At 71.2% G+C, this 56,858-nt stretch carries 51 protein-coding genes, 1 pseudogene and 1 riboswitch (1 of these 53 running past the window's edge); of the genes and pseudogenes, 17 read left to right on the top strand and 35 right to left on the bottom strand.

Translation table 11 applies throughout. The features are described 5' to 3' along the window. The 4 genes from M4J07_RS11105 to M4J07_RS11090 form a co-directional block, all read right to left on the bottom strand. On the bottom strand, positions 1–1,143 hold the 5' portion of the coding sequence (locus M4J07_RS11105; RefSeq protein WP_255970486.1) for an alginate lyase family protein. The gene continues 66 nt to the left of window position 1, outside the view; the window shows 1,143 of its 1,209 coding nt (coding positions 1–1,143); the start codon lies at positions 1,141–1,143; its stop codon lies beyond the left edge, outside the window. A 208-nt stretch (positions 1,144–1,351) separates the two neighbouring features. Further along, complete coding sequence (locus M4J07_RS11100) at positions 1,352–2,119, bottom strand: DUF3710 domain-containing protein (RefSeq protein WP_255970483.1); 768 nt, start codon at positions 2,117–2,119, stop codon at positions 1,352–1,354. A 1-nt stretch (position 2,120) separates the two neighbouring features. Next, complete coding sequence (gene dut / locus M4J07_RS11095; RefSeq protein ID WP_372345300.1) at positions 2,121–2,633, bottom strand: dUTP diphosphatase; 513 nt, start codon at positions 2,631–2,633, stop codon at positions 2,121–2,123. Then, complete coding sequence (locus tag M4J07_RS11090) at positions 2,630–3,214, bottom strand: PaaI family thioesterase (protein ID WP_255970481.1); 585 nt, start codon at positions 3,212–3,214, stop codon at positions 2,630–2,632. The genes dut and M4J07_RS11090 overlap by 4 nt, the downstream gene beginning before the upstream one ends. A 58-nt stretch (positions 3,215–3,272) precedes the next feature. On the opposite strand from M4J07_RS11090, the gene M4J07_RS11085 reads away from it, so the two are divergent. Further along, a complete protein-coding gene (locus M4J07_RS11085) occupies positions 3,273–3,722 on the top strand; it encodes a DUF3093 domain-containing protein (protein ID WP_255970479.1) in 450 nt (149 codons plus the stop codon). 26 nt (positions 3,723–3,748) lie between these two features. On the opposite strand, the gene M4J07_RS11080 is transcribed toward M4J07_RS11085, so the two are convergent. From M4J07_RS11080 to M4J07_RS11065, 4 genes are all read right to left on the bottom strand, one after another. Then, the gene (locus M4J07_RS11080) at positions 3,749–4,702 is read right to left on the bottom strand and encodes a hypothetical protein (RefSeq protein ID WP_255970477.1); all 954 of its coding nucleotides are present in this window, start codon (positions 4,700–4,702) and stop codon (positions 3,749–3,751) included. 13 nt (positions 4,703–4,715) lie between these two features. Then, positions 4,716–5,012, bottom strand: a complete 297-nt coding sequence (locus M4J07_RS11075; protein ID WP_018535993.1) for a DUF4193 domain-containing protein — start codon at positions 5,010–5,012, stop codon at positions 4,716–4,718. A gap of 426 nt (positions 5,013–5,438) precedes the next feature. Beyond that, positions 5,439–6,680, bottom strand: coding sequence for a sensor histidine kinase (locus M4J07_RS11070; protein WP_255970467.1), 1,242 nt, complete (start codon positions 6,678–6,680; stop codon positions 5,439–5,441). Positions 6,681–6,687: 7 nt separating this feature from the next. Beyond that, positions 6,688–7,341, bottom strand: coding sequence for a response regulator transcription factor (locus tag M4J07_RS11065; RefSeq protein WP_255970465.1), 654 nt, complete (start codon positions 7,339–7,341; stop codon positions 6,688–6,690). Positions 7,342–7,667: 326 nt separating this feature from the next. Here M4J07_RS11065 and M4J07_RS11060 point away from each other — a divergent pair, with 326 nt between their 5' ends. Continuing rightward, positions 7,668–7,841 carry a hypothetical protein gene (locus tag M4J07_RS11060; RefSeq protein ID WP_255970462.1) on the top strand — a complete coding sequence of 58 codons (174 nt, stop codon included), beginning with the start codon at positions 7,668–7,670 and terminating at the stop codon, positions 7,839–7,841. A 97-nt stretch (positions 7,842–7,938) separates the two neighbouring features. On the opposite strand, the gene M4J07_RS11055 is transcribed toward M4J07_RS11060, so the two are convergent. Together M4J07_RS11055 and M4J07_RS11050 are read right to left on the bottom strand one after the other, a co-directional pair. Beyond that, the gene (locus tag M4J07_RS11055; RefSeq protein WP_255970459.1) at positions 7,939–8,754 is read right to left on the bottom strand and encodes an inositol monophosphatase family protein; all 816 of its coding nucleotides are present in this window, start codon (positions 8,752–8,754) and stop codon (positions 7,939–7,941) included. 9 nt (positions 8,755–8,763) lie between these two features. Beyond that, a complete protein-coding gene (locus tag M4J07_RS11050; RefSeq protein ID WP_255970457.1) occupies positions 8,764–9,903 on the bottom strand; it encodes a ferrochelatase in 1,140 nt (379 codons plus the stop codon). Positions 9,904–10,058: 155 nt separating this feature from the next. On the opposite strand from M4J07_RS11050, the gene M4J07_RS11045 reads away from it, so the two are divergent. Both M4J07_RS11045 and M4J07_RS11040 read left to right on the top strand, forming a co-directional pair. After that, a complete protein-coding gene (locus tag M4J07_RS11045; RefSeq protein ID WP_255970455.1) occupies positions 10,059–11,312 on the top strand; it encodes an MFS transporter in 1,254 nt (417 codons plus the stop codon). Further along, entirely contained in the window at positions 11,263–12,591 is a 1,329-nt protein-coding gene (locus M4J07_RS11040) for a D-arabinono-1,4-lactone oxidase (RefSeq protein WP_255970453.1), read from the top strand. Before M4J07_RS11045 ends, M4J07_RS11040 begins: the two co-directional genes overlap by 50 nt. A gap of 27 nt (positions 12,592–12,618) precedes the next feature. Here the strand turns inward: M4J07_RS11040 and M4J07_RS11035 are convergent, their stop codons facing one another. After that, a complete protein-coding gene (locus tag M4J07_RS11035) occupies positions 12,619–13,815 on the bottom strand; it encodes a hypothetical protein (protein WP_255970451.1) in 1,197 nt (398 codons plus the stop codon). Between the two features lie 521 nt (positions 13,816–14,336). Between M4J07_RS11035 and sepH the strand changes: the two genes are divergently transcribed. Continuing rightward, complete coding sequence (gene sepH, locus M4J07_RS11030; RefSeq protein WP_255970448.1) at positions 14,337–15,410, top strand: septation protein SepH; 1,074 nt, start codon at positions 14,337–14,339, stop codon at positions 15,408–15,410. A 155-nt stretch (positions 15,411–15,565) separates the two neighbouring features. Here sepH and M4J07_RS11025 read toward each other — a convergent pair whose 3' ends face one another. Continuing rightward, on the bottom strand, positions 15,566–16,423 hold the full coding sequence (locus M4J07_RS11025) for a sulfurtransferase (protein WP_255970445.1): 858 nt from the start codon (positions 16,421–16,423) through the stop codon (positions 15,566–15,568). Between the two features lie 267 nt (positions 16,424–16,690). Here M4J07_RS11025 and M4J07_RS11020 point away from each other — a divergent pair, with 267 nt between their 5' ends. Beyond that, the gene (locus M4J07_RS11020) at positions 16,691–17,467 is read left to right on the top strand and encodes a VOC family protein (protein WP_255970442.1); all 777 of its coding nucleotides are present in this window, start codon (positions 16,691–16,693) and stop codon (positions 17,465–17,467) included. A 148-nt stretch (positions 17,468–17,615) separates the two neighbouring features. Beyond that, a complete protein-coding gene (locus M4J07_RS11015; RefSeq protein WP_255970439.1) occupies positions 17,616–18,326 on the top strand; it encodes an IclR family transcriptional regulator in 711 nt (236 codons plus the stop codon). 48 nt (positions 18,327–18,374) lie between these two features. On the opposite strand, the gene dmpG is transcribed toward M4J07_RS11015, so the two are convergent. The 3 genes from dmpG to mhpD are packed head-to-tail and all read right to left on the bottom strand — an operon-like array spanning position 18,375 to position 21,192. Beyond that, positions 18,375–19,397, bottom strand: coding sequence for a 4-hydroxy-2-oxovalerate aldolase (gene dmpG, locus M4J07_RS11010; RefSeq protein ID WP_255970436.1), 1,023 nt, complete (start codon positions 19,395–19,397; stop codon positions 18,375–18,377). Beyond that, complete coding sequence (locus M4J07_RS11005; RefSeq protein WP_255970433.1) at positions 19,394–20,386, bottom strand: acetaldehyde dehydrogenase (acetylating); 993 nt, start codon at positions 20,384–20,386, stop codon at positions 19,394–19,396. Before M4J07_RS11005 ends, dmpG begins: the two co-directional genes overlap by 4 nt. Further along, entirely contained in the window at positions 20,383–21,192 is an 810-nt protein-coding gene (gene mhpD, locus M4J07_RS11000; RefSeq protein WP_255970430.1) for a 2-keto-4-pentenoate hydratase, read from the bottom strand. The genes M4J07_RS11005 and mhpD overlap by 4 nt, the downstream gene beginning before the upstream one ends. 184 nt (positions 21,193–21,376) lie before the next feature. On the opposite strand from mhpD, the gene M4J07_RS10995 reads away from it, so the two are divergent. After that, positions 21,377–22,099, top strand: coding sequence for an IclR family transcriptional regulator (locus tag M4J07_RS10995; protein ID WP_255970512.1), 723 nt, complete (start codon positions 21,377–21,379; stop codon positions 22,097–22,099). A 163-nt stretch (positions 22,100–22,262) separates the two neighbouring features. On the opposite strand, the gene M4J07_RS10990 is transcribed toward M4J07_RS10995, so the two are convergent. From M4J07_RS10990 to M4J07_RS10975, 4 genes are all read right to left on the bottom strand, one after another. Continuing rightward, a complete protein-coding gene (locus M4J07_RS10990; RefSeq protein WP_255970427.1) occupies positions 22,263–22,916 on the bottom strand; it encodes a thymidine kinase in 654 nt (217 codons plus the stop codon). Between the two features lie 66 nt (positions 22,917–22,982). Continuing rightward, on the bottom strand, positions 22,983–24,170 hold the full coding sequence (locus M4J07_RS10985) for an alkaline phosphatase family protein (protein ID WP_255970424.1): 1,188 nt from the start codon (positions 24,168–24,170) through the stop codon (positions 22,983–22,985). Further along, positions 24,170–24,757: a DUF5998 family protein gene (locus M4J07_RS10980; RefSeq protein ID WP_255970421.1), complete on the bottom strand. Its 588-nt coding sequence runs from the start codon at positions 24,755–24,757 to the stop codon at positions 24,170–24,172. The genes M4J07_RS10985 and M4J07_RS10980 overlap by 1 nt, the downstream gene beginning before the upstream one ends. A gap of 82 nt (positions 24,758–24,839) precedes the next feature. After that, positions 24,840–27,653: a bifunctional acetate--CoA ligase family protein/GNAT family N-acetyltransferase gene (locus tag M4J07_RS10975; protein ID WP_255970418.1), complete on the bottom strand. Its 2,814-nt coding sequence runs from the start codon at positions 27,651–27,653 to the stop codon at positions 24,840–24,842. Between the two features lie 188 nt (positions 27,654–27,841). On the opposite strand from M4J07_RS10975, the gene M4J07_RS10970 reads away from it, so the two are divergent. Continuing rightward, positions 27,842–28,123 (top strand): HPr family phosphocarrier protein, encoded by a 282-nt coding sequence (locus tag M4J07_RS10970; protein ID WP_105968582.1) that lies wholly within the window; start codon positions 27,842–27,844, stop codon positions 28,121–28,123. A 221-nt stretch (positions 28,124–28,344) separates the two neighbouring features. Here M4J07_RS10970 and M4J07_RS10965 read toward each other — a convergent pair whose 3' ends face one another. The 4 genes from M4J07_RS10965 to M4J07_RS10950 all read right to left on the bottom strand — a co-directional run bounded on the left by M4J07_RS10965 (position 28,345) and on the right by M4J07_RS10950 (position 33,237). Then, positions 28,345–29,031, bottom strand: a complete 687-nt coding sequence (locus M4J07_RS10965; RefSeq protein WP_255970410.1) for a GntR family transcriptional regulator — start codon at positions 29,029–29,031, stop codon at positions 28,345–28,347. Between the two features lie 224 nt (positions 29,032–29,255). Continuing rightward, positions 29,256–30,056: a M23 family metallopeptidase gene (locus M4J07_RS10960; RefSeq protein ID WP_255970407.1), complete on the bottom strand. Its 801-nt coding sequence runs from the start codon at positions 30,054–30,056 to the stop codon at positions 29,256–29,258. A gap of 12 nt (positions 30,057–30,068) precedes the next feature. Further along, positions 30,069–30,241: riboswitch (cyclic di-AMP (ydaO/yuaA leader) on the bottom strand. Between the two features lie 249 nt (positions 30,242–30,490). Next, positions 30,491–31,858 carry a M16 family metallopeptidase gene (locus tag M4J07_RS10955; protein ID WP_255970510.1) on the bottom strand — a complete coding sequence of 456 codons (1,368 nt, stop codon included), beginning with the start codon at positions 31,856–31,858 and terminating at the stop codon, positions 30,491–30,493. A 17-nt stretch (positions 31,859–31,875) separates the two neighbouring features. Then, the gene (locus M4J07_RS10950) at positions 31,876–33,237 is read right to left on the bottom strand and encodes a M16 family metallopeptidase (RefSeq protein WP_255970508.1); all 1,362 of its coding nucleotides are present in this window, start codon (positions 33,235–33,237) and stop codon (positions 31,876–31,878) included. A gap of 272 nt (positions 33,238–33,509) precedes the next feature. Here M4J07_RS10950 and M4J07_RS10945 point away from each other — a divergent pair, with 272 nt between their 5' ends. Further along, positions 33,510–35,966, top strand: a complete 2,457-nt coding sequence (locus tag M4J07_RS10945) for a DNA gyrase/topoisomerase IV subunit A (RefSeq protein ID WP_255970404.1) — start codon at positions 33,510–33,512, stop codon at positions 35,964–35,966. Here the strand turns inward: M4J07_RS10945 and M4J07_RS10940 are convergent. After that, positions 35,963–37,042 (bottom strand): CobW family GTP-binding protein, encoded by a 1,080-nt coding sequence (locus M4J07_RS10940; RefSeq protein WP_255970401.1) that lies wholly within the window; start codon positions 37,040–37,042, stop codon positions 35,963–35,965. The two genes, M4J07_RS10945 and M4J07_RS10940, sit on opposite strands and share 4 nt — an antisense overlap. A gap of 316 nt (positions 37,043–37,358) precedes the next feature. On the opposite strand from M4J07_RS10940, the gene M4J07_RS10935 reads away from it, so the two are divergent. Both M4J07_RS10935 and M4J07_RS10930 read left to right on the top strand, forming a co-directional pair. Further along, entirely contained in the window at positions 37,359–37,850 is a 492-nt protein-coding gene (locus M4J07_RS10935) for a DUF6082 family protein (RefSeq protein ID WP_255970398.1), read from the top strand. A 94-nt stretch (positions 37,851–37,944) separates the two neighbouring features. Continuing rightward, positions 37,945–38,181, top strand: a complete 237-nt coding sequence (locus tag M4J07_RS10930) for a hypothetical protein (protein ID WP_255970395.1) — start codon at positions 37,945–37,947, stop codon at positions 38,179–38,181. 231 nt (positions 38,182–38,412) lie between these two features. On the opposite strand, the gene M4J07_RS10925 is transcribed toward M4J07_RS10930, so the two are convergent. Beyond that, positions 38,413–39,582 carry a citrate synthase/methylcitrate synthase gene (locus tag M4J07_RS10925; protein WP_255970392.1) on the bottom strand — a complete coding sequence of 390 codons (1,170 nt, stop codon included), beginning with the start codon at positions 39,580–39,582 and terminating at the stop codon, positions 38,413–38,415. A gap of 97 nt (positions 39,583–39,679) precedes the next feature. Here M4J07_RS10925 and M4J07_RS10920 point away from each other — a divergent pair, with 97 nt between their 5' ends. From M4J07_RS10920 to M4J07_RS10905, 4 genes are all read left to right on the top strand, one after another. Further along, positions 39,680–40,948, top strand: coding sequence for a citrate synthase (locus tag M4J07_RS10920; protein WP_255970387.1), 1,269 nt, complete (start codon positions 39,680–39,682; stop codon positions 40,946–40,948). A 27-nt stretch (positions 40,949–40,975) separates the two neighbouring features. Then, the gene (locus tag M4J07_RS10915) at positions 40,976–41,908 is read left to right on the top strand and encodes a sucrase ferredoxin (protein WP_255970384.1); all 933 of its coding nucleotides are present in this window, start codon (positions 40,976–40,978) and stop codon (positions 41,906–41,908) included. 78 nt (positions 41,909–41,986) lie between these two features. After that, positions 41,987–43,630, top strand: a complete 1,644-nt coding sequence (locus M4J07_RS10910; protein ID WP_255970381.1) for a sensor histidine kinase — start codon at positions 41,987–41,989, stop codon at positions 43,628–43,630. Continuing rightward, positions 43,630–44,307 carry a response regulator gene (locus M4J07_RS10905; protein ID WP_255970378.1) on the top strand — a complete coding sequence of 226 codons (678 nt, stop codon included), beginning with the start codon at positions 43,630–43,632 and terminating at the stop codon, positions 44,305–44,307. Before M4J07_RS10910 ends, M4J07_RS10905 begins: the two co-directional genes overlap by 1 nt. A 113-nt stretch (positions 44,308–44,420) precedes the next feature. Here the strand turns inward: M4J07_RS10905 and M4J07_RS10900 are convergent, their stop codons facing one another. From M4J07_RS10900 to M4J07_RS10875, 6 genes are all read right to left on the bottom strand, one after another. Continuing rightward, positions 44,421–46,013 carry a solute symporter family protein gene (locus tag M4J07_RS10900; protein ID WP_255970375.1) on the bottom strand — a complete coding sequence of 531 codons (1,593 nt, stop codon included), beginning with the start codon at positions 46,011–46,013 and terminating at the stop codon, positions 44,421–44,423. Continuing rightward, entirely contained in the window at positions 46,010–46,570 is a 561-nt protein-coding gene (locus tag M4J07_RS10895; protein WP_255970372.1) for a DUF485 domain-containing protein, read from the bottom strand. The genes M4J07_RS10900 and M4J07_RS10895 overlap by 4 nt, the downstream gene beginning before the upstream one ends. Positions 46,571–46,664: 94 nt before the next feature. Continuing rightward, complete coding sequence (locus M4J07_RS10890; RefSeq protein WP_255970369.1) at positions 46,665–47,372, bottom strand: response regulator; 708 nt, start codon at positions 47,370–47,372, stop codon at positions 46,665–46,667. Beyond that, positions 47,369–48,526, bottom strand: a complete 1,158-nt coding sequence (locus M4J07_RS10885) for a sensor histidine kinase (protein ID WP_255970366.1) — start codon at positions 48,524–48,526, stop codon at positions 47,369–47,371. Before M4J07_RS10885 ends, M4J07_RS10890 begins: the two co-directional genes overlap by 4 nt. Beyond that, positions 48,523–49,029 carry a DUF1453 domain-containing protein gene (locus M4J07_RS10880; RefSeq protein ID WP_255970363.1) on the bottom strand — a complete coding sequence of 169 codons (507 nt, stop codon included), beginning with the start codon at positions 49,027–49,029 and terminating at the stop codon, positions 48,523–48,525. The genes M4J07_RS10885 and M4J07_RS10880 overlap by 4 nt, the downstream gene beginning before the upstream one ends. A gap of 168 nt (positions 49,030–49,197) precedes the next feature. Next, complete coding sequence (locus M4J07_RS10875; RefSeq protein ID WP_255970360.1) at positions 49,198–51,321, bottom strand: DNA gyrase/topoisomerase IV subunit B; 2,124 nt, start codon at positions 51,319–51,321, stop codon at positions 49,198–49,200. 439 nt (positions 51,322–51,760) lie between these two features. On the opposite strand from M4J07_RS10875, the gene M4J07_RS10870 reads away from it, so the two are divergent. Beyond that, positions 51,761–51,991, top strand: a complete 231-nt coding sequence (locus M4J07_RS10870) for a DUF7455 domain-containing protein (RefSeq protein ID WP_255970357.1) — start codon at positions 51,761–51,763, stop codon at positions 51,989–51,991. Positions 51,992–52,091: 100 nt separating this feature from the next. Here M4J07_RS10870 and M4J07_RS10865 read toward each other — a convergent pair whose 3' ends face one another. From M4J07_RS10865 to M4J07_RS10850, 4 genes and pseudogenes are all read right to left on the bottom strand, one after another. Next, entirely contained in the window at positions 52,092–52,922 is an 831-nt protein-coding gene (locus M4J07_RS10865; RefSeq protein ID WP_255970354.1) for a S1 family peptidase, read from the bottom strand. 162 nt (positions 52,923–53,084) lie between these two features. Next, on the bottom strand, positions 53,085–54,620 hold the full coding sequence (locus tag M4J07_RS10860; protein ID WP_255970351.1) for an RNA polymerase sigma factor: 1,536 nt from the start codon (positions 54,618–54,620) through the stop codon (positions 53,085–53,087). Between the two features lie 462 nt (positions 54,621–55,082). Beyond that, positions 55,083–55,967: a FadR/GntR family transcriptional regulator gene (locus tag M4J07_RS10855; protein ID WP_255970348.1), complete on the bottom strand. Its 885-nt coding sequence runs from the start codon at positions 55,965–55,967 to the stop codon at positions 55,083–55,085. A gap of 163 nt (positions 55,968–56,130) precedes the next feature. Beyond that, positions 56,131–56,858 (bottom strand): annotated as a pseudogene (locus tag M4J07_RS10850) (ABC transporter ATP-binding protein); the annotation flags it as partial.

Raw genomic sequence — 56,858 nt, 5'->3', positions numbered from 1 at the left:
CCGCTGCTGCTCGGTGAGCTTCTGGGTGTTGGTCATGGCGGTGCCGAGGCGGGTGTGCAGGGCGTTGTAGCCGACCTCGGTGACCGGTCCGAGGCCGCGCTTGACGGTGCCGCCGCACAGCGAGCTCGGCGGCGCCTCACCGAGCTCGTACTTGGACTGGAAGCCGAGCGCCTGCCGCAGCCGCTCGCCGACGTCGGTGCCGTACAGGTCCTGCCCCTGGATGCGGCTGGTCTCGGCGATGTGCGAGATGGCCGAGATGCCGTATCCGGTGTGGGTGAAGTCGCGGCAGGTCTCCTGGGTCAGTCCCGTCATGAAGGTCGACTGGCCCTGCCAGTAGTTGACGATCTTCTCCTTCGTGTCCAGGTTCTGGCTGGGCACGGTCTTGGGCAGCGCGCCGTCCGAGGACAGGTACACGTACGCGGCCGTGCGCGTCCGGAACTTGGCCATGGCCTTGTCGTAGGAGGTCTTGTCCTCCAGGAAGACGGAGATGCCGACGGCGGCCTCCATCATCGACAGCTCCCAGTTGCCGTTGGAGTTCGAGCCGTTGATGACCTTGGGCAGGTAGACGTCGCGCAGCATCGTCCGGAAGCGGCTCTCGTTCGCCCAGCCGCCGGAGTACGTGTACTTGATGAGCTCGGCGGCCTTGGGCCAGGAGGAGCCGGCCCAGCCGGTCTGCAGGGGCGCGTTGCTGTTGGTGTGCTCCTTGATCGTGCCGGACCAGGCGTCCATGAGCGCGATCGACTTCTTCGCGTACCGCTCGTCGCGGGTGAAGTACCAGGCGAGCGCGTCGGTGTACGCGGCTATCGCGTCCTCGCGCTCGTCGGTGCAGCCGTAGTTGGGGTTGGAGTACGAGCCGCACTCGACGGTGGCACGGGGCTTGGGCGTGCGGTTCAGGTCGGCGTACTTGCTCGCCAGCATCTGGTCGAGGGCGCCCTTCCAGGGCTGCGCCCCGGCGTCGGCCTTGGCCTTGGCGAAGTCCAACTGCCCCTTGGAGACGGTGACTCCGGGGTGGGCGAAGGTCGCGGGGGCCGCGTCGGCGCGGTCCGCTCCCGGCCAGGCGACGACGCCGGCGACCAGGGCGGTGACGGCGGTGGCGAGGGTGGCAAGCAGGGTGGTGCGCGATCGTCGGTGACGAGCCTGCATGGTGGGGGCCATCCGTTCTCGTATGTGAACGCGGGGCGCCGATGTGAACCACGGCGCTGGCCGGTGACCCTAGGTACGGACCAGCCTTCCGTCAAGTACTGAGAAAAGAACGGCAGTTGAGGGCCCACGAGGCGGGCGGGCAACGAAAAGCCGGGGGCCGCGCACCCTGACGGATGCGCGGCCCCCGGCCACGTACGAACGAGCTGCGTCAGCGGACCTCGGTGATCTCCGGGCCGCGCTGGAGCTGCCCCATGCCGCCGGAGAAGCGCGAGCTCTCGTCGGAGGCCTGCGTGGTGCCCTCGGCGACCATCTGCGCGTCGTCCGGGAGCTTCAGGACGATCGGGTCGCGCGGGGCCATCGGACCCTCGCCGCGCACGACGACCGTGTCCCGGAAGATCTGCTCGAGCAGGCCGGCCGCCTGCGGCTGCACGGCACCCTGCCCGGAGATCACACCGCGCAGGAACCAGCGGGGGCCGTCCACGCCGATGAAGCGCACCACCTGGAAGCCGCCGGTGCCGTCCGGCAGCTGCACCGGCACCTGGGCCCGCAGCTCCCAGCCGAGCGAACCCTCGACCTCGTCGATCACACCACCCTGCTGGGTGATGCCCGTGGCGATCTCCTCACGGACCTCGCCCCAGATGCCCTCCTTCTTGGGGGCGGCGAAAGCCTGCAGCTGGACCGCGCTGTCCTGGAGGACGACGGTCGCCGCGACGATCGCGTCACCCGCGACCTCCACCCGCAGCTCCATGCCCTCCACACCGGGGACGAAGAGTCCGCCCAGGTCGACCCGGCCCTCGCCGGGCTCACGGACCTCAGAGGCGTCCCAGGGACCGTCGGGACGCGGCTCGGGCTCGAGCCGCACGCGCTCCGGCTCACCCTCAGCGTCCGCGTCGGCACTGTCGACGACCTGCTCGGCCTCGCCCGCCGCGTCCACTGCGTCCTCAGCGGAGCTGTTCTTCTTGCGACGTCCGAACACGTCACTGTCCTTCCCGGTCGGATACGACCGAAGCGTATCGATTCCCACCCTTTTGACCGTCCGCGCCCACGGCGGCATGCCCGCCGGTGGACCCGAAGCCCCCCTCGGCCCGCACCGAATCGGGAAGCTCCGCGACCTCCTGGAAGCGGACCCTCTCGACCTGCTGGACGACCAGTTGGGCAATCCGGTCGAAGCGCTCGAACCGCACGCTCTCGCGCGGGTCGAGATTCACCACGATCACCTTGATCTCCCCACGGTACCCGGCATCCACCGTCCCTGGGGCATTCACCAGAGCGACACCGCAGCGTGCGGCGAGACCGGATCGTGGGTGCACGAAGGCCGCGTACCCCTCGGGCAGCGCGACAGACACTCCGGTGGGCAGCACGACCCGCTCCCCCGGGGCGAGTTCGCACGCCTCCGTGGTGCGCAGATCGGCCCCCGCGTCGCCCGGGTGCGCGTACGCGGGAAGCGGTACGTCGGGGTCGACGCGGCGGATCAGCACGTCAAGCGTCACGGGTTCACCTCGAAGGCACGCGCACGCCGGACCTGGTCCGGGTCGCTCATGGCCGCCTGGATCTCCTCCGGGCGTCCGTTGTCGATGAAGTGGTCGACCTTCACCTCGATGAAGAGGGCGTCGGCACGGACGGCGACGGGCCCGTCGGGGCCGCCGATCCGGCCGGTCGCGGTCGAGTAGATCTTGCGTCCGGCGACGGCGGTGACCTCGGCGGACAGGTGCAGCACGGTGTCCACCGGCACCGGCCGCACATAGTCCGTCTCCAGCCGCCCGGTCACGGCGATGGTCTGGATCAGCCAGTTCAGGGAGCCGAGCGTCTCGTCCAGCGCCGTGGCGAGCAGACCGCCGTGCGCCAGACCCGGCGCACCCTGATGGGCGGCCCGGACGGTGAACTCGGCGGTGACGCTGACGCCCTCGCCGGCCCGCGCCTCCAGATGCAGCCCGTGCGGCTGCTCGCCGCCACAGCCGAAACAGTGTCCGTAGTGCGCACCGAGGAGCTCACCGGGAGCGGGCGCGTCGGGGTGCCGTACGGGCGCTATGGCGTCGGCCGGGGGCGTCAGAGCTGCTGAAGTACCACTCACAGGCGCAGACCTTACCCGCGCGTCCTGAGGGTTCACGCATCGTGCCAAGCTTGAGCCCATGGAGCACTCGACGACGCCTTACGAAGAACGCCTCACCGCACCACGCGCGTGGTGGCTCGTCACGTTCCTGGTGGGCGTCGCGTGCGGCATCATCCTGCTGCCCTTCGGCACGCTGCCGATGCTCGGCGGCCTCGTCGGCGGCCTCCTCGTGGCGGCCGTGATCACCAGCTCGTACGGCTCGATCCGGATCCGCGTCGTGGCGGACTCGCTGGTCGCGGGCGATGCGAAGATCCCGCTGTCCGCCCTGGGCGACGTCGAGGTGCTTGACGCGGAGGAGGCGCGCGCCTGGCGCACGTACAAGGCCGATCCGCGCGCCTTCATGCTGCTGCGCAGCTACGTGCCCACGGCGGTCCGGGCGAAGATCACGGACCCGGCGGACCCGACGCCGTACGTCTACCTCTCGACGCGCGAACCTGAAGCTTTGGCAAAGGCTCTGAGCCGGGCCTGAGACCCGGCCGCCCGGAAGTCCGGAACTCAGCCCTCGATCTCCAGGGCGTCCTTCGGCGTGGGCAGGGCCGGCAGCTCGCCGAGCGCGTCCCACGGGACCTGCAGGTGCCGGAGGTCCTTGCGGACCCGGTCGGCCAGCTTCTTCGTGTCGCGCCGGTTCATGAACGCGCCCACGGCCGCGCCGACCATGAACGGCGTGAGGCTCGGCAGGTTGCGCACCATGCGCTTCATGATCTGCTGCCGCAGCTCGCGCTTCATCTGTCCGCCGAGCGCGACGTTGACGGACATCGGCTTGGTGACCTCGATGCCGCGCTCCTGCGTCCACGAGGTCAGATAGGCGCTGCTGCGGTCCTTCAGATTGCCTGCGGGCCGCACTCCGTAGACCTCGTGCAGCTCGGCGATCAGCTTCAGCTCGATCGCCGCGACACCCGTGATCTCCGCGGCCAGCTCGGTCGGCATCGCGGGCGGTACGGGCAGCATCGCGGCGGCGCCGACTCCCGCGCCCACCGTGGACGAGGCCATCGCCGCACCGGCGACGAGCTTGTCCGCGATCTCCTCGGGGCCGAGCCCGGGGAACTGCTTGCGCAGGGTCGCGAGGTCCCGGACGGGAACCCGCGGCGCGTTGTCGATGATCCGGTCGGCGAGGTAGCCGATGCCGGCCTTGGCGGCGGCGCCGCTCTTGACCATCCCCGTTCTCGCGACGGTGCCGCTCTTGCGCACACCGTCCCTGACGGCGGTCACCCGCCGCCTCGTCGTCTGCGCCCTGGTCTCCACGGCGGCGCTGTCGGCGTCGTGCGGGAGCACGATGCCGGCCGCCTCCAGGTCGCCCGTCACCTCGTGGTCGTCCGCCGATTCGAGCGAGGCGTCTTCACGACCGGAAGAGCCTCGCTCGTCGTCACGCACGGCCTCTGACGGGCCTTCTGCCGTCCCTCGGAGCTTCTTGAGGGAACGGCGCTTCCAGGGCGGGGTCGAGCCAGTCATGCCCGACCCTGCCTCAGTCGCAGTCGCGGCAGATCGGCTGCCCGTTCTTCTCCCGCGCAAGCTGGCTGCGGTGGTGCACCAGGAAGCAGCTCATGCAGGTGAACTCGTCCTGCTGCTTGGGCAGGACGCGGACGGCCAGCTCCTCGTTCGAGAGGTCTGCGCCCGGGAGCTCAAGGCCCTCGGCCGCCTCGAACTCGTCCACGTCGACGTTCGACGCGGACTTGTCGTTACGCCGTGACTTCAGTTCCTCAATGCTGTCTTCGTTGAGGTCGTCATCGGTCTTGCGTGGGGTGTCGTAATCCGTTGCCATGTCGCTCTCCCCCTCTGGGTGTCTGCGGTGTCTCAGCGCACGTAACGCATGAGAGGCCGGACTTGTGCCCGACCTGAGGCGGAGATTTTGCCTCACATCAAGGTCTGTTACTCAATCGACACCCAACCGGACCCCTCATGAGTGATCGGCTTGGGTGGCGAACGGGACCGTACACGGTCCGATTGACGCACTGCACGGGCGCCACCCCGTGTACTTCCCGTGATCAAGCTGCCCGAAAACCCGGATTTTCCCGGCTTTCCGGCGACCTTGGCGATCACGGAGAGTGGATGGCCGGAAATTCGCCCATGTGATCGATCACACACGGCCTTCCCGGGCGCAGGTCCCGAAAATTCCGCTAAAAGCGAACTCCTCAGCACGTCGGCGGAAGCATGTCAGATCCGCACGCGGCGTGCACCTTGAACCGACCTAGATCGGCAGGGTGACGCGCATCACGAGCCCACCCCCCTCGCGCGGCTCGGCGCTGATCCGGCCGCCGTGGGCGCGCGCGACGGACCGGGCGATGGAAAGGCCGAGGCCCACGCCCTTGTCGCTGCCGGTGCGCTCCGTGCGCAGCCGCCGGAACGGCTCGAAGAGGTTGTCGATCTCGTACGCGGGGACCACCGGGCCCGTATTGGCGACCACCAGGACCGCCTGGCCGTGCTGCGCCTCGGTGTCGACCTGGACCCAGCCCCCGTCGGGGACGTTGTACCGGATCGCGTTCTGTACGAGGTTCAGCGCGATGCGCTCCAGGAGGACGCCGTTGCCCTGGACGACCGCTTCCTTGCGCTCGCCGCGGATCTCCACGCCCTTCTGCTCGGCCTCGGCCCGCGCCTGGTCGAGCGCCTGGGAGGCGACCTCGGCCAGGTCCACGGGCTTGCGCTCGACGATCTGGTTGTCGCTGCGGGCGAGCAGCAGCAGGCCCTCCACGAGCTGCTCGCTGCGCTCGTTCGTGGCGAGCAGCGTCTTGCCCAGCTGCTGGAGCTCCACGGGGGCGCCGGGGTCGGAGAGGTGGACCTCCAGGAGGGTGCGGTTGATCGCGAGGGGGGTGCGCAGCTCGTGCGACGCGTTGCCCACGAAGCGCTGCTGCGCCGTGAACGCCCGCTCCAGGCGGTCCAGCATCTCGTCGAAGGTGTCCGACAGCTCCTTCAGCTCGTCGTCCGGGCCGTCCAGCTCGATCCGGCGGGAGAGGTCCGTGCCGGCGACGCGGCGCGCGGTGCGGGTGATCCGGCCGAGCGGCGACAGGACGCGGCCCGCCATCGCGTAGCCGAAGGCGAAGGCGATGATCGCGAGGCCGAGCAGCGCCATCAGGGAGCGGCTCAGCAGGACGTCCAGGGCGTGCTGGCGCTGCTGGTTGACGCAGTCGCTCAGCGCACTGTTCAGCTCGCTGGCGGGGATCCTCGTCCCGTCCGGAATGTTGCAGACGTTGCTGGAGACGGTGCCTTCGACGATCTTGAACGGGAGCTCGCTGCCCACGTTCAGAGCCTGGGCGGCCAGCAGGTAGATGATCGAGAGCAGCAGGATGCCCGCGATCAGGAACATGCCGCCGTACAGCAGCGTGAGCCTTATGCGAATGGTGGGGCGGAGCCAGGGGAAGGGGGGTTCGACCCCGGCTCCCGGCTTCCAGGTCGGCTTCGGTGGCGCCTTGGGCGGCGCGGGGGTGGCGGCCATGGAGGGATCAGATCCGGTATCCGGAGCCGGGCACGGTGACGATGACGGCGGGCTCGCCGAGCTTGCGACGCAGCGTCATGACGGTGACGCGGACGACGTTCGTGAACGGGTCCGTGTTCTCGTCCCAGGCCTTCTCCAGGAGCTGCTCGGCGGAGACGACGGCGCCCTCGCTGCGCAGCAGCACCTCCAGGACCGCGAACTCCTTGGGGGCGAGCTGGATCTCCTTGCCGTCGCGGAACACCTCGCGCCGGTTCGGGTCGAGCTTGATCCCCGCACGCTCCAGGACGGGCGGCAGGGGCATGCTCGTACGGCGTCCGAGGGCCCGGACGCGGGCCGTCAGCTCGCTGAACGCGAAGGGCTTGGGGAGGTAGTCGTCGGCGCCCAGCTCCAGGCCCTCCACACGGTCGCTGACGTCGCCGGAGGCGGTCAGCATGAGGATGCGGGTGGGCATGCCCAGCTCGACGATCTTGCGGGCGACGTCGTCGCCGTGCACGAGCGGGAGGTCGCGGTCGAGGACGACCACGTCGTAGTCGTTGACGCCGATGCGCTCCAGGGCGGCCGCACCGTCGTACACGACGTCGACGGCCATGGCCTCCCGGCGCAGTCCGGTGGCCACCGCATCGGCGAGCAGCTGCTCGTCCTCGACGACGAGTACGCGCACGTCGCTAGTCCTTCCTCTGGTCACCCGCGGGCATCGTTCGGGCGCACGCGAGCAGGTCCTATCATGGGTGTGAGTCACCATCCTGCCCCTTTCGGCCATAAACCGGCTGTAAGGCGGTCAGGCGTCCGGGGAATACCGGGATTTTCTCGGGGGGTTGAGGTTTCCGCGGAACGGAGCGGGGGGAGGACGGCCTTACACCCGCGATCACGCTTTGTATGTGGCGTGCCACGAACCGCTTACCGCAGGGCGGCTCGAGACGTGATCGCCCCTTCCACAGGGCACACCCCCGTGCCACGACCCACGACCCAGGACGAGGGGGCGCAACCATGGACGCATTCACCGCAGGACTTCTGCAGCGCATAAAGGCGGCGGAGTCCGACCTGACGCGGGCGCGCGAGAGCGGCGACGACTTCCTTGCCGAGGTCGAGCAGGGCGAGCTGGACGACCTCCACCGCCTTGCCGCCGAGCACGGCGTGGAGATCCACGCCTCGAGCGTCTGACACGCACCACGAAGGGCCCCGGCACCTGTTCGATCCAGGCAGGTGCCGGGGCCCTTTCGCGTGCACGGACCCTGTCGCGGGCGGTGCGGGGTGCCGCTCAGTCGTGCCAGGCGCCGAGCTCTTCCAGCCACTTCTGGAGCGGCTCGAAGAGGCCGGGCGGCGCGGCGATCGTCAGCTCGGGCGACACGGGCTCGCCGGGACGGCCACCGGTGAGCGCGCCCGCTTCGCGCGCGATGAGGTCGCCGGCCGCGAAGTCCCAGGGGTTCAGGCCACGTTCGTAGTAGGCGTCCATGCGGCCCACCGCGATGTCGCACAGGTCGATCGCGGCCGAGCCGCCACGCCGGATGTCGCGCACCTTGGGGATCAACTGCCGTACGACATCGGCCTGGTGGACGCGGCGCGCCTCCAGGTAGCCGAAGCCGGTGCCGACCAGGGCCTGCTCGAAGGGGGGTGCCACGCGCGCGTGGGCGGGCCGGTCGTTCACGAAGGCGCCCTGGCCGAGGACAGCGCGGTAGGTCTCGGCGCGCATCGGCGCCGCGACGACGCCGACGATCGTCTCGCCGTCCTTGCGGGCCGCGATGGAGACGGACCAGTCGGGGCGCCCGTAGAGGTAGTTGACCGTGCCGTCGATGGGGTCGATCACCCACTGGACGCCGCTGGTCCCCTCGCGGCTCGCCCCCTCCTCGCCGAGCACCCCGTCGTCGGGGCGGCGCTCGGCCAGGAAGTCCGTGATCAGCTTCTCCGAGGCGATGTCCATCTCGGTGACCACGTCGACGGCGCTGGTCTTGGTGGCGGCGACACCGAGGTCGTCCGGGCGGCCGTCGCGCAGGAACGCGCCGGCTCGGGCCGCCGCCTCCAGGGCGACGTCGAGCAGTTCGGCCTTGAGGGCGTCGAGGGTCTGGGGGTCGGTCACGTGGCGTCCTTACGCGTACGGGCTGTCGGCGCCCGCGGCGGCGGGCTTGGCGGCGCGGGCCGGGCAGCAGCCCACCGGGCACAGATCGTGGCTCGCGCCGAGCGTGCCCAGCACGCACGGCGTGACGTTCCTGCCGCTCTCGCTCGCGGCACGCTCCAGGATGAGCTCCCGTACGGCGGCGGCGAAGCGCGGGTCGGCGCCCACGGTGGCGGAGCGGCGCACCGGAAGGCCGAGCTCCGCCGCCTTCTCCGTGGCCTCGGTGTCGAGGTCGTAGAGGACCTCCATGTGGTCGGAGACGAAGCCGATGGGCGCCATCACGACCGCGGGGACCCCCGCGGCGTGCCGCTCCTCCAGGTGGTCGCAGATGTCGGGCTCCAGCCACGGGATGTGCGGGGCGCCGGAACGCGACTGGTAGACGAGCTGCCAGGGGTGCTCGACACCGGTCTCCTCGCGCACGGCGTCGGCGATCAGCCGGGCGACGTCCAGGTGCTGCTTCACGTACGCCCCGCCGTCCCCGTGGTCCTCCACGGGGCCCGAGCTGTCGGCCGCCGCGTCCGGGATGGAGTGCGTGGTGAAAGCGAGGTGGGCGCCGGCCCGCACGTCGTCGGGCAGGTCCGCGAGGGACGCCAGGACGCCGTCGATCATCGGCCGGACGAAGCCCGGGTGGTTGAAGTAGTGCCGCAGCTTGTCGATCGTCGGCAGCTCCAGGCCCTCCGCCTCCAGGGCGGCCAGCGACTCCGCGAGGTTCTCCCGGTACTGGCGGCAGCCCGAGTACGACGCGTACGCGCTGGTCGCGAGGACGAGGATGCGGCGGTGGCCCTCGGTCACCATCTCGCGCAGCGTGTCCGTCAGGTACGGCGCCCAGTTCCGGTTGCCCCAGAAGACCGGCAGGTCCAGGCCGTGGTCGGCGAAGTCCTTGCGCAGGGCGTCGAGCAGCGCCCTGTTCTGCTCGTTGATGGGGCTGACCCCGCCGAACAGGAAGTAGTGCTGTCCCACTTCCTTGAGCCGCTCCTTGGGGATTCCTCGGCCGCGCGTCACGTTCTCCAGGAACGGGACCACGTCGTCGGGGCCCTCCGGCCCTCCGAACGAGAGCAGCAGCAGGGCGTCGTAGGGGCGGGCGGTGGTCGGGGCAGCGTGCGCTTCTGGCATGTGTTCGATCCTGCCACCCGTCACTGACAGGCGGAAAACTGCCATGCCGCCCACTTCTGACACGCGTAAGCTGTATCAGCCACGTTTACGCCTTACCTCGTGCGCCGTTTCCCCCACGCCAGACCTCTTGCGCCTGACCGCCCTCCGGAGTCCCGTTGCCCAGCCCCTACCGCGCCATATTCGCCCTGCCCGGCACCAAGAGCTTCTCCGTGGCCGGGTTCCTGGGCCGGATGCCCCTGTCGATGATGGGCATCGGGATCGTCACGATGGTCTCGCAGCTGACCGGGCGGTACGGCCTGGCCGGTGCGCTGTCGGCGACGGTGGCCCTGTCCGCCGCGGCCATCGGGCCGCAGATCTCCCGGCTCGTCGACCGGCACGGCCAGCGGCGGGTGCTGCGCCCGGCCACCCTGGTCTCGCTCGTCGCGGTCGCGGCGATGCTGCTGTGCGCCAAGTACGAGGCGCCGGACTGGACGCTCTTCCTGAGTGCCGCGTTCATCGGCTGCGTGCCGAGCGTGGGTTCGATGATCCGGGCACGCTGGGCGGTCCTGTACGGCGACGCCCCGCGGCAGTTGCACACCGCGTACTCCTTCGAGTCCGTGATCGACGAGGTCTGCTTCATCTTCGGGCCGATCATCTCCATCGGTCTGTCCACGGCGTGGTTCCCCGAGGCGGGCCCCCTGCTGGCCGGCTGTTTCCTCGCGGCCGGTGTCTTCTGGCTGACCGGGCAGCGCGCCACCGAGCCTGCGCCGCACCCGCGCGAGCAGCACGGCGGCGGATCCGCGCTCCGCGCGCGCGGGCTGCAGGTCCTGGTGGCCACGTTCGTCGCGACGGGAGCGATCTTCGGGGCGGTCGACGTGGTCACGGTGGCCTTCGCCGAGGAGCAGGGGCACAAGTCGATGGCGAGCGTGGTGCTCGCCGTGTACGCGGCCGGGTCGTGCGTCGCCGGTGCCGTGTTCGGGCTGCTGCACTTCAAGGGGGCGCCCGCGCGCAGGTGGCTGGTGGGGGTCGTCGCGATGGCCGTGAGTATGATCCCCCTCCAACTGGTCGGGAACCTGCCGTTTCTGGCCGTGGCGCTCTTCGTTGCGGGCCTGTCCATCGCGCCGACGATGATCACGACGATGGCCCTCGTCGAGCAGCACGTACCACGCGCGAAACTGACCGAGGGCATGACCTGGGTGAGCACCGGACTCGCGGTCGGTGTCGCGCTCGGTTCCTCCGTGGCCGGCTGGGTGATCGACGCCGCCGGCGCGAAGGCCGGGTACGGGGTGCCGGGGGTCTCCGGCGCCGTCGCGGTCCTGGTCGCGTTCCTGGGGTACCGCCGGCTGAAGCAGCCGGTTCCGCAGCGGGGAGGAACTACCGATGAGCACGGCGCACACGGGCAGCACGAAGAGCGGCGAAGCGTGGCGTAACTGGGCGGGGAACGTCACCTCCCGCCCCGTACGCGAGGTGACACCCGCATCGGTCGAGGAGCTGACCGCGGCCGTGCGCCGGGCCGCGGAGGACGGACTGAAGGTGAAGGCCGTCGGCACGGGCCACTCCTTCACGGCCGCCGCCGCGACCGACGGGGTGTTGATACGCCCTCAACTGTTGACCGGCATCCGCACCATCGACCGGGAGAACGGCACGGTCACGGTCGAGGCCGGCACCCCACTCAAGCGACTCAACCTGGCCCTGGCCCGTGAGGGCCTGTCGCTCACGAACATGGGCGACATCATGGAGCAGACGGTCTCCGGCGCCACCAGCACCGGCACCCACGGCACCGGCCGCGACTCGGCCTCCATCGCCGCGCAGATCAAGGGACTCGAACTGGTCACGGCGAGCGGCGAGGTGCTCACCTGCTCCGAGAAGGAGAACCCGGACGTCTTCGCAGCGGCCCGCATCGGCATCGGCGCGCTCGGCATCGTCACGGCCATCACCTTCGCCGTGGAGCCGATCTTCCTGCTCACCGCGCGCGAGGAGCCGATGGCCTTCGACCGGGTGCTCGCTGACTTCGACGAACTGCACGCCGAGAACGAGCACTTCGAGTTCTACTGGTTCCCGCACACCGGCAACTGCAACACCAAGCGCAACAACCGCAGCGCGGGCCCCGAGGCCCCGGTGTCGAGGATCAGCGGCTTCGTCGAGGACGAGCTGCTGTCCAACGGCCTCTTCCAGGTGGTCAACTCGATCGGCCGGGCCGCGCCCGCCACCATCCCGGCCATCGCCAAGATCTCCAGCAAGGCGCTGTCCGCCCGCACGTACACCGACATCCCCTACAAGGTCTTCACATCTCCGCGCCGGGTGCGCTTCGTGGAGATGGAGTACGCGGTTCCGCGTGCGGCCCTGGTGGAGACGCTGCGCGAGCTGAAGACGATGGTGGACCGCTCGAGCCTGCGGATCAGCTTCCCCGTGGAGGTCCGCACGGCCCCGGCCGACGACATCGCGCTGTCCACGGCCTCCGACCGCGACACCGCCTACATCGCGGTGCACATGTACAAGGGCACGCCGTACCAGCGGTACTTCACGGCCGCCGAGCAGATCTTCACCGCCCACGAGGGGCGCCCCCACTGGGGCAAGGTGCACACGCGCGAGGCCGCGTACTTCGCGGAGGTGTACCCGCGCTTCGCCGAGTTCACGGCGCTGCGCGACCGCCTGGACCCGGACCGGCTGTTCGGCAACGGCTACCTGCGCCGGGTCCTCGGCGACTGATTCCTCCTCGGCTTCCTCCTCGGCTTCCTACTCGGCCGGGGTCTGCTGCTGCCCCGACCCGGTGTCCGCGCCCGCCCCGCCCGCGCTCTGCGACGGGGTCGGCGTGGGCGTCGGAGTCGGCGACGTACCGCTCTCCCCCGAGCCGGAACCGGAGCCGCTGTCCGCACCGCTGTCGGACCCGGAGTCCGAGTCCGAGCCGGTCCCGGAGCCGGTGCCGGTGCTGCCGCTCGGCGTCGGGGTGGGTGTCCCGTTCCCGTCCGTGGACGAGCCGTCGCCGTCCTGCCGGGTGCCACTGTCCGAGCCGGTGCTGCTGTCGTCGGAGGGCTGCTGCGAGGTGCTGGGGGCGGGGTCGCTGCCACCGGAGGACCTGTGGCCGGTGAAGGCCTCCCGGAACGAGGTCGTGCCGCTGTCCCCGCTGAAGCTGTGACCGGAGACGATCTCGTAGGTGGTGATGCCGCCCATCGTCACGCCGAACACGACGGCCGCGGCGATCAGAGGCCGCTTCCAGCTCTTGACGCGGGACCGGTGCACGGTCCCGTCCGTGAACTCGTCGGTGCCGTCGGTGAACTCGTCGGACGGGAGCGGGGGTTGCTGCGGCTCACCGACGGGGCGCAGCACCTGCGTGGCCTGGTCGACCGCCTCGGCCCTGAGGAGTTGCGTCTTCTCCGGGTCGTCGGGCAGCAGATCGGCCACGGCGCCGGTGTCGAGGAGCTGGGTGCCGTCGTCGGCGCCGGGTATCTGCTCGGCGGCGGACAGCTGCGGCAGCACCGTCGTCGCCTCGGCGTCCGCCGTGGCCGGCGTCCCCCAGGTGATGGTCGTCGGCACGGCTCCGGTGGCGGGGCGCGCGGTGGGCGGCTCGGCGCCCGTGACCATGGCCTTCGTGGCGTCCATCGAGGTGTCCGAGCGGAAGGTGCGCGGCACCGGGCGGCCCTCGGCCGTGACCGGCACCTGACGCCCCTTCGGCTTCGTCTGCACCGCGACGTCGCGTATCTGCTCGCCCGTGCGCTTGAAGAAGTGCTGGAAGAGGGTGCCGCCGCTGGTCGCGAGGGCGCTGACCACACCCGCGCCGAGGATCGTCCCGTAGACGCCGAAGCTGGAGGCGAGTTTCGCGGCCACGACGGCGGCGACCGCACTGCCCGCCACCTGAGGCACGCTCAGATCCAGCCGCTTCTTCTCCTTGGGCCCGCCCTGATCGTCCTTGGAGTTGTCCGGCTTCTCGCCCATTTCCCGCCCTTGCCTGCCTTTCTCGACATCTGCGTGCATTTCCCAGCGAAGCTCACGAGGGTACGTGAACCTCCTGTGTCACACGAGAAAGGGACGTATGACCGAAGTCCTTAGTTCCGCTTCTGCAGATTTCGTGAAGCACGCCACGTGGATCCCTCACGAATCGGGCGCCGCGCAAGGGCGCCCCGTACCCAACTCCCGTCCCCTGTGAGAAGTTCGGCGGCGTGCCGATCCACGCAAGTGGCCCGAATGGAGTACTGTTGCGAGCCCTGGGTCCGGTCTCCCGCCAGGGTGTCCGGGGCCTTCCAGGACCGCCGGGAGGGGGCTCGTTGCACAGGGTGACGACTTCGGTCACTTAGCGTTGCGAACAGGTAACCGTGCCATAACGGCGCTCTCGGGTCGATGCCCGACACGCCGGGCAACTCGGCAAGGTTGTGGCAGGCTGCACCCGGGCAGGCCACACTCGACTAGCGGAAGCAGCGACGCACGTGACGTCGGCAGGCACCACCCGGGAGGTCCCCATGCCCGAACTGCGTGTCGTGGCCGTCTCTAACGACGGCACACGGCTGGTGCTGAAGGCTGCGGACAGCACGGAGTACACGCTTCCGATCGACGAGCGCCTCCGGGCCGCCGTGCGCGGCGACCGTCCGCGTCTCGGCCAGATCGAGATCGAGGTGGAGAGCCACCTCCGCCCGCGCGACATTCAGGCGCGCATACGGGCAGGCGCCTCCGCCGAGGAGGTCGCCCAGCTCGCGGGCATCCCGGTCGATCGTGTACGCCGCTTCGAGGGCCCCGTGCTCGCGGAGCGTGCCTTCATGGCCGAGCGGGCCAGGAAGACCCCCGTGCGCCGTCCCGGCGAGACCACCGGCCCCCAGCTCGGCGAGGCGGTGCAGGAGCGACTCCTGCTGCGCGGCGCCGACAAGGAAACCGTCCAGTGGGACTCCTGGCGCCGCGACGACGGCACCTGGGAAGTCCTGCTCGTCTACCGGGTCGCGGGCGAACCGCACTCGGCGAGCTGGACCTACGACCCGCCCCGCAGGCTCGTCCAGGCCGTGGACGACGAGGCGCGCTCGCTGATCGGCGAGTCCGACGACATCGGTGCGCCCGAGCCCACGTTCCCCTTCGTGCCGCGGATCGCCCGGCTGCCCAGGGACCGTCCGCTGGACCGCGCCCTGGACCGGCAGTTGGAGCGTCCCGCGCCGCCGCCCGAGCCGCCGGTGGAGGACAACCTGCCGGCGATCGCCTCCTCGTCGGAGCGCGACTCGCTGACCAGCCTCCTGGAGGCGGTGCCCAGCTACCGCGGCGACATCGTGGTGCCCGACCGTCCGACGACGGCTCCCGAGCCGCCGCAGGAGGAGCCGGAGCCGCCCGCTGCCGCCGAGGTGGAGGAGCCGCCCGCGCCCGCCGCGTCGGCCGGCGCCGGATCCGCGTACGCCGACGTGCTGATGCCGCGTGCCGTCGCGGGCCACCGTGACCGCCTCACCGGCACCACGGACCGCCAGGCCGAGGCCGATGGAGTGCGTCCCGGACGCCGGGCAGCGGTGCCGAGCTGGGACGAGATCGTGTTCGGCACGCGCCGCAAGAAGCAGGAGTAGCGCGCGGTCCTCGTCGGCATGCGTACCAGTACAAGTGCCGGTACGAGCGCCGGCCTACGTGTCGGCATACGTAGACGTGGATCGCGGTTTCTGACCGCATACGGAGACGGGGCCCGCGCCGGACGACGGCGCGGGCCCCGTTCCCGTAGGCACCCCTACTGCGGGTCCGCGCCCGTCGCCACGGGACGGGACTCGTCCGCGGACCACTCCGACCACGAGCCGACGTACAACTGCGCGTCGATGCCCGCGACCGCGAGCGCCAGCACCTCGTGGGCGCCCGAGACTCCGGAGCCGCAGTACACACCGACCTGGCCCGGATCGCCGGTCGCGCCAAGGGACTTGAAGCGGTCGGCGAGTTCGGCCGCGGGGCGCAGCCGGCCGTCCGCCGCGACGTTCTCCGTGGTGGGCGCCGACACGGCGCCCGGGATGTGGCCGCCGACCCGGTCGACGGGCTCCGTGTCGCCCCGGTAGCGCTCGGCCGCGCGGGCGTCCAGGAGGAGTCCGGAGCGGGCCAGGGCCGCGGCCCCGTCCGCGTCGAGCAAACCGGTGGCACCGGGTGCAGGCTCGAAGGTGCCCGGCTCCGGCGACGGGACGTCGGTCTCCAGCGGCCCGTCCCACGCGGCGAGACCGCCGTCGAGGACCCGCACGGACGGGTGCCCCGTCCAGCGCAGCAGCCACCAGGCACGGGCCGCCGCCCAGCCCTGACCGCCGTCGTACACCACGACGTCCCGGTCCGCCGAGACCCCTGCCGCCCGCAGCGAAGCACCGAGGTCGGCCAGCTCGGGAAGCGGGTGACGCCCCCGGCCCTCACCCGCGTGACCTGCGAGTTCCGTGTCGAGGTCGAGATAGACGGCGCCCGGGACGTGGCCCTCCTCATAGGCCGCCCGGCCATCGAAAGCCGGGGCCCCCGCGGCCTTCGCGAGGCTGAGCTGCCAGCGGATGTCGAGCACTACGGGGGGATTTTCCCCCGCCGACTCGCTCGCCAGTTGGGATGCGGTGATGATGGCATTCATGAGGGTCATCCTTGCTCATGGTCTGGCCCGAGAGGCCCCGTTCGGATAGCGTGCTCGATCGACTACCGAGCGTGCAACGGCCGGGTCATGGCGCTGCAATGAGTGCGAAACATCGTTTCGGGCATCCTCTGCGAGGAGTCCGGCGGTTTCGGCGCGGTCAGGAAGCGCCGCGCGGCACGGAGTGCCACCATCAGCACGGGCGTGATGCGACACCGCGGGTTCCCGAGTGAGGAACCCCCGAGGGTTCGTTCCGAGGAGAGAGTGACGATGACCGAGGCAGCAGCCCGGCGCGCACCGGGCACCCCGTGCTGGGTGAGCCTGATGGTGCACGACATGGCCGCGACCCAGGAGTTCTACGGGGCGCTGTTCGGCTGGGACTTCCGGCCGGGCCCGCAGCAGCTCGGCCCGTACGTCCGGGCGCTCCTCGACGGCAGGGAGGTGGCCGGCATCGGTCAGCTGCCGCCCGACCGCCATCTGCCGGTCGCCTGGACCCCCTACCTGGCCTCGGACGACGTGGACGCGACCGCCGAGACGGTGCGGCACTGCGGCGGCACCGTGGGCGTCGGACCGCTGGACGCCGGCGAGGCGGGCCGGATGGCGATCGGGTCCGACCCGGCGGGCGCCGTGTTCGGCGTCTGGCAGGCGGCCGCGCACCGGGGCACGGCGGTGACCGGGGTGCCGGGTGCGGTGGCCTGGAACGAGCTGGTGACGCGGGAGACGGCGACGGTCGCCAAGTTCTACCAGGCGGTCTTCGGCTATGCGGAAGAGGCCGTGGTCTCGGCCGACTTCGACTATCTGACGCTGCAGCTGGAGAGCCGTCCGGTGGCCTCCGTGCACGGCGTCGGACACTCCCTGCCACGCGACAGGGGCGCGCACTGGGAGACGTACTTCGAGGTCAGGGACGTGGACGAGGCGGTGGAGCGGGTCGCCGACCTGGGCGGGCACGTGGTCAAGCCGGCCCGGGACGGATCGCACGGCCGGGTGGCGACGGTGGCGGACCCGGAGGGCGCGCACTTCGCTCTGGTGGCGTCCCGGACCCAGTAGTCGCCATGACGCCCCAACACCCCTGCTGGACAGCGGACTTGTGACCGGGCGGCCCCGGAACCGACCGTGGCGCGCGCCTTCCGGCACAGGGCCTGAGCAGCCCGTCCGGCGCCGGAGGCGTGATCGGCCCCGCCGATAGACTGCGGCCGTGAACGATCAGCAGGCAGCCACCAAGTCCGCGCGGGCCGCCGGGTCCCAGACCCTGGCGCGGGGCCTGACGGCGCTCGGGGTCGTCGCCGACGCGCCGCAGGGCCTCACCGTGCAGGAGGTCGCCGAGCGACTCGGCGTGCACCGCACGATCGTGTCCCGGATCCTGACCACGCTGGCCGACTTCCACCTGGTCACCCGGGCCGGGGACGGGCGGTACCGGGCGGGGGCGGGCACGGTCGTGCTCGCCCGGGGGTACGCGGCCGGGCTGCGCGACGCGGTCCTGCCGGTCCTGCGCAGGGCCGCCGAGGAGCTGGGCGCCACGGTCGCGCTGATCGCCGAGGAGGGCGACGAGGCGGTCGCGGTCGCCGTCGTCGAACCGCAGTCGGTCGACTACCACCTCGCCTACCGCGTCGGCAGCCGCAACCCGCTGGGGGTCGGCGCGGCGGGGCTCGCGCTGGCCTCCCTGCACCCGCCGTTCCCCGGCGAGGCGGCGGAACTCGCCGCGATCCGGGAGCAGGGGTACGCCGGCACCTACGGACAGGTGGAGCCCGGCGCCCACGGTGTCGCTGTCCCGCTGCGACTGCCCGACCCCGCGACCCGGCTCTGCATCAACCTGATCACCGCCCGCGCGGCGCTGGCCCGGGACGCCGTGCCGCGGATGCTGGCCGCGGCGGAGGAGATCCGGCTGCTGGCGGACGGCGTCGCGTAGCCCCTGCCCAGTCCGGCCGGGTCCGGCAGGATCGGTCCTGCCCGCGGGTCAGGACGATGCGTTCCGGCCCGCTCCTGCCAGGTCGAGGGCGATGTCGGTGATCATGTCCTCCTGGCCGCCGACCATGCCGCGCCGGCCCGCCTCGACGAGGATGCTGCGGGTGTCGAGGCCGTAGCGCTCGGCGGCCGCCTCCGCGTGGCGCAGGAAGCTGGAGTACACCCCCGCGTAGCCGAGGCTCAACGTCTCGCGGTCCACGCGCACTTCGCGGTCCTGGAGGGGACGGACCAGATCGTCGGCGGCGTCCATCAGCGGGAACAGGTCGCAGCCGTGCTTCCAGCCCTGCAGGTCGGCGACGGCGACGAAGGCTTCGAGCGGGCAGTTGCCGGCGCCCGCGCCCTGTCCGGCGAGGGAGGCGTCGACACGGGTGACGCCCTCCTCGACGGCGACGACGCTGTTGGCGACGCCGAGCGCGAGGTTGTGGTGGGCGTGGATGCCGAGCTCGGTGGCCGGGTCGAGGACGTCGCGGTAGGCGCGGAAGCGCTCGCGCACGCCGTCCATGGTGAGGCGGCCGCCGGAGTCGGTGACGTAGACGCAGTGGGCGCCGTAGGACTCCATCAGCTTGGCCTGGCGGGCGAGTTCGGCGGGCTCGGCCATGTGGGACATCATCAGGAACCCGGCGACGTCCATGCCCAGCTCGCGGGCCGCGGCGATGTGCTGGGCGGAGATGTCCGCCTCGGTGCTGTGCGTGGCGACGCGCACGGAGCGGATGCCGAGGGCGTGCGCCTGCTTGAGGTCGTGGATGGTGCCGATGCCGGGGAGCAGCAGCGTCGTGGGAACGGCCCGCCGCGTGGCGTCGACGACGGCCTCGATCCACTCCCAGTCGGTGTGCGCGCCGACGCCGTAGTTCACGCTGGACCCGGCCAGGCCGTCGCCGTGCGAGATCTCGATGGCCGCGACCCCGGCCGCGTCGAGGGCGGCGGCGATGGTGCGGGCCTGCTCGGTGGTGTAGCGGTGGCGGACGGCGTGCATGCCGTCCCGCAGGGTGACGTCCTGGACGTAGAGCGTGGTCACTTGGCGGCCTCCGTCAGCTGGTGCGCGGCCATGCGCTCGGCGGTGCGCAGCGCGGCCGAGGTCATGATGTCGAGGTTTCCGGCGTAGGCCGGCAGGTAGTGGGCGGCGCCCTCGACCTCCAGGAAGACGGAGACCTTCAGCGCCTCGCCGGTCCCCTCGGGGACGAGGCCGTGCAGCGCGTCGCCGGGGCGCACGGCGTCGAACTGCACCTCCTGCTTGAGGCGGTAGCCGGGCACGTACGCCTGGACGCGCTCGACCATCTCCCGCACCGACGCGGCGATCGCCCCGGTGTCGGCGGCGGAGACCAGGCAGTGCACGGTGTCCCGCATGATCAGCGGGGGCTCGGCCGGGTTGAGGACGATGATCGCCTTGCCGCGGGCAGCGCCGCCGACCTGCTCGATGGCCGACGACGTGGTCTCGGTGAACTCGTCGATGTTGGCGCGGGTGCCGGGCCCGGCCGAGCGGGAGGCGATGGAGGCGACGATCTCGCCGTAGTGGACCGGGGTGACGGCGTTCACGGCGGCCACGACCGGGATGGTGGCCTGGCCGCCGCAGGTGACCATGTTGACGTCGGTCGCGTCGAGGTGCGCGTCGCCGTTGACGGGCGGGACGACGTACGGGCCGAGCGCGGCCGGGGTCAGGTCGATCAGGGTGCGGCCGAGGGGGCGCAGCACCTCCGCGTGGTGGCGGTGGGCGCCGGCCGACGTGGCGTCGAAGACGATGCGCACGTCCTCGAACTCCGGCATCTTCACCAGCCCTTCGACGCCCTCGTGCGTGGTGGCCACCTTCAGGCGGCGGGCGCGGGCCAGTCCGTCGGAGTCCGGGTCGATGCCGGCCATCGCGACGATCTCCAGCGTCTCGGACAGCCGCAGGATCTTGATCAGGAGGTCGGTGCCTATGTTGCCGGAGCCGATGACGGCGACCTTCGTGCGCGTGCCGTTGCCGTGGCCGTTGCTGTTGCCGTGGCAGTGGCCGTTGCTGTTGCTCACTTCTCTTCTCCCTGTGCCGCGAAGGTGACCTGGACGGAGCCGAGGCCGGTGATGGTGGCCTCGAACGTGTCGTCGGGGGCGGCGGGCACCATCGGGCCGAGCGCACCGGTCAGCACCACGTCACCGGCGCGCAGCGGGTCGCCGCGCTCGGCCAGGGCACCGGCCAGCCAGGCGGCCGCGTTGAGCGGGCTGCCGAGGCAGTCGGCGCCGGTGCCGCGGGACACGGTCTCCCCGGCGCGGGTCATGGTCATCTCCACGGCGCGCAGGTCGAGGCCGGTCAGCGGGACGGGCGTACCGCCGAGCACGTAGAGACCGCAGGAGGCGTTGTCGGCGACGGTGTCGACGATGGAGATGTCCCAGCCGGCGATGCGGCTGTCGACGATCTCCAGGGCGGGCAGCGCGAAGTCGACGGCGCGCAGCACGTCGGCGACGGTGCACTCGCGGTGCGGCAGGTCGTGGGCGAGGACGAGGGCGACCTCGGCCTCCACCTTCGGCTGGAGCAGCGCCCCTGCGGGTACCTCACCGCCCTGGGCGACCTCCATGTCGGCGAACAGGGCGCCGAAGTCCGGCCGGTCGACACCGAGCTGGGCCTGCACGGCGGGCGAGGTGAGCCCGATCTTGCGGCCGACGATCCGGCGTCCGGCGGTCAGTGCGCGCTGCACGTTCAGGCGCTGCACGACGTACGCCGTCTCCACGTCGCCGTCCGCGAACAGCGGACGTACGGGCGGACAGGGAACCCGGGTGCGAGTGGCCTCGGCCAGCGCGTCGGCGGCCTTGACCACCGCCGGGGGGACGTCCTGCGACATGGGCGACCTCCAAGGAATCCAGAAGAGGAAGGAACGGAAGGAACGGGTGGAGCGGGTGGAGCGGGTGGGGAAATCTCCGGCCGGAGTCACCGGGTGAAGTCTCCGGCGGTGATCTCCGGTATAGACAACGACACGAGGAAGGGGCAAAAGTTGTTCCGTGACACGGAACAACGAGGGCGGCAACATGTTGCAGAAGTCCGCCCTGATCCTGGAAAGCTTCCTGCCGGGCGGCGGCCCGTTCCGCCTGTCGGAACTCGTGGAGAGGACCGGTCTGGCCAAGCCCACGGCCCACCGGCTCACGGCGGATCTGGTCCGGCTCGGCTGGCTGGAGCGCTCGGGTCCGTACTACCGGCTCGGCGCGAAGCTGTTCGAGCTCGGTTCGCTGGTGCCGGGCCGCCGCGATCTGCGGGAGACGGCGCTGCCGTTCCTCCAGGACCTCTTCGAGGCCACGCACGAGACGGTCCACCTGGGCGTGCGCGAGGGGCTGGAAGTGGTGTACCTGGAGCGCATCCACGGCCACGACTCCCCGTGGCTGCCCTCCCGGATCGGCGGCAGCCTCCCGCTGACCTGCACCGGAGTCGGCAAGGCGCTGCTCGCGTTCTCGGGCGCCGAGCTCACCGAGGAGGTGCTGTCGCACCCGCTGCCCAGCCTCACCCCGTACTCGATCACCGATCCGGAGCAGCTGCGCACGGCGCTGGAGAAGACGCAGGTCTCGGGTCTCGCCTACGAGGAGCGGGAGGCGGCGGAGGACGTCAGCTGCATCGCCGCGCCGGTGTTCGCGGGCGGCACCGCCGTCGCGGCGCTCTCCGTGGCGGTGCCACGGGCCCGTTACCGGCCCGCCCAACTGGCCCCCGCGGTGCGGACGGCGGCCCTGGGCCTGTCCCGGCTGCTGCGCGGCGGCGTCTGACCGGCGAGGCCGAGCCGACCTGGTCAGGCGCAGGAAGTCAGGCGCAGGAGGCCAGGCGCAGGAGATCAGGCCGAAGAGGTCAGGCCGGAGAGGTCACGCCAAGGAAGTCAGGCCAAGGAAGTCAGGCCGAGGAAGTCAGGCCAAGGAAGTCAGGCCGAGGAAGTCAGGCCGAGGAAGTCACCGGCAGCACGTCCGGCGACAGCGCGGCGGCTCGCGCGGAGGCGCTGGTCATCCGCTTGCGGTGGTGCCTGCGGCACAGCACCTCGTACCCGACCGTCTCGACGGGCGTCCCGACGTCACCGACGACGACCTGCTCGCCCTCGACCACCATCTCGCCGCCCACGGTGCGCGCGTTGTGCGTGGCCCGTGCCCCGCACCAGCACATGGCCTCGACCTGCAGCGTCTCCACCCGGTCCGCGAGTTCGACCAGGCGCTGCGAGCCGGGGAACAGCTTGGAGCGGAAGTCGGTGGTGATGCCGAAGGCGAAGACGTCCAGGTCGAGGTCGTCGACGACGCGGGCCAGCTGGTCGATCTGGCCGGGCGCGAGGAACTGCGCCTCGTCCGCGATCACGTAGTCCACCTTGCCGCCCTGCGAGAGGTGCTCGACGACGTACGCGTACACATCCAGGTCGTCGGCGACCTCGACGGCGTCGGTGACCAGGCCGAGGCGCGAGGAGAGCTTTCCCTCGCCGGCCCGGTCGTCGCGGGTGAAGATCATGCCCTGCAGGCCGCGGGCGGACCGGTTGTGCTCGATCTGCAGAGCCAGGGTGCTCTTTCCGCAGTCCATGGTTCCGGAGAAGAACACCAGCTCGGGCATGGGGAGTCGAGCACCTTTCGGGTGAAGGAAGGGGTGGGGAGGCGGGGCGGTCGGAGCGGGGCGGCGTCAGGAACGTACTTCGAGGAGCGGTACGAGCTGTTCCGCCGGAGTCATGGAGCCGTGGTTGCCCACCATCAGGGATTCCTTCGGCTCGGTCTGCGAGGCGATGATGACCACGTCGTCACGGGCCGCGGCGATCACGTCGCCGAGGCGCTCGTACACCCGCTCGTCGACGTGCGGGCCGAACCAGCCGGCCGCGATCGCCTCGTCCCGGCTCGCGATCCAGAACTGCTCGCCGAGGACCTCGCGCCACACGGCCAGGACGTCGCCCTGCGCGCCCGGCACCGCGTACACGTGGCGGGCCCTGCCCTCGCCGCCCAACAGGGCGACGCCCGCGCGCAGTTCCCAGTCCTCGTCGAAGTCGATCCGGGACTGCTCGTCGAAGGCGATGTCGACCATGCCGTGGTCGGCGGTCACGTACAGGGCGCTGCGCGGCGGGAGTTGCTCGGCGAGGCGCTGGGCGAGCCGGTCCACGTACATGAGCTGGCCGCGCCAGGCGTCGGAGTCGAGGCCGAAGCGGTGCCCCTTGCCGTCGACCTCGCTGTAATACGTGTAGACCAACGACCGGTCCCCCGCCGCCAGTTGCTCGGCGGCCAGGTCCATGCGGTCCTCGCCGGAGAGGCGCCCGTAGAAGGTACCGCCACTCAGGGCGATCTTGGTGAGCGGCGTCGACTCGAAGGCGGGGGCGGAGACCTGGGCCGTGTGCACGCCGGCCGCGTGGGCCCGCTGGAAGATCGTCGGGTACGGCTGCCAGGTCTGCGGCTTCGTCCACGGGTTCCAGCGGAGCTGGTTCATCAGGGCGCCGGTGTCCGGGTTGCGCACGGTGTAGCCCGGCAGGCCGTGGGCGCCGGGCGGCAGGCCCGTGCCGACGGAGGCGAGGGAGGTGGCGGTGGTCGCCGGGTATCCGGCGGTGATCGGCCGTCCGGTGCCGCCGCGCGAGGACGCTATGAGCGAGCTCAGGAACGGGGCCTCGTCCGGATGCGCCTTCAGCTGCTCCCAGCCGAGGCCGTCGATGAGGAAGACGCAGGCGCGGTCGACCGGAGCGAGCTCCGGGATCGCGGCCGTGCAGTCGGGGACGCCCAGGTGGGCGCCGAGGGTGGGCAGCAGGTCGGCGAGCGATCCGGTGCCGTACGCCGGGACGGGAGCGGAGTGGACGGGCAGCGGCTCTACGTCGTCCCAGGCGGCCTGCGTCATCAGCGTCCCGCGTCCGCGGTGGCCTCGGACAGCGCCTGGGCGAAGGCCAGCGCCTGCCGGACGGTCTCCGGGCCGTCGCCCGCCTCGCTGACGCGCAGGCTCAGGTCGTCGGCGGTCGAGCTGCCCGTGTAGCCGTGGTCCGCCTCGCAGTTGGGGTCGCCGCAGGCCGCGGGCTCCAGGTCGATGCGGGAGACGGCGCCCCAGCCGATGGTGAGGACGACCTCGCGGGGCAGGGTGCCCGGGACGTACTTCTCCGGGTTGGCGACGACGCGGCTGAGCACGACCGACGAGATCCGGCCGATCTTCACGGACTCGGTGGACGTCGTCGCGTACGGCGTCGGGGACGTGGTGTCGGCCGCCTGCTCGTCGGTGTGGCTGACGATGAAGCGGGTATCGGTCAGGACCAGGACGGTGACGTGCCGGCGGACCTCGTTCGCGTCGAACGTGGTCTCCTGGTGCACGAGGTACGACGAGATGGGCTCGCCGCCGACCGCGGCCTCCACCGCCTCGGCCACGAGGGCCGGGTAGTAGCCGCTGCGCTCGATCGCCGCTCGCAGCCCTTGGGTCGTCGTACTGGTCTTGGCCATGGGGTCCATCCTAAGGCCCGGGAAGAGACTGCCGTTGCCCCTGTGGATAACCCTCGGTGGGGGCGTTTCCCGGGCGTGTCGGTCAGTACGCGACGGGCAGCGTGCGGGGTCCGAGGTCGTCGCGGGCGGGCGGTGGCGCGAGCCGGACGGAGGCGCCCAGCACGGTCAGTCCGTGCTGAGCGACGACGACCGGTTCGAGGGCGACGCCGACGACCTCGGGGTGGTCGTCGACGAGCCGGGACACGCGCTGCAGCAGTTCTTCCAGGGCGGGCGTGTCGACGGGGGCGGCGCCGCGCCAGCCGAACAGGATCGGGGCCGTCTTGATGGAGCGGACGATCGACTGGGCGTCCCGGTCGGTCACCGGGATCAGCCGGTGGGCGGTGTCGCCGAGCAGCTCGGAGGCCGCGCCGGCCAGCCCGAAGGAGAGCACCGCCCCGGCCGCCGGGTCGATGACGGCGCGGACCACGGTGTCGACCCCGCGCGGCGCCATCGCCTGGACGACGGGCCGCAGCTCGGCGGGCTTGCCGAGGTGTTCGGTCAGCTCTTCGTAGGCCCGCCGCAGGTCGGTCTCGTCGGCCAGGTCGAGGCGTACGCCGCCCAGGTCGGCGCGGTGCCGCAGGTGCGGGGCCGTCGTCTTCAGGGCCACGGGGTAGCCGAGGGTGCGCGCGGCCTGCGCGGCCTCATCGGTGTCCGGGGCGGGCAGCGTGCGGCGTACGTCGATGCCGTAGCGGGAGAGCAGCTCGCGGGCGTCGGCCGGGGCGAGGTCGAGGCCGCGCGGGTCGTCCTCCTTCGCGAGCAGTTCGGTGATCAGGGCGGCGGCACCCTGCTCGTCGATGCCGTCGTACTCGGGCACCTTGCCGGGCTCGGCCGCGTCCCGCCGCCATTGCGCGTACTTGGCCACTTCGGAGAGGGCGTGGACGGCGCGCTCGGCCGCGGGGTAGGCGGGGATGAGGCGCGGGGTGCCTTCCGGCGCCTCGGGGGCGGTCTGGGCCGGCCGGGGCGCCTCGGGCGCGTTGGGTCCCGTGCTGGCCGCGGCGGAGAGCGCCTCGGCCAGGCCGCCGAGCTCCACGTGGACGACGAGCACCGGCTTCGTGGGGGCGGTGGCGGCGGCCTTGCTCAGGGCGGCGGCCAGCTCCGCGTCCTCGGTGGAGTCCTCGCCCACGGCCGGCATGGCGGTGACGACGACGGCGTCGGTCTTGTCGTCGGCCAGGGCCTCTTCGAGGGCGGCGCGGAAGTCCGCCGCGGACGCGGCGGTGGTCAGGTCCCTCGGGGGCTTGGGGCGCAGCCCTTCGGAGAGGCACACGTCGTAGGTGAGCAGGCCGAGCGACTCGGAGTTGCCGAGGATGGCGACGCGCGGGCCCGCGGGCAGCGGCTGGCGCGCCAGCAGGAGCCCGGTGTCCACGAGTTCGGTGATCGTGTCGACGCGGATGACGCCCGCCTGGCGCAGCAGCGCGGAGACGGTGGCGTACGGGAGGCGGGTGGCGCGGACCGCGTGTCCGGTGGGTGCGATGCCGCTGTGCCGGGCGCCCTGGACGACGACGAGCGGCTTGGCGGCGGCGGTGCGGCGGGCGAGGCGGGTGAACTTGCGCGGGTTGCCGATCGATTCGAGGTACATGAGGGCGACGTCGGTGTCCGGGTCGTCGTACCAGTACTGGAGGACGTCGTTCCCGGAGACGTCGGCGCGGTTGCCCGCGGAGACGAAGGTGGAGACGCCGGTGACCCCGGTGACTCCGCCGCCGCGCCGGTGCAGGCGCGACAGGAGCGCGATGCCGATGGCACCGGACTGGGTGAACAGGCCGATGCGGCCGGGGCGCGGCATCTCGGGGGCCAGTGAGGCGTTGAGCCGCACGTCGGGCGAGGTGTTCACGATCCCGAAGGCGTTCGGTCCGACGATGCGCATCCCGTAGGTGCGGGCCTGGCGGACCAGTTCGCGCTGGCGCTCGCGGCCCTCGGCGCCGCTCTCGGCGTATCCGGCGGAGACCACGACCAGTCCCTGGACGCCGCGCTCGCCGCACTCGGCGACGACCTCGGGGACGTCCGGCGCGGGCACGGCGACGACGGCCAGGTCGACGTGGTCGGCCGGGTCCATGTCCCGTACGGAGCGGTGGGCGGGGACGCCGTCGATGTCGGTGAGGTCGTCGGGGAACGCCTTGTTCACCGCATACAGGCGGCCGGTGAAGCCCGCGTCCTTCAGGTTGTCGAGAACGCTGCGCCCCACGCCTCCTCGTGCGCGGCCCACGCCGATCACGGCGACGGATCCGGGCGCGAGGAGGCGGTGCACGGAGCGGGCCTCGGCGCGCTGTTCGCGGGCGCGCTGCACGGCGAGCGACGCCTCGGTGGGCTCCAGGTCGAACTCCAGGCGGACGACGCCGTCCTCGAAGCTGCGCTTCTGGGTGTACCCGGCATCCCGGAACACCTTGATCATCTTGGTGTTGGCGGGCAGCACCTCCGCGGCGAACCGGCGGATGCCGCGCTCACGGGCGACCGCGGCGATGTGCTCCAGCAGGGCGGACGCGACGCCGCGCCCCTGGTGGGCGTCCTGCACGAGGAAGGCGACCTCCGCCTCGTCGGCGGGCGCGGACGCGGGCATGCCCCGTGCGTCGATCCGGTCGTAGCGCACGGTCGCGATGAACTCGCCGCCCACGGTGACGGCCAGGCCGACCCGGTCCACGTAGTCGTGATGGGTGAAGCGGTGGACGTCCTTCGCGGACAGGCGTGGGTAGGGCGCGAAGAAGCGGTAGTACTTCGACTCGTCCGAGACCTGCTCGTAGAAGCTGGTCAGGCGGTCGGCGTCCTCGGTGGTGATGGGCCTGATCCGCGCGGTGCCGCCGTCCCGCAGCACCACGTCGGCCTCCCAGTGGGCGGGGTAGGCGTGCCGGTCCGACGGGGTCTCCATGCCGCAAGAGTAGGGCGGGTCACCGACAAGCGTGTGCCGGTGGTACGGGTCGCGTCCCGCGCGTGTGGGAGGCAGGCTGAGGGGGACCCGAGGCCCTTGCCTTACGGGACCCGGGTCCGCGTCGAGCACGTTCGACGGTGTGTGAGAATGGTCTAGACAACCGTGAGACACCTGAAGGGCAGCATCACATGGCTGAGCGCCGCGTCAACGTCGGCTGGGCCGAGGGCCTCCACGCCCGCCCCGCCTCCATCTTCGTCCGCGCGGCCACGGCGGCCGGCGTCCCCCTGACGATCGCCAAGGCCGACGGCAACCCCGTCAACGCCGCCTCCATGCTCGCGGTGCTCGGCCTGGGCGCCCAGGGTGGCGAGGAGATCGTCCTGGCCTCCGACGCCGAGGGCGCGGACGCCGCTCTCGACCGTCTGGCGAAGCTGGTCGCCGAGGGTCTCGAGGAGCTCCCCGAGACCGTCTGACTCCATCGGTCGGCAGAGCCGCGCGATTCCCTTCGGGGACGCGCGGCTCTGTCGTTTCCGCTTTCGGGTTCACACCGGGTACGGAATTCATGCGGCACGCACGGCAACACAAAGCAATCGCACCGGAAACTCGAAATCCGGACCCATTCTCGGAATGGGCAGCGGAAATCACTCCACGGCCGTGCGGCGAATACCGTATCCCTTTGTATACGGCTCCCCTGTTAATGCTGGAGGCCCGCCGTGTTTACGGCATGTTGCGAAGTCCTCACGCGCTCGCCCGCGCGGGGGACCCGCAGCCGGTGGGCCGCGGTCGCCCGTTCGGTGTGCAGCGCGGTCAGGGAGCGGGCCCGCTCGGCGTCGCCGCGGGCCACCGCGTCCACGATCGCGCCGTGCTCGGCCCAGGACTCGGCCGGCTGGGCCGGGCTCTCCACGGCGTACATCCACGCGATCTTGTGCCGCAGCTGGGTGAGCAGGGCGATCAGTCCGGGGCTGCCCGAGGCCTGGGCGAGCGTCTCGTGGAACCAGCCGCCCAGCGAGCGCAGATCCTCGCTCTGACCGCGCCTGGACCGCTCCTGGCCCAGCCTGACCAGGCCGCGCAGGACCTTGAGGTGGGCGTCGGTGCGGCGCTGCGCGGCACGGGCGGCGCCCAGCGGTTCGAGCAGCATGCGGATCTCCAGGAGGTCGGCGGCCTCCCGCTCGGTCGGCTCGGCCACGCACGCGCCCGCGTGCCTGCGCGTGACGACGAACCCCTCCGCCTCCAGGGTGCGCAGCGCCTCGCGGACCGGCACGCGCGAGACTCCGTAGCGGCGCGCGAGCAGTTCCTCGGTGAGCCTGCCGCCGCGCTCGTAGACACCCGCGACGATGTCGTCGCGGATGGCTGTGCATACCGAGTGCGCGGGAATGCGCATGACCCGACCTCCGCCTTAATCCCCGCGAAACGCGGTCGATTGACGCCCGTGCGAACGCGATGAACACCCGGTCAGCGCGCCTGCCCATCGACTCTATTCCACCGTTCCCGAATTTCCGACGGCAGGCCGGAATCCAGGGATATTTTTTGGCCAGACGAGGTCCGCGCACGCGAAAGCCCCGGCTCGGTGAGCCGGGGCTTTCGGAGGATGCTGTCGCCGGTGCGTCAGACGCCCACGCCGTGCGAGCGCAGGTACGCGACCGGGTCGATGTCCGAGCCGTAGTCGGGGCCGGTGCGGGCCTCGAAGTGGAGGTGCGGGCCCGTGACGTTGCCCGTGGCGCCGGAGAGGCCGATCTGCTGGCCCGGGGTGACGGACTGGCCCACGGAGACGCCGATGGAGGACAGGTGACCGTACTGGGTGTACGTGCCGTCGTTCATCTTGATCACGATGTTGTTGCCGTACGCGCCGCCCCAGCCGGCCTCGACGACGGTGCCCATGCCGACGGCGTGCACCGAGGTGCCGCTCGCCGCGTGGAAGTCGATGCCGGTGTGGCTGCCGGAGGACCACAGGCCGCTGCTCGCCTTGTAGGCGGTGGAGACGTACGAGCCGGAGATGGGCGCCACGTAGGTGTTCAGGCGCTTGCGCTCGGCCTCACGGGCGGCGCGCTCCTTGGCCTCGCGCTCCTTCTTGGCCTTCGCCTCGGCCTCGCGCTTGGCCTCCTCGGCCTTCTTCTTGGCCTCGGCCTCCGCCTTCTTCTCGGCGGCGGCCTTGGCCGCGGCCGCGTCGGCGGCCTTCTTCTGTGCGACGGCCTGGGCGTCGATCTGGTCGGCCAGCGAGTCGCCGATGGCTATCGCCTGGGTGAGGCCGTTCTGCTCGGCGGCCGCGTTGTCGGCGGCGAGAGCGGGGGCGGCGAGGCCTCCGATGACACCGGTCGTGGTGAGCGCCGCGACACCCGCGACCTGCGCGGTGGTTCGCGTGAGACGGCTCGGACGACGGTGCTTCCCGGTGGCACGGGTGAACGCCATGAAGGGGCTGGTCCTTTCCTTCCCTCTCGCCTACCGGGTTAGCTGACGGGTTCGGAGCAGGAAGGTCTCCTACGGGCCCTCTCCCCCGCCTCACGGCCGGAAAGAGCGTCCGATTCACCCCAGGGACTGCGGTGGGTCCCCGGCTCCCCTGGCTCGCGCCATGGGGGACTCGGCGATGACTGTCCGGTGTCGCGGGCGCGACGTGTGTCTGGCGGACAGCCGGACCGACGCTAAGCGGGACATCTTTCGATCGACAAACGGATCCCGGCTTTTGTAGTGCATGCCACAGAGCAGACAGGCAACCTCCGCCCCAATTCGGACATACGTGATCCTTGCCTGATCCGAGAGTGGACAAGAAGGGACGTGAGGGACACCACAGAGCCCCGGAGACCTGTACGGCCTCCGGGGCTCCGGGTTCAGCAGGGCGGCACGGGTCAGCCGGCGACCACGGTCACCTCGCCGATGTTGAGGGCCTTGACGGGCTCCTCGATCGCCGCGGCGTCGCCCACCAGGATCGTCACCAGGCGGTCGGCCGGGAAGGCGCTCACGACCGCCGCGGTGGCCTCCACGGTGCCCGTGGCCGCCAGTTGGCGGTACAGGTGCGCCTGGAAGTCGTCCGGCAGGTGCTGCTCGACCTGGTCGGCGAGCGTGCCCGCGACGGCCGCCGCGGTCTCGAACTTCAGCGGGGCCACGCCCACCAAGTTCTGCACCGCGGTGTCCCGTTCGGCATCCGTGAGGCCCTCGGCCGCCAGGGTGCGCAGCACCTGCCAGAGGTCGTCGAGCGCCGGTCCCGTGTTCGGGGTGTCCACGGAGCCGCTGATGGCGAGCATCGAGGCGCCCGTGCCGTCGGGCGCCGAACGCAGCACCTGGGCGAAGGACCGCACCCCGTAGGTGTAGCCCTTCTCCTCGCGCAGGACCCGGTCCAGGCGGGAGGTGAGGGTGCCGCCCAGGCAGTACGTGCCGAGGATCTGCGCGGCCCACACGCGGTCGTGCCGGTCGGGTCCGATGCGGCCGATGAGCAGCTGCGTCTGCACGGCTCCCGGGCGGTCCACGATCACGACGCGGCCGCTGTCGTCGGCGATGACCGGCGGCACGGGGCGCGGCTCGGCCGTGTCGCCCGTCCAGGCGCCGAGGGTGTCCGCGAGCAGGGCGGCGAGGTCCACGCCCGTCAGGTCGCCCACGACGACGGCCGTCGCGGTGGCGGGGCGCACGTGCTTCTCGTAGAAGGCGCGCACGGCCGCCGCGTCGATGGCGGTGACGGTCTCCTCGGTGCCCTGGCGCGGGCGCGACATGCGCGCGTCGGCCGGGAAGAGCTGCCGGGAGAGCTCCTTGGCGGCGCGGCGGGCCGGGTTGGCGCTCTCGTGCGGGATCTCGTCCAGCCGGTTGCGGACGAGACGCTCGATCTCGCTGTCGGCGAAGGCGGGTGCCCGCAGGGCGTCGGCCAGCAGGGCCAGCGCCTTGGGCAGCCGGGAGACCGGCACCTCGAGGGAGACGCGGACGCCGGGGTGGTCGGCGTGCGCGTCCATCGTGGCGCCGCAGCGCTCCAGTTCCGCCGCGAACTCCTCGGCGGAGTGCTTGTCGGTGCCCTCGTTGAAGGCACGCGCCATGATCGTGGAGACGCCGTCGAGACCCTTCGGCTCCGCGTCCAGCGGCGCGTCGAGGTTGATCTCGACCGCGACGACCTGCTGGCCGGGGCGGTGGCAGTGCAGCACCGTCAGGCCGTTGTCGAGCGTGCCGCGCTGCGGGGCGGGGAAGGCCCACGGCTTGGGCGCGCCCGCCTGCGGCTGCGGGTGGAAGTCCATCATCGCGAGCTGCTCGGTCACCGGCCCGCCTCCTCAGCGTTCTCGGCGGTCTCGGTGTCGGTCTCGGTGTCGGCCTCTGCCGGGGCCGTGGGCTCGTACACGAGGACCGCGCGGTTGTCGGGGCGCAGGCGGGCCTTGGCGATCTCCTGGACCTCCTCGGCGGTCACCTCGAGGACGCGCCGTACGGCGGTCAGGGCGAGCTGCGGGTCGCCGAACAGGACGGCGAACCGGCACAGTTCGTCGGCGCGGCCCGCGACCGTGCCGAGCCGGTCCAGCCACTCGCGCTCCAACTGGGCCTGCGCGCGCTCCATTTCCTCGGCGGTCGGGCCCTCCTCGGCGAACCGGGCGAGCTCCTCGTCGACGGCCGCCTCGATGACCGGCACCTCGACGTCGCCGGACGTCTTCACGTCCAGCCAGCCCAGGGAGGGCGCCCCGGCGAGCCGCAGCAGGCCGAACCCGGCGGCGACAGCGGTGCGGTCGCGGCGCACCAGCCGGTTGTAGAGCCGCGAGGACTCGCCGCCGCCCAGCACGGTCAGGGCGAGGTCGGCGGCGTCGCACGCGCGCGTGCCGTCCTCCGGGAGCCGGTAGGCGGCCATCAGGGCGCGGGCCGGCACCTCCTCCTCGACGACCTCGCGGAGCTGCCCGCCGATCACATCGGGCAGGGCGCCGTCGCGCGGGGCGGGCTTGCCGTCGTGGCCGGGGATGGACCCGAAGTACTTCTCGACCCAGGCGCGGGTCTCCTGCGGGTCGATGTCGCCGACGATCGACAGGACGGCGTTGTTGGGCGCGTAGTAGGTGCGGAAGAAGTTCCGCGCGTCCTCGAGGGTGGCCGCGTCCAGATCGTCCATGGAGCCGATGGGCGTGTGGTGGTACGGGTGGCCCTCGGGGTACATCAGGGCGGTCAGCTTCTCGAACGCCGTGCCGTACGGGACGTTGTCGTAGCGCTGGCGGCGCTCGTTCTTCACGACGTCCCGCTGGTTCTCCATCGACTCGTCGTCGAGGGCGGCCAGCAGCGAGCCCATGCGGTCCGCCTCCAGCCACAGCGCGAGCTCCAGCTGGTGGGTGGGCATGGTCTCGAAGTAGTTCGTGCGCTCGAAGCTCGTCGTCCCGTTGAGGGAACCGCCCGCGCCCTGGACCAGTTCGAAGTGGCCGTTGCCGTGCACCTGCTTCGAGCCCTGGAACATCAGGTGCTCGAAGAGGTGAGCCAGGCCCGTGCGGCCCTTGACCTCGTGGCGCGAGCCGACGTCGTACCAGAGGCAGACCGCCGCGACCGGGGTCAGGTGATCCTCGGAGAGCACCACGCGCAGGCCGTTGGCCAGCCGGTGCTCGGTCGCTGTCAGGCCGCCGGAGCCGGCCTCGGCGGTGGCCGTGTGACCCATGGGCATGTACGTCCCTTCGATCGCGGAGAACGCGAAATACGCAGCAAACCACAGAACTGCTGCCAGTCCTGCCACTGTATGCAAGCGTGCTGACACCTGGCGAAGTTCCCGCTCGGGCTACGCCGTAAGCGAGCACGCGGACCCTTCCGGGGGCCGCCCGCGACCCGCTACGGACGGGTCGCGATCGGCGTTGTCAGTGGGGCGGTCCACAATGGTCCGCGACAGTTCTCGTTCATGTACCCGTTCATGTTGGTGAAGGAGCCGCAGCAGCGATGGCCCGCCGCAGCACGAAGACCCCGCCGCCCGACGACTTCGAGGAGAGGATCCTCGACATCGACGTGGTCGACGAAATGCAGGGCTCCTACCTGGAGTACGCGTACTCGGTCATCTACTCTCGCGCCCTGCCCGACGCCCGCGACGGGATGAAGCCCGTCCACCGTCGGATCGTCTACCAGATGAACGAGATGGGCCTGCGCCCCGAGCGCGGCTACGTGAAGTGCGCTCGCGTGGTCGGCGAGGTCATGGGTAAGTTGCACCCCCATGGCGACGCGTCGATCTACGACGCCCTGGTGCGCCTGGCCCAGCCGTTCTCCATGCGCGTGCCCCTGGTGGACGGGCACGGCAACTTCGGCTCGCTGGGCAACGACGACCGCCCGGCCGCCATGCGTTACACCGAGTGCAAGATGGACGCCGCGGCGTCCCTGATGACCGAGTCCATCGACGAGAACACCGTCGACTTCGCGCCGAACTACGACGGCCAGGAGCAGGAGCCGCTGGTCCTCCCGGCGGCGTACCCGAACCTCCTGGTGAACGGCGCGTCGGGCATCGCGGTCGGCATGGCGACCAACATGGCGCCGCACAACCTGGGCGAAGTGATCGCCGCCGCCCGGCACTTGATCAAGCACCCGGGCGCCGACCTCGAGACGCTGATGAAGTTCGTCCCGGGGCCCGACCTGCCCACCGGCGGCCGGATCGTCGGCCTGTCCGGCATCAAGGACGCGTACGAGACGGGCCGCGGCACCTTCAAGATCCGCGCGACGGTCTCGGTGGAGAGCGTGACCGCGCGCCGCAAGGGCCTCGTCGTCACCGAGCTGCCCTTCGCGGTCGGCCCGGAGAAGGTCATCGCGAAGATCAAGGAACTGGTCGGCTCGAAGAAGCTCCAGGGCATCGCCGACGTCAAGGACCTCACGGACCGCGAGCACGGCCTGCGCCTGGTCATCGAGATCAAGAACGGCTTCGTGCCGGAGGCCGTCCTGGAGCAGCTCTACAAGCTGACGCCGATGGAGGAGTCCTTCGGCATCAACAATGTGGCGCTGGTGGACGGTCAGCCGCTCACGCTCGGCCTCAAGGAGCTCCTCGAGGTCTATCTGGACCACCGCTTCGAGGTCGTGCGCCGCCGCAGCGAGTTCCGCCGCAGCAAGAAGCAGGACCGGCTGCACCTGGTCGAGGGCCTGCTCGTCGCCCTGGTGGACATCGACGAGGTCATCCGCCTCATCCGCTCCAGCGACAACAGCGCGCAGGCCAAGGAGCGCCTGATGGAGCGCTTCTCCCTGAGCGACATCCAGACGCAGTACATCCTGGACACGCCGCTGCGCCGCCTCACCAAGTTCGACCGCATCGAGCTGGAGTCGGAGCGCGACAAGCTCAACGGCGAGATCGACGAGCTGACCGGCATCCTGGATTCGGACACCGAGCTGCGCAAGCTGGTCTCCACGGAACTGGCCGCCGTGGCGAAGAAGTTCGGTTCCGACCGGCGCACGGTGCTCCTGGAGTCGGCGGGCGCGCCGGTGGCGTCGGTCTCGCTCCAGGTGGCGGACGACCCGTGCCGTGTGCTGCTCTCGTCGACCGGCCTGCTGGCCCGTACGGCGAACGGCGAGCCCTTCGGCGCGGACGAGGACGGCAAGCGCACCAAGCACGATCTGATCGTCTCCGCGGTGCCGGCGACGGCCCTCGGCGAGATCGGCGCGGTCACCTCCGAAGGCCGGCTGCTGCGGCTGAACGTCATCGATCTGCCGCAGCTCCCAGAGACGGCGTCCGCGCCGAACCTCTCCGGAGGCGCCCCGATCTCCGAGTTCCTCTCCTCCTTGGAGGCCGACGAGACGGTGGTCTGCCTGATGACCCTGGACGAGTCGTCCCCGGGTCTGGCGATCGGCACGGAGCAGGGCGTCGTGAAGCGTGTGGTCCCGGACTACCCGTCGAACAAGGAGGAGTTGGAGGTCATCACCCTCAAGGACGGCGACCGGATCGTGGGTGCGGTCGAGCTCCGTACCGGCGAGGAGGACCTGGTCTTCATCACGGACGACGCACAGCTGCTGCGCTACCAGGCGTCCGTGGTGCGCCCGCAGGGCCGTCCCGCGGGCGGCATGGCCGGCATCAAGCTGGCGACCGGCGCGAAGGTCATCTCGTTCACGGCGGTCGACCCCGCGGCCGACGCGGTGGTGTTCACGGTGGCGGGCTCGCGCGGCACGCTCGACGACTCGGTGCAGACGACGGCCAAGCTCACGCCGTTCGACCAGTACCCGAGGAAGGGCCGGGCGACCGGCGGTGTGCGCTGCCAGCGGTTCCTGAAGGGCGAGGACTGCCTGAGCCTGGGCTGGGCGGGCCCGGTGCCCGCGCGCGCGTCGCAGAAGAACGGCATGCCGGCGGAGCTGCCCGAGATGGACCCGCGGCGCGACGGTTCGGGCGTCTCGCTCCCGAAGACCGTGGCGGTGGTGGCAGGACCGGCCTAGAGGTCCCGCGGCTCCTCGGCCGCTTCGCCCTTCTCCTGTACGTAGCGGAGAACGCCCCACATGCCGTGCTCGTCGACGGTGTGTGGGGCTTCGCTCCTACAGGCGTCGAGTTCCCCGCCGAGGGCGGCCGTGTCGATCCCCGCGCCGATGAGGACGAGCTGCGTCAGCCGTGGCCCGCCGGCGGGCCACGGCTCGGGCCGGAACCGCAGGAACGGCCCGACGGCGTGCACCGCGTACCGGTTGCGCGGATCGCCCGCCCCGAAGTCGACGTATCCCTTGATCCGGTAGAGCCCGTCGGGCCTGCCGTCGAGGAAGGCCATCAGGCGACGCGGGTCCATGGGCACCTCGGAGGTGAAGGCGACGCTCTCGTAGGCGGCGTGCAGATGCGCGTCGTGCGCCTCGCCGTCGTCGTGACGGTGGAGATCGTCGAAGGACAGCTGTCCGATCCGCTCCTCCGAGGGACGGCAGTCGAAGAGCAGCTCCGGGTCGATCCGGCCGTACGAGGCGGTCACGACGGCGGCTCGGCCCGCTGCCGCCCGCACGGCTCCCAGGACGCGCTCCTGTTCGTCCGGGGCGACCCGGTCGCCCTTGTTCACCACGACGAGGTCGGCGAGCCCCAGGTGGCGCTCCACCTCCGGGTGCTTCTCCCGCGTGGCGTCGAACTCGGCGGCGTCGACGACCTCGACCAGCCCTCCGTAGACGATCCGCGGATTCTCGCTCGCGAGGACCATGCGCACGAGTTCCTGGGGTTCCGCGATGCCGCTCGCCTCGATGACGATGACGTCCATGACCTGACCGTCATGGACAGGGCCGGTCAACTTGTCCAGATAGACGTCGAGTTCACTGGCGTCCACGGCGCAGCACAGGCATCCGTTGCCGAGCGAGACGGTGGAGTCGCCCAGCTGTCCCGCGACCGCCATCGCGTCGATCTCGATCGCTCCGAAGTCGTTGACGATCGCGCCGATCCGGGTGCCGCCGCTGCGGTGCAGCAGGTGGTTCAGGAGCGTGGTCTTCCCCGATCCGAGGAAGCCCGCGAGGACGACGACGGGGATCTGCTGCGGGCTCGCCTTGCTCAACGCGACCTCTCTCGCGCCGAAGCGCGCGCCGGTCCGGGGGCCGGCTCTCGTACGAAGGGTGAATGCCGCCCCAGGATACGAGCGCGCAGAAAGCGAGCGAAGTGAACGATTGTTAGCGCTGCCCATTGGGCACACGTTGGAGAGGCGCCGGTTTACACGGTCCGTGCATCCGTGCGCCTCCTCTCCGCCTCCCCGCCGATCAGAGCCGCTCGGCACCCTGGGAGACGGCAAGCGCGCCGCCCACTGCTCGCCGGTCTCCGTCTCCGTCGCCCCGCACCCGACGACCGGCGCACGGTCGCCTGAATCGGGGGTTCACATGGCCACAAGGAGTTACGGAGCACGCACTCTCGCCGCCGCGATGGCGGCCGGAGCCACCACGACGGTCGGGTCGCTGCTGGCCCGCCGACGTCGGCACGCCTCGCTGACCGAACAGCACCGCCTGCACTTCGACCTGCTGTGCAAGGCCATGGACGATCCCGCCCTGGCCGCGGTCCTCGACACCTACGAGGAGGCCGTGTCACCGGAGCGGCAGCGACAGTTCCTGTTCGCCAACGCCCTGTACACGAACGCCCTCTACTTCCACCGCATCGGCGCCATGAGCCGGCGGGAGCTCTACGGTCACCTGCGGGTCATCTGCCAGAACCCGATCGTCCGCGACTACTTGGTCGCCACCCGGCACCATCGCGCGAGCCTCGAAGGCACCTCGGACGAGGCGGAGCTCGGCCGGATGGTGGAGCGGTTGCTCCTGGATCTGGACGAGGCCGACACGGACGAGTGGTGGGTGGTCGGCGAACCACCTTGCGATTGAACCCAGTTGGCGTATCGCGCTCCTACGGTGCCCCCCGCGACCGGCTACTGTGTGGCCCGCTTCTGCCAACCCAGTGCCAAGGACCGGGATCCCTTTGAAAATCGTCCGCCGCATCGGCGCGTCTCCCCGCGAGCGCGGTAGCGCCTCCGGGCAGACCTGCCCCGACATCTTCGAGCTCGCCGACGGCAACTTCGCCGTCATCGGCACGGATGCCACCGACAAGCTCGACGCCGAGCTGCCATCCGATGCCGCACGGGCCGACTACGAGCGGATCGTCGTCATCACGCGCGACACACTGGTGCGGGCCCGGGCGGACATCCCGGAGGCCTGATGGCCGCCCACGCCCCTGAACCCGGCAGCGCCTGCACCAACCCGAGGTAGACCGTGACCCACATAGCCGTTCCAGGAAGCGGAGGCGGGCCCGGCGGTCCGCCTTCCGCTTGACCTGAACCCGAACCGGAACCGAGCCGAACCCCGAACCGGAACCGGAACGGAAGAGCTCCACCGCCGTCGAGGTCGGGCACCACAGTGCCCGACCTCGACCGCGCCCGCCCCGCGCATCTCAGCCGAGCAGCGGCACCGCCACCGGCGGCTCCACCCCCACGTAGCGCGCCGCCGGCCGGATGATCTTCGAATCCTGGGCCTGCTCCAGCACGTGGGCGCTCCAGCCGACCGCCCGCGCCGCGGCGAAGGTGGGCGTGAACATCGTGCGGGGCAGACCGCACAGCTCCATGACCACGCCCGCATAGAACTCCACGTTCGTGTGCAGCTCACGTCCGGGCTTGAGCTCGGCGAGGATCGCCTCGACGTGCTGCTCGACCTCCACCGCGAACTCCACCAGAGGTCCGCCGAACCGTTCCGCGATGCCGCGGAGCATGCGGGAGCGCGGGTCCTCCGTGCGGTAGACGGGGTGCCCGAAGCCCATGATCCGGTCACCCGCGAGGACCCGCTCACGGATCCAGGGGTCGATGCGGTCCGGGGTGCCGATCGCGTCCAGGGTGTCGAGCGCACGGCTGGGCGCCCCGCCATGCAGGGGGCCGGAGAGTGCCCCGACGGCGCCGACCAGGCAGGCGGCGACGTCGGCTCCCGTCGAGGTGATGACGCGGGCCGTGAACGTTGACGCATTGAAGCCGTGATCAATGGTTGAGATGAGGTACTGCTCGATGGCCCGGGCATGCGCCTGGTCCGGCTCCGAGCCCGTCAGCATGTAGAGGTAGTTGGCCGCGTACGACAGGTCCCCGCGCGGCTCCACCGGTTCGAGCCCCTCGCCGAGCCGGTGCAGCGCGGTGAGGATGGTGGGGACCACCGCCGTGGCGGCCAGGGTGTCGGCGCGGCGCCGGTCGGCGTCGATGTCGTAGACGGGCCGGAAGCCCTGCGAGGCGCCGAACAGCGAGAGCGCCGTGCGCAGTCCCGCGAGGGGGCCGGACAGCGATCCGGCGCGGGCGACGGCGGGCAGCGCCGCGCGCACCTCGTCGGGCAGCCCGCGCAGCGCCGCGGTCTCCCGGGCGAAGGCCGCCGACCGTGCGGCGTCGGGCAGCTCGCCGTGGATCATCAGGTGCCAGACGTCCTCGAAGCCGCGGGTCTGCGCGAGCTCCACGGCGGAGTACTGGCGGTAGTGGTAGAAGCCCTCGCGCCCCCTGACGTCCCCGAGTGCGGTGTCGGTGACGACGACGCCCGCGAGCCCTCGCGGTACGTCGACGACGGGGGCGGTCGTGGTCCCGTTGATCGGCATGTTTCCTCCCTGGACTTGATTCGACTGTCCATGCTTGACTCTAATCTTGTCAATATTGATTGCATCAATACATTGTGATGCGGATACGGTGACTCCCATGACGGATCAAGAACCGGCACCGGCACAGCAAAGCCGTCGGCTGAGCACCAAGGAGACCGCCGAACTGCTCGGCGTGAAGCCGGAGACGGTGTACGCGTACGTAAGCCGCGGCCAGCTGTCGAGCAGGCGCGGCCAGGGCCGGCGCGGCAGCACCTTCGACGCCGCGGAGGTCGAGGCCCTCGCCCGGCGCAACAAGCGGGAGGGCGCGCCGGCTTCGAGCGGGAACGAGCTGTCCGTACGCACCCGGATCACCCTCATCGACGAGGACCGGTACTTCTTCCGGGGGGTCGACGCGGCGGAGCTGGCGGCCCGGCACACCTACGAAGAGGTCGCGGAGTGGCTGTGGACGGGCGTGCTGCGCCCCGGCGTCACCTTCACCGCGCCCGAGGAGTCCCTCGCCGCGGCCCGGCGCGCCGTGGCGGCACTGCCCGAACACAGCAGCCCCGTCGACCGGTTGCGGGTGGCCGCCGTCGCCGCCGCGACCGCGGACCCGCTGCGCTACGACCTGTCCGACGAGTCCGTGCTCGGCGCCGCCCGCTCCCTCATCCCGACGCTCGCGGCCGCGCTGCCGCTGCGCAGGTCCACCTACAAGGACGGCGTCCCCATCGCGCGCCGCCTGTGGGGACGGCTGACCTACGAGGAGCCCGACGAGGCGTCACTTCGCGTACTGGACCTGGCGCTTGCCCTGCTCGCCGACCACGACCTCGCGGCCTCCACCCTCGCCGTCCGGGTCGCCGCGTCGGCCAGGGCGCACGCGTACGCGACCGTCTCCGCGGGCCTGGGCGTCCTGGAGGGGCCGTTGCACGGGGCGGCGAGCGGTCTGGCCCACCGGATGCTCCTGGAGGTCCTCGACCGGGGCAGCGCCGGACCTGTGGTGGCCGACGAGCTGCGGGCCGGGCGGCGCGTGCCGGGGCTCGGGCACCGCCTGTACCGGGGCGAGGATCCGCGCGCGCAGGCCCTGTTCGCGGCCCTGGCGGAGCTGCCCGAGGCCGGGCCCGCACTGGCCGCCGCACGCGACGTGGTGACGACGACCGCCCGCCACACGGACCTGCACGCCAATGTGGATCTGGCGCTGGCCGTGTTCACCACGTCGTTCCGGATGCCCGCCGAGGCCGGCGAGACGATCTTCGCCGTGGCGCGCACGGCGGGCTGGATCGCGCACGCCCTGGAGGAGTACGGGGAACGGCCCCTCCGTATGCGGCCGTCGGGCCACTACGTAGGCCTGCGCCCGCCACAGCCACTGCCGTCGGCCACGGGTGAGGAGTGATCGGACGGGCAGGTTAGGCTCCCCTCTGTGAGTACGTGCACGGCCGCTTCGCGGGATCTCGACGAGCCTCTCGCGGGCACCGCGGCCACCGCCCGGACCTGGCTGCTGATCGAGCAGCCCGGTCCCTGGGGCGCCAAGGCCCTGACCTCCAGCCATCTGGACCCCGAGGTGGGCCGTGCCCTGGAGGCCGCGGCCGACGGCACCGGAGTGCGGGTCGCGCTCGTCCGGCGGCCCGGGCGGCACGCGGACCGCCACGGACCGGCCCGCCACCAGGTGTACGTGGCCCACACGACACCCGGAAACACCTGGCTGCGGAGCACCACCGTCGACGCCCCCGCGGAGCTGCTCCAGCTGGACTTCGCCGCTCTGGGATCGGGTGATCACGGCGGCTTCGGCGAGCCCCACACCGGCGCTCCGCTCGCCCTCGTGTGCACCAACGGCAAGCGCGACCGCTGCTGCGCGCTCCTGGGGCGGCCGTTGGCCGCCGAACTCGCCCTCTCCGGCGAGCAGGACGTCTGGGAGGTCACCCACCTCGGCGGCCACCGCTTCTCCCCCACCCTTCTGGTGCTGCCGTACGGATACGCCTACGGGAGGGCCGTGGCCACCGACGTGAAGGAGATCCTGGACGCGGTGCGCGCCGGCCGGATCGTCACCCGGGGATGCCGCGGCAACTCGGCCTGGGATCGCCCGGGTCAGGCCGCGGAACTGGCGGTGCGCCGAGCGGCCCCCGAGAACGGCGCCGACGCCCTGAGCGTCATACGTACAGCAGCCGCGCGGGACGCCCAGGACGCGCCCCGGTGGGAGGTGACCGTCGCCCACACCGACGGGCGCCACTGGCAGGTGACCGTCGCCCAGGGTGCGTCCCTGCCGCCCCGCCCGGAGAGCTGCGGCGGCGCTCTCGGCTCACCGGCCCGTATGGATGTCGTGGCTGTGCGTGAGGTTCCCGCGCCCCGCGCCTGAAGTGCTGCGCGGCGTCGTAGGAGATCCGCGCCACAAGGGCTTCGATCGGGGGCGGACGGGCCCGTACCGTTCGTCACCATGAGCACGACTCCCCCCACCCGCAGACTGCGCTTCGGACTGCCGAGGCGGGTGTTCGCACAGGTCCTTCTGATGCAGGTGGCGATCGCCGCGGGGGTCGCCGTGCTCGCCACGGGCCTGTTCCTGGCGCCTTTGAGCGATCAGTTGGACGACCAGGCCATGCGCCGGGCGCTCGCCATCGCGCAGACCACGGCCGCACAGCCGCAGATCGCCGCCGACCTGCGGTCCTCGCGGCCGACGGCGGGCGGTCCCGTGCAGACCGAGGCGGAGCGGATCCGGCGGGCCAGCGGCGCCGAGTACGTCGTGATCATGAACAAGGCCGGGGTGCGCTGGTCGCACACCGACCGGGACCAGATCGGCAAGGTCGTCTCGACGGACCCCAGCGAGGCGCTGGCGGGCCACGAGGTGATGGAGATCGACGACGGTACCCTCGGCCGCTCCGCGCGCGGCAAGGTGCCGCTCAGGGGCGCGGACGGGGCCATCGTGGGCGCGGTGTCGGTCGGCATCGAGTACGACAGCGTCCGCGCGCGCCTCATCCACGCGATCCCGGGCCTGTTCGCGTACGCGGGAGGGGCCCTGGCCGTGGGCGCGCTCGCCGCCTATCTGATCTCGCGTCGGGTCCAGCGGCAGACGCGGGACCTGGCCTTCTCCGACATCTCCGCGCTGCTGGCCGAGCGCGAGGCGATGCTGCACGGCATTCGGGAGGGCGTCGTCGCGCTGGACCGCAGCGGCCGGATACGCCTCCTCAACGACGAGGCGCAGCGGCTCCTCGGCCTGGACGCACAAGCGATCGGCCGGCCCCTGGACGCGGCGCTGGGTCCGGGCCGTACCACCGACGTGCTCACGGGCCGGGCCACCGGCACCGATCTGCTGACCGTGCGCGGCCAGCGGGTCCTGGTCGCCAACCGGATGCCCACGGACGACGGCGGCGCGGTCGCCACCCTGCGCGACCGCACCGAGCTGGAGCAGCTGGGCCGCGAACTCGACTCCACCCGCGGCCTGATCGACGCCCTGCGCGCACAGGACCACGAGCACGCCAACCGGATGCACACGTTGCTGGGCCTGCTGGAGCTGGAGATGTACGAGGAGGCGGCGGAGTTCGTCGGCGAGGTCGCGGGCGCGCACCGGGTCACCGCCGAGCAGATCACCGAGAAGCTCCAGGACCCGCTGCTGGCCGCCCTCCTGGTGGGCAAGGCGACGGTGGCCGCGGAGCGCGGTGTCGCCCTCGCGATCTCTGCGGACACGGCCCTGCCCGACCGGCTCGTCGATCCCCGTGGGCTGGTCACGATCGTCGGCAACCTGGTGGACAACGCCCTGGACGCGGCGGCCGGTTCAGGCCGCCACGCGCGCGTGGAGGTGGTGCTGCGTGCCGAGGGGCGTGCGGCGGTCCTCCGGGTACGGGACACGGGGCCCGGGGTGCCCGCCGATCAGCGGGAGGCGGTCTTCGTGGAAGGCTGGTCCACCAAGGAGCCGCCGGCGCACGGCAAGCGCGGCATCGGGCTCGCCCTGGTCCGCCGGCTCGCCGAGCGGCAGGGCGGCACGGCCGAGGTGACCGGATGGACCGGCGGGGGCGCCGAGTTCGTCGTCGTCCTGCCGGAGGCCCTCACCGAACCCGTACCGGCCACGGCTGCCGAGGAGGTCTGATGATCGACGTACTGGTCGTGGACGACGACGCCCGCGTGGCCGACGTCAACGCCGCCTACGTGGCGAAGGTGCCCGGATTCCGCGTGGCGGGCAAGGCGCACAGCGCCGCTGAGGCCCTGGAGCGGATCGAGGAGCTGGCGGTCGATCTGGTGCTCCTCGACCACTACCTGCCGGACGAGACGGGGCTGTCGGTCGCCCGTACGGTGCGGGAACGCGGCCACCAGATCGACGTGATCATGGTGACCGCGGCGCGCGACGTGGCGACCGTGCAGGCCGCGATGCGCCACGGGGCACTGCAGTACCTGGTCAAGCCGTTCTCGTTCGCGGGTCTGCGCGGCAAGCTGGAGGCGTACGCGGCGCTGCGGCGCACGCTCGACGGCGGTGGTGAGGCCGAGCAGACGGAGGTCGACCGGATCTTCGGCGCGCTGTCCGCCACTCCCGCCCCCGAGCTGCCCAAAGGGCACTCGCCCACCACCGCCGAACTGGTCCGCAGGGCGATAATGGGTGCCGAAGGCCCGCTCTCCGCCCAGGAACTGGCCGACCGGACGCGGCTCAGCCGCCAGACCGCCCAGCGCTACCTCAAGCTGCTGGAGCGGACCGGGCGGGTGCGGCTGAGCCTCAAGTACGGCGACACGGGGCGCCCCGAGCACCGCTACGAGTGGGCCACGAGCCGCTGACCGGCCCGGTCCCGCAAGCGCCGATCGGACGCGACGGACGGGTCCCGGTCAGACGCCCCGGTCAGACGGCCCGGTCAGACGGCGGTCAGACAGGCCCATCCAGACGGCCCCGTTCAGACCGCCCCGGCGCCCGTGAGCGCCCGTACCTCGGTCTCCGCGTGCTTGGCCTCGTCCGGCGGCTCGGGCGAGGTCACGGTGCCCAGCCAGCCCGCCAGGAAGCCCAGCGGGATGGAGACGAGCCCCGGGTTCTCCAGCGGGAAGTACTGGAAGTCCACGCCGGGGAAGAGGGACGTGGGGCTCCCGGAGACCACCGGCGACAGCACGACGAGCGCCAGCGCGGGCAGCAGCCCCCCGTACACCGACCAGACGGCGCCCCGCGTCGTGAAGTTCCGCCAGAACAGCGAGTAGAGCAGCACCGGAAGATTGGCGGACGCCGCGACGGCGAAGGCGAGACCGACCAGGAACGCCACGTTCAAGTCGCGGGCGAGCAGCCCGAGACCGATCGCGAGCACACCGATTCCGGCCGCGGCGACACGCGCCACCGCGACCTCGCTGCGCTGCTTCCCGCCCGGCCGCCGCAGCGAGGCGTACAGGTCGTGGGCCACGGACGCCGAGGACGCCAGCGTGATCCCGGCGACGACGGCGAGGATGGTGGCGAAGGCGACCGCGGCGACGATCGCGAACAGGACCGTGCCCCCGGTGGAGTCCGCGCCACCGCCCAGGTCGAGGGCGAGCAACGGAACCGCCGTGTTCCCCGCCGCGTTCGATCCCCGCACGGCGTCGGGTCCCACCAGGGCGGCGGCACCGAAACCGAGCACGATCGTCATCAGGTAGAAGCTGCCGATGAGCCCGATGGACCAGACGACCGAGCGGCGTGCGGCCCGCGCGGTCGGCACGGTGTAGAAGCGCGACAGGATGTGCGGAAGGCCCGCCGTGCCGAGCACGAGCGCGAGTCCCAGGCTGATGAAGTCGAAGCGCGCGGTCCAGCTCCCGCCGTACTTCAACCCGGGCACGAGGAAGTCCGATCCGTGTCCGCTGCGTGCGGCGGCGGTACGCAGCAGCTGGTTGAAGTCACCGTGGAAGTGCGCCAGGACGAGCACCGTCAGGGCGATCGTCCCGCCCATGAGCAGGACGGCCTTCACGATCTGGATCCAGGTGGTGGCCCGCATCCCTCCCATCGACACATAGATGACCATGAGCGCGCCCACGCCGACGACGGTCCATGCCTGCGCGGCCCCGCTGGTCCCACCGAGCAGCAGCGCGACCAGGCTGCCCGCTCCCACCATCTGCGCCACCAGATAGAGAACGGACACGGTGACCGAGGAAGTTCCCGCCGCGATGCGCACGGGCCGCTCCCGCATCCGGGCGGCGACGACGTCGGCGAGCGTGAACCGGCCGCAGTTGCGGACCAGTTCGGCGACGAGGAAGAGCACCACGAGCCAGGCCACGAGGAAGCCGACCGAGTAGAGCAGCCCGTCGTAGCCGAAGAGCGCGATCAGGCCGGAGATGCCGAGGAACGACGCGGCCGACATGTAGTCGCCGGCGATGGCGAAACCGTTCTCCATCGGTGAGAACAGTCGGCCTCCGGCGTAGAACTCCTCGGCGGAGCCGTGCCGGTTACGGCTCACCCAGGTCGTGATGCCGAGGGTGACCGCCACGAACGCGCTGAACAGGACCAGCGCCAGGGTCTGATGGGTGCCGGTCACCACTGGCCGCCCTCGCTCCCGCGAACCCGCCCGGCACCGTGCGGTCTCGCGGAACCGTTCATGCGCGTGGAGTCGGCGATGCCACGGGTCATCTCCTGGGTGTCCCACCGCAGTTCGAGCGCCGGGCGATCACGGCGCAGCCGGGCGTGACGTGCGTACAGCCATGTCAGCAGGAACGTGCTGGCGAACTGCCCGAGCCCGGCCACCATCGCCACGTTCACCGAGCCCGCGACCTGCCGGGCCATCAGATCCGGTGCGCTGGTGGCGGCGACGACGTACGCGACGTACCAGGCGAAGAAGATCGCGACCGCGGGCACGACGAACCTGCGGTAGCGCCCGCGCACCTCCTGGAATGCGGCGCTGCGCTGGACCTCCAGGTAGACCCCCGCCGCGCTCCGCTCCCGCGGCACGGACTGGGCGGGCACGGCGGGCGCCGGTGCGCCCGTGCCGTCCAACTCGCCCCATCCCGAGGCGAGCGCGTCGTACCAGGGATCGCCCGCACCACCGCGATCGCCGGTCCGGGGCTGCGCCGTCTCGCGCCCGTCGTGCTTCTCCACCGAACTCTCCTTGTCCGCGGCCCACTGCGGCCGCGTGCCCAAGGATGGACAGACCGGGAAGATCCCGGACTCTCCTCGCAAGCCCTTCACCCCATTAGGTGATGGACGCCCCCGGCGGCTTCGCGAGTCCGTGCCGGTACGCGTAACGGACCGCCTGGGCCCGGTCCTTGAGGCCGGCCTTCGCGAACAAGTTGTTGATGTGGGTCTTCACCGTCGCCGTGGAGACGTGGAGCGCCCGGGCGATCTCCTGGTTGGTCAGACCGTCGGCGATCAGCACCAGGACCTCGGCCTCCCGCGCCGTCAGCCCGTCCGGCGGCTCCTTCGGCTCCGGCGCGGCCGACTCGGGCTGCGAGAGTCTCTCCAGCAGCCTGCGCTGGATCTTCGGCGAGAGCCCCGCGTCGCCGGACAGGACGTCCTCCACCGCCCGGACGATCTCGTCCCCGCCGGCGTCCTTGGTCAGATAGCCGCGCGCACCCGCCGTCAGGGCGGGGAAGAGCGACTCGTCGTCCGCGTACGTGGTCAGGATGACGACCTGGGTGCCCGGGTGCTCCGCGCGAATCCGTCTGGTGGCCTCGACCCCGTCGCAGCGCGGCATGCGCAGGTCCATCAGGACGACGTCCGGGGCCAGTTCGCCCACGAGCGCGACCGCTTCCTCGCCGTCTCCCCCGGATCCCACGACCTCGATCCCCGGCAGCAGCCCGAGCAGCATCACGATGCCCTCGCGCACCACGGTCTGGTCGTCCACGACCACCACGCGGGCCGGCGGCCTGCCCGCAGCGCCCCCCGCGTCGCTCCCGGTCATACGGGAACCCTCAACCTGACCACGAAGCCCTCCTCGCACGGCCCAGCCTCCAGCGAGCCACCCAGCAGCTCGGCGCGCTCCCTCATCCCCAACAGACCGTAACCGGAGCCACTGACAGTGAGCTCGGCGTCCGGCCGGGACGCGCCCGAATCCTGTACTTCCAGGGCCACTTCGTCGGGCCGGTACTCCAGTCGCATCGCGGCCTTCGCGCCGGGAGCGTGCTTGCGGACGTTCGTCAGCGCCTCCTGGGCGACTCTGCGCACCGCCTGCGACGCCTCGGCGGACAGCGGCTTGCGCAGGCCCTCCACCGCGAGCGTGGCGCCGTCCGAGGAGGCCACCAGCTCCTTGAGGAAGTCCTCCAGCGGGGTCATGTCCCCGCGGAGCGCGGAGAGGGCCTGACGGGTCTCGGCGAGACCGTCCCGGGCCATGCCGCGCGCGGCGACGACCCGCTCCAGGATCTGGTCCCGCTCGGCGCCCCGCTCGATCAGGAGCCGGGCCGCCTCCAGGTGGACGAGCTGGGCGGAGAGGCTGTGTGCCAGGACGTCGTGGATCTCGCGGGCGATGCGGGAGCGCTCGGCCAGCGCGGCCGACTCCGCCTCCGCGGCCCGTGCCGCGCGCTCCTGCACCAGCAGCCGCTGCGCGTTCCCCCGGGCCTCCGCGTCGAGGCGCAGCATGTAGCCGGACAGGCACAGGCCGACGACGACGACCGCCGTGGTCAGCCATGCGTCGTCGTTGACCAGGGCGAATCCCGTGAGCGACACCACGGTGATGGGCACCGAGGCGGCGAGCGGCAACCGCTCGAGCGCCGCGACCGCACAGCCGCACCACAGGACGATCGCGGGTCCGACGAACCCGGCCCACTGCGCCAGCAGTGCGATCCCGACCATGGAGCCGAGCAGTCCGATGGAGTGCCACAGCCGGTGGTCGTAGGTGGTGCGCATGTAGGCCCACGACGCGGCGACGCAGGCGAGCAGCAGTACGGGGCTCAGCACCAGCGCCCAGTCGCTGACCCCGCGCTGGGTGACCGCCGTCCACACCAGCATCCCGATCACGCCGACTCGCACCACCCGGGCGATGATCCGCCGGGCACGGGTGACTCCCTCGCGGGAGAGCGCCTCCCGCGAGGGCCATTCCGTCCAGTGCCTACGGATCACCTGCGGGCCTCCCACGTCGGCTGCGCGGCAGCTCCAACGTACGCCGGACGCTCGCCGTTGGCCTTGAGCATCACCAGACCGGAGCGGATCAGGAGCGAGACGGCGAAGCCCAGCATGAGGCTCGACGTGCCCAGGTGGACGCCCATCGCCAGGCCGATCCCGACGACGGAGCCGCGGGCCGCGATGCCGCCGAGCCAGGCGCCGGCCGTGGCGAGGGTGCCCTTGGTCCACACATCGCCGTGCTCGTCCGCCCAGACGCGTGTGGTGAGGCCCCAGCCGATCCCGATGCCAACGCTCACCAGGAGCTCGACGGTGAGCAGGACGACCGAGGTCGCCACGTGGTGCGGGTCCGTCAAGGAGCCGTCCTTGACGGCGAGGACGGCGAGGATCGCGGGCAGCAGCCACCACTTGCGGTCCTGCGACAACCGCTCCGTCCTGAACTGGCGCACCAGGACGAGCGCGACGACGGCAACGATCACCAGTGCGGTGGGGAGCCCGGACATGACTGCCTCCGTGGAGCGGTCGGGAGCGAAGTGGTCCAACGCCTTCGACGCTACGGAAATGAGCAGGTCAGGAGATCGGAGCGGAGGTGGATCCGAGGTGGATCGGTCGGCTCCACCCAGGGGTGGAGCCGACCGGGGCGGGCCGTGCCCCGCGGCACGGCCCGGCTGCTACGCGTCGATGCGCGAGCGGTCGAGCGTGGCCGCGGAGCTGCTGATGAACTCCTTGCGCGGCGCCACGTCGTTGCCCATCAGCAGGTCGAAGACCTGCTCCGCCGCGTCCAGCTCGCCGATGTTGATCCGGCGCAGCGTGCGGTGACGCGGGTCCATCGTGGTCTCCGCCAGCTGGTCCGCGTCCATCTCGCCCAGGCCCTTGTAGCGCTGGATCGAGTCCTTGTAGCGCACGCCCTTGCGCTGGAACTCGAGCAGCGTCTCCCGCAGCTCGCGGTCCGAGTACGTGTAGACGTACTTGTCCTGGCCCTTCTTCGGCTGGACCAGCTCGATGCGGTGCAGGGGCGGGACGGCGGCGAAGACGCGCCCCGCCTCGACCATGGGCCGCATGTAGCGCTGGAACAGCGTCAGGAGCAGGCAGCGGATGTGCGCACCGTCGACATCGGCGTCGACCAGCAGAATGATCTTGCCGTAACGGGCCGCGTCGATGTCGAAGGTCCGGCCGGACCCGGCTCCTATGACCTGGATGATCGCGCCGCACTCGACGTTCTTCAGCATGTCCGAGACGGACGACTTCTGAACGTTGAGGATCTTGCCGCGGATCGGCAGGAGCGCCTGGAACTCGGAGTTCCGGGCGAGCTTGGCCGTGCCGAGGGCGGAGTCACCCTCGACGATGAAGAGCTCGCTGCGCTCCACGTCGTCGCTGCGGCAGTCCGCGAGCTTCGCGGGCAGGGACGACGACTCCAGGGCCGTCTTGCGACGCTGCGCGTCCTTGTGCTGGCGGGCCGCGATGCGGGTGCGGGCCGCGGCGACAGCCTTCTCCATGACGGCCCGGGCCTGCGCCTTGGCGTCCCGCTTGGTGGAGGTCAGGAACGCCTTGAGCTCCTTGGCGACCACGGTGGCCACGATCCTGTTGGCCGCCGAGGTACCGAGGACCTCCTTGGTCTGGCCCTCGAACTGCGGCTCCGCCAGGCGCACCGTGACGACAGCCGTGAGGCCTTCCAGGGCGTCGTCCTTGACGATGTCGTCCTCGGCGACGCGCAGCAGCTTCTGGGAGCGCAGCACCTCGTTCATCGTCTTCGTGAGCGAGCGCTCGAAGCCCGTGACGTGGGTACCGCCCTTGGGCGTGGCGATGATGTTCACGAACGACCTGATGTTCGTGTCGTAGCCGGTGCCCCAGCGCAGCGCGACGTCGACGCCGAGCTCGCGGGTGACCTCGGTCGGTGTCATCTGGCCGTGGTCGTCGAGGACGGGGACGGTCTCCTTGAAGGTGCCCTGCCCCGTCAGGCGGAGGACGTCGCAGACCGCCTTGTCCTGCGCCAGGTACTCGCAGAACTCGCTGATGCCGCCGTCGAAGCGGAAGGACTCCTCGCCCTTGCTGCCCCCTTCGCCGAGACCGAACTCGTCGCGCACGACGATGGTCAGGCCGGGCACCAGGAAGGCGGTCTGGCGGGCACGCTGGTGGAGGTTCTCCAGGGAGAGCCTCGCGTCCTTGAGGAAGATCTGCCGGTCCGCCCAGTAGCGGACGCGGGTGCCCAGCCGGTTCTTCGGGACCTTCTTGACCTTGCTCAGTCGCGCCGAGGGGTCGAACGGGGCGTCCGGTCCGGGCTTGGAGAAAGCACCGGGAACGCCACGACGGAAGCTGATGGCATGCGTGTGTCCGTTGCGGTCCACCTCGACGTCGAGGCGCGCCGACAGCGCGTTCACCACGGAGGCGCCCACGCCGTGCAGACCGCCGGAGGCCGCGTACGAGCCGCCTCCGAACTTGCCGCCCGCGTGGAGCTTGGTCATGACGACCTCGACTCCGGAGAGGCCGGTCTTGGGCTCGACGTCCACGGGGATGCCGCGGCCGTTGTCCCGCACCTCGACGGAGCCGTCGTCGTGCAGGATCACCTCGATGTTGTCGCAGTAGCCCCCGAGGGCTTCGTCGACGGAGTTGTCGATGATCTCCCAGAGGCAGTGCATCAGACCGCGACTGTCGGTCGAGCCGATGTACATGCCCGGACGCTTGCGTACGGCTTCAAGCCCCTCGAGGACGAGCAGGTGCCGCGCGGTGTAGTTGGAACCGTCCCGGTCTGCTCCGGTCAGCAGCGCTGTGGACGGCACGGACGTTTCGGCGGTCACGCGGTTCGCTCCTCGCTGAATTTCAGATGGGGCCCTTGTGGGTAAAGGGCCGGCGTCGGTCGCCGGTGAGAGGGTACCGAGGCCTGGTAGAGCCGTTGTAACGCCACCCTCACCTCAGCCCAGACTAGTCCAGGGTCGTATGCGTGTTCGATCCCTCGATGGAGTGAAGCACACATCACGTTCCCTTCCAGGCATGAACCATTTAGGCTCCGGGCACGTCCTCATGAACAACCGGCAACCCAGCCGGAGGACCGACCTGACGGAACGCGCGAACCCGTAAGACACGTAAGAGACGCAATACGGCACATTCGCCGCCACCCGGCAGCACCCAGCCGGCCTCGGAGAAATTTTTCGAGGAAAAGCCGCGAGCGGGAACGTTTTCGGCCTGGTTGGATGTTGACCCTGGTACGACAGCTCGTCGAGCTAGAGAAGAGGCGACGTGACTACTGTTCTGACCCCCGCGAGCCCGCTGACGGCCGCTGACCGCTGTGACCGTTGCGGCGCCCAGGCATACCTGCGCGTCGTCCTGATCAGCGGTGGTGAACTGCTCTTCTGCGCCCACCACGGTCGCAAGTTCGAGCCGGAACTCAAGAAGATCGCCGCTGAGATACAGGACGAGACGGAGCGGCTCACCGCCGTTCCGGCAAATGCCGAGACCGAGGAACGCTGACGCCTCGCATCCACGACGAGCCAGCTCCGGCATCAGGCCGGTGACCGGGCGGCCGCCCCCGCACAGGGGCGGCCGCCCGTCCTCGTATCCGCCCGAGACCTCAGCCGTGCTGCCGCAGCACCCTCAGCGCGTCCGAGACCCGGGTGTAGACGCCGGGGCTGCCCGCGCGTCCGCAGCCGCTCCCCCAGGACACCAGGCCGATCAGCCTGCCCTGGGCGACGAGCGGCCCGCCGCTGTCTCCCTGGCAGGCGTCCCTGCCGCCGTTCGGCTCGCCGGCGCACAGCATCGATGACGGCAGGTACCGCCCGTCCGAGCTGCCGGGATACGCCTGCTCACACACGCCGTCGGGGAGCACCTGGACCTGCGCGGCGTGCAGCGTGCGCGCGTAGTCGCCCGCGCCCGTCGTGTCGCCCCATCCGTAGACGGCGGCCTCCGTTCCGGGCCGGTACGCGGGGTCGCCCTCGTCGGCCATCGAGATCACGTATCCCCCAGGCAGCGGCGTGGACAGTGTGAGGACCGCCACATCACCGGAGTTCGTGCCGCTGTCGTAGTCGGGATTGACCCATGCGTCACGGACCGGGATCTCGGCGCCCTCCGAAGCCCGTAGGTCGCTGCGGCCCGCGATCACCTTGAGGTCGCGCACGTGACCGGGCGGCGCGCCGAGCACGTCCTCGCTCATGCAGTGCGCCGCGGTGAGGACCGTCGTCCGGGAGACGACCACGCCGCCGCAGAACTGTCCCGCGCGCGTACCCCCGAACCGGTCACGGCTGGAGAGCGCCACCGCCCACGGACTCTGGGAGGCCTGTACCTGACGGCCGCCGATGACCACGTCGTCCGCGACTGCGGGCGACGGCGAGGCCAGCGGAACCACGACAGCCGCGGCGAGCGCGGTCAGCGGCGCGGTCAGCGCGCTCGCGAAGGGACGACGCATGCGGGGTCTCCTCACTCTCGGTTGCTAGGGCACACCCAGAGTGATTCAACACCGCCCCGTACGCACCGCGAGGATCCGCTCACAGGCGCGTACGCAGAAGGCCCGGCACATCCCCGCGGACGGGGCGTGCCGGGCCTTCTGGCGGCCGTACAGCGGCTGCGACTAGTCGAGGTAGTCGCGCAGCACCTGGGAGCGCGACGGGTGACGCAGCTTCGACATCGTCTTGGACTCGATCTGACGGATGCGCTCGCGCGTCACGCCGTAGACCTTGCCGATCTCGTCCAGGGTCTTCGGCTGACCGTCGGTGAGGCCGAATCGCATGGAGACGACGCCCGCCTCGCGCTCGGACAGGGTGTCGAGCACGGAGTGCAGCTGCTCCTGGAGGAGCGTGAAGCTCACCGCGTCGGCCGGGACGACGGCCTCGGAGTCCTCGATGAGGTCACCGAACTCGCTGTCGCCGTCCTCGCCCAGCGGGGTGTGCAGGGAGATGGGCTCGCGGCCGTACTTCTGGACCTCGATGACCTTCTCCGGGGTCATGTCGAGTTCCTTGGCCAGCTCCTCCGGGGTGGGCTCGCGGCCCAGGTCCTGGAGCATCTGGCGCTGCACGCGCGCGAGCTTGTTGATGACCTCGACCATGTGCACCGGGATACGGATGGTGCGGGCCTGGTCGGCCATGGCGCGGGTGATCGCCTGACGGATCCACCAGGTGGCGTACGTGGAGAACTTGTAGCCCTTGGTGTAGTCGAACTTCTCGACCGCGCGGATCAGACCGAGGTTGCCCTCCTGGATGAGGTCCAGGAAGAGCATGCCGCGGCCGGTGTAGCGCTTGGCCAGGGAGACCACCAGACGGAGGTTGGCCTCCAGGAGGTGGTTCTTGGCGCGGCGGCCGTCCTCGGCGATGATCTCCAGCTCGCGCTTGAGCTTGGGGGCGAGCTTGTCGGCGTTGGCCAGCTTGTCCTCGGCGAACAGACCGGCCTCGATGCGCTTGGCGAGCTCGACCTCCTGCTCGGCGTTGAGCAGCGGGACCTTGCCGATCTGCTTGAGGTAGTCCTTGACCGGGTCGGCGGTGGCACCGGCGGCGGCGACCTGCTGGGCCGGCGCGTCGTCCTCGTCCTCGTCGGACAGGACGAAGCCCTGGCCCTCGGGGGTCTCCTCGTCGCCGCCCTTGGCGGCTGCGGGGGTCTCCTCGGTCGCCTCGTCGTCGAGAAGCTCGTCGTCCTTCTTGGACCCGGTCTTCTTGGCGGCGGTCTTCTTGGCCGTCGTCTTCTTCGCGGTGGCCTTCTTGGCCGTCGTCTTCTTCGCCGCGGCCTTCCTGGCAGGCGCGGTCTCCTCGTCGGCGGCCTCGGCGACCGTCGGCTCGGGGGCGGTCGTGGCAGCGACCTTCTTGGCGGTGACCGTCTTGGCCGCGACAGTCTTGGTGGCGGTGCGCTTGGCCGGACTCTTGGCTGCGACGCTCTTTCGGGGACGCTTGGGCTCAGCGGCACTGACCATCAGCGTCACACCCTCTTCCTCGAGGATCTGGTTGAGGCTGCGCAGAACGTTCTTCCACTGAGTGGCCGGAATCTGGTCGGCTTCGAACGCACGGCGTACGTCATCGCCGGCGATCTGGCCATCAGCCTTTCCCCGCTCAATGAGCGCCATGACAGAGACGGACTCGGCGATCTCCGGCGGGAGCGTACGGGATGTGCTGGCCGACACGAACAACCTCTCGGAACGTTGGAAAACGGCTTCCGGCCCCGTCCACAGTGGACCGGAGCCGACGTCCGCCGACTTGGGGATGGGCCGGCGGCGCGGGCGGGGACCGGGGAGATGGACAGCGCCGCAAGCGGCTGCTGTATTCCCTCCTCGGCTGTCACCTCTTAGGTCATCGCGCTGCCCCGAGGAGCGTTACGCCCAATCTGCGTGGCCCGAGTCACACCCCGTAAGCGGTCAAAAGCAGATGGATACGGGCAGAGTCGGTCACAGCGGGGGCTCATCCTGATCACCCGGCGAACCCGCGCACGAAACCTTCGGGGACATCACGTCCAGGGACATCGCGAGAGACCGTGTACGACCGAGTCGCCGGACAGCGCCCGCCTACACATGCACAGAGCACATGAGAGGGCGCCGTCCGGCGACATCAGGTTCGTACTTCCTCGCTCCGCGGCGGCCTCGGCGCGGTCAGTGCTCGCGGGGGGCCGGCACCACGCGCTCCACCTCGGGGTGGACGGTGAGCAGCTGCCGCATGGCGGCCTCGGCGCCGGTGCCGTCACCGGCCGCGAGCGCGTCGACGATCCGGGCGTGGTGCGCCACCGCCGTCTCGTTCGGGCGGTCGCAGCCGGTGACGGGGCCGCCGGAGACCTGGAGGGCGGCGGACACGATGCCGGAGAGGTGCTCCAGCATGCGGTTGCTGGCGAGCTGGATGAGCAGCGAGTGGAACTCCGCGTCGGCGCGGGAGAACGTGATCGAGTCCCCCTGCGCGAGGGCGTGCCCCATGATCTCGACCATGTCGGCAAGGCGCTGCTGCACGTCCTCGCGGCCGTGGCCCGCGGCGAGCCGGGCGGCGAGCGGCTCGATGGTCCAGCGCAGCTCACTCAGCTCGCGGCGCTGGTCGTCGCGCTGCGGCCCGAAGGCGCGCCACTCGATGATGTCCGGGTCAAGAAGGTTCCAGTCGCTGACCGGGCGCACGCGCGTGCCCACGTTCGGTCGGGCGCTGACCAGGCCCTTGGCCTCCAGGACGCGCAGCGACTCGCGGACGACGGTCCGGGACACCTCGAAGCGCTGGCCGATCTCCTCCGGCACCAGCGGGCGGTCGGCGCCCAGGTCGCCCGAGACGATCATCTGCCCCAACTGCTGGACGAGTTGACCGTGCAGACCGCGGCCCCGGCTGCCCGCGGCTCGTCGGCTCACCCGGCCCAGATCCTGGTCGGTGCTGTCCCAGACGGAGGGGCCGACGCGGTCGGCGGCCGACTCCGCGTAGGGGTAGCGGTCGAGTTCGCCCGGTCCTGCGAGGCCTGAGTCGGCGGAGCGGGCGGCGGTCATCATGGTGTGCGCAAGGGTACTCACGGAATGTGTTGTCGGCGTCGCCCTCAACTCCCTTGAGGTCTTTGGTGAAAAGCACACGAAAGGGTGATCTCCCCTCTCGCGCCCATTGACGCCTTATCGGAAAGAAATGGGCGTTCCAGAGGGAGTTGTGGGCGACGGCGAACCAGAAGGCGCAGAGCGCGCGTCACCGCACCCTGGGACGCAGCAGCATGAACAGATATGCGCAGAGCAGAGCACTGAGGGACAACATCAGCGCTCCCCCCACGGGTTGGGCGATCATCCGCACTCCGGCGGCCACGAACCGCTCCGCGCCGAACGGCCAGTGCACCAGGGCAAGATCACGCAGGCGGGCGGGAAGCCCGGCCGCCGTTCGCACAGATGGACCCTCCAAGGCCTTCTGTACGAGCGGCACGATGACGACGGGAACGGCCACCACGGCGGCCAGTCCGGCCGTCATCGACCGGAACACTCCTGAGGCGAGAATGCCCGCCCATGCGCACCCGACGACCAGAGCGAGCCAACTCGCGCTCTGCGAAAGCCAGTCGGCGGGAACTTGTGTGAGTTCCTGTCCGTATACGAGGTGGAGCAGCGCGGCATCGCAGCCGACCACGAGGGCGGCCATGAGGACGGCGGTCGCCGCGCCGACGACCAGTTTGGCCGCGAGAAGCCCCAGGCGGCGCGGGACGGTCCCCCGGTCGGCGGCGAGCGCGGGGTGGCGGAACTCGTCACCGAAGGCGAAGGCGCCCAGCAGTCCGGCGCCCAGTGCCGCGGGCGGCAGCGGCAGCTCCTGCGGCCAGGCGGCGAGGAGGCGAGGCTGCGGCGTGTGGCCGACCCGCGCCAGCAGTACGGAGAGCAGCGCGGAGACGGCGACGACCAGCGCGATGGTGACGTATCCGGTGGCGATGCCGGTCG

This window comes from Streptomyces longispororuber, from assembly GCF_024448165.1.
Lineage (GTDB): Bacteria > Actinomycetota > Actinomycetes > Streptomycetales > Streptomycetaceae > Streptomyces > Streptomyces longispororuber_A.
This window is presented reverse-complemented; position numbering and strand designations above follow the sequence as displayed.

Bases quoted from the DNA above. Each gene is read 5' to 3' on its own strand.
- M4J07_RS11085 (WP_255970479.1), top strand. From the start codon at position 3,273: ATGGAGCACTCGACGACGCCTTACGAAGAACGCCTCACCGCACCACGC.
- M4J07_RS11080 (WP_255970477.1), bottom strand. From the start codon at position 4,702: ATGACTGGCTCGACCCCGCCCTGGAAGCGCCGTTCCCTCAAGAAGCTC.
- M4J07_RS11075 (WP_018535993.1), bottom strand. From the start codon at position 5,012: ATGGCAACGGATTACGACACCCCACGCAAGACCGATGACGACCTCAAC.
- M4J07_RS11070 (WP_255970467.1), bottom strand. From the start codon at position 6,680: ATGGCCGCCACCCCCGCGCCGCCCAAGGCGCCACCGAAGCCGACCTGG.
- M4J07_RS11060 (WP_255970462.1), top strand. From the start codon at position 7,668: ATGGACGCATTCACCGCAGGACTTCTGCAGCGCATAAAGGCGGCGGAG.
- M4J07_RS11050 (WP_255970457.1), bottom strand. From the start codon at position 9,903: ATGCCAGAAGCGCACGCTGCCCCGACCACCGCCCGCCCCTACGACGCC.
- M4J07_RS11040 (WP_255970453.1), top strand. From the start codon at position 11,263: ATGAGCACGGCGCACACGGGCAGCACGAAGAGCGGCGAAGCGTGGCGT.
- M4J07_RS11035 (WP_255970451.1), bottom strand. From the start codon at position 13,815: ATGGGCGAGAAGCCGGACAACTCCAAGGACGATCAGGGCGGGCCCAAG.
- sepH (WP_255970448.1), top strand. From the start codon at position 14,337: ATGCCCGAACTGCGTGTCGTGGCCGTCTCTAACGACGGCACACGGCTG.
- M4J07_RS11025 (WP_255970445.1), bottom strand. From the start codon at position 16,423: ATGAATGCCATCATCACCGCATCCCAACTGGCGAGCGAGTCGGCGGGG.
- M4J07_RS11020 (WP_255970442.1), top strand. From the start codon at position 16,691: ATGACCGAGGCAGCAGCCCGGCGCGCACCGGGCACCCCGTGCTGGGTG.
- mhpD (WP_255970430.1), bottom strand. From the start codon at position 21,192: ATGTCGCAGGACGTCCCCCCGGCGGTGGTCAAGGCCGCCGACGCGCTG.
- M4J07_RS10995 (WP_255970512.1), top strand. From the start codon at position 21,377: ATGTTGCAGAAGTCCGCCCTGATCCTGGAAAGCTTCCTGCCGGGCGGC.
- M4J07_RS10990 (WP_255970427.1), bottom strand. From the start codon at position 22,916: ATGCCCGAGCTGGTGTTCTTCTCCGGAACCATGGACTGCGGAAAGAGC.
- M4J07_RS10985 (WP_255970424.1), bottom strand. From the start codon at position 24,170: ATGACGCAGGCCGCCTGGGACGACGTAGAGCCGCTGCCCGTCCACTCC.
- M4J07_RS10980 (WP_255970421.1), bottom strand. From the start codon at position 24,757: ATGGCCAAGACCAGTACGACGACCCAAGGGCTGCGAGCGGCGATCGAG.
- M4J07_RS10975 (WP_255970418.1), bottom strand. From the start codon at position 27,653: ATGGAGACCCCGTCGGACCGGCACGCCTACCCCGCCCACTGGGAGGCC.
- M4J07_RS10970 (WP_105968582.1), top strand. From the start codon at position 27,842: ATGGCTGAGCGCCGCGTCAACGTCGGCTGGGCCGAGGGCCTCCACGCC.
- M4J07_RS10965 (WP_255970410.1), bottom strand. From the start codon at position 29,031: ATGCGCATTCCCGCGCACTCGGTATGCACAGCCATCCGCGACGACATC.
- M4J07_RS10960 (WP_255970407.1), bottom strand. From the start codon at position 30,056: ATGGCGTTCACCCGTGCCACCGGGAAGCACCGTCGTCCGAGCCGTCTC.
- M4J07_RS10955 (WP_255970510.1), bottom strand. From the start codon at position 31,858: ATGGACTTCCACCCGCAGCCGCAGGCGGGCGCGCCCAAGCCGTGGGCC.
- M4J07_RS10950 (WP_255970508.1), bottom strand. From the start codon at position 33,237: ATGGGTCACACGGCCACCGCCGAGGCCGGCTCCGGCGGCCTGACAGCG.
- M4J07_RS10945 (WP_255970404.1), top strand. From the start codon at position 33,510: ATGGCCCGCCGCAGCACGAAGACCCCGCCGCCCGACGACTTCGAGGAG.
- M4J07_RS10935 (WP_255970398.1), top strand. From the start codon at position 37,359: ATGGCCACAAGGAGTTACGGAGCACGCACTCTCGCCGCCGCGATGGCG.
- M4J07_RS10925 (WP_255970392.1), bottom strand. From the start codon at position 39,582: ATGCCGATCAACGGGACCACGACCGCCCCCGTCGTCGACGTACCGCGA.
- M4J07_RS10920 (WP_255970387.1), top strand. From the start codon at position 39,680: ATGACGGATCAAGAACCGGCACCGGCACAGCAAAGCCGTCGGCTGAGC.
- M4J07_RS10910 (WP_255970381.1), top strand. From the start codon at position 41,987: ATGAGCACGACTCCCCCCACCCGCAGACTGCGCTTCGGACTGCCGAGG.
- M4J07_RS10905 (WP_255970378.1), top strand. From the start codon at position 43,630: ATGATCGACGTACTGGTCGTGGACGACGACGCCCGCGTGGCCGACGTC.
- M4J07_RS10890 (WP_255970369.1), bottom strand. From the start codon at position 47,372: ATGACCGGGAGCGACGCGGGGGGCGCTGCGGGCAGGCCGCCGGCCCGC.
- M4J07_RS10880 (WP_255970363.1), bottom strand. From the start codon at position 49,029: ATGTCCGGGCTCCCCACCGCACTGGTGATCGTTGCCGTCGTCGCGCTC.
- M4J07_RS10865 (WP_255970354.1), bottom strand. From the start codon at position 52,922: ATGCGTCGTCCCTTCGCGAGCGCGCTGACCGCGCCGCTGACCGCGCTC.